Annotated in this window: 38 protein-coding genes (2 of these 38 cut by a window edge); 26 read left to right on the top strand and 12 right to left on the bottom strand. The window is 72.8% G+C overall.

Going from position 1 to position 57,671, the window contains the following annotated elements; genetic code table 11:
• On the bottom strand, positions 1-368 hold the 5' portion of the coding sequence (locus AMK10_RS26425; RefSeq protein WP_073750460.1) for a hypothetical protein. The gene continues 154 nt to the left of window position 1, outside the view; 368 of the gene's 522 nt are visible here — the first part of the coding sequence; the start codon lies at positions 366-368; its stop codon lies off the left edge, out of view.
• Positions 369-473: 105 nt separating this feature from the next.
• Positions 474-959 (bottom strand): peroxiredoxin, encoded by a 486-nt coding sequence (locus tag AMK10_RS26420; protein WP_073750458.1) that lies wholly within the window; start codon positions 957-959, stop codon positions 474-476.
• A gap of 157 nt (positions 960-1,116) precedes the next feature.
• Here AMK10_RS26420 and AMK10_RS26415 point away from each other — a divergent pair, with 157 nt between their 5' ends.
• From AMK10_RS26415 to AMK10_RS26405, 3 genes are all read left to right on the top strand, one after another.
• Entirely contained in the window at positions 1,117-1,860 is a 744-nt protein-coding gene (locus AMK10_RS26415; protein WP_073750456.1) for an alpha/beta hydrolase, read from the top strand.
• Positions 1,861-1,934: 74 nt separating this feature from the next.
• A complete protein-coding gene (locus AMK10_RS26410) occupies positions 1,935-3,629 on the top strand; it encodes a SpoIIE family protein phosphatase (protein WP_073750454.1) in 1,695 nt (564 codons plus the stop codon).
• Positions 3,630-3,681: 52 nt separating this feature from the next.
• A complete protein-coding gene (locus AMK10_RS26405) occupies positions 3,682-4,095 on the top strand; it encodes a YunG family protein (RefSeq protein ID WP_073751027.1) in 414 nt (137 codons plus the stop codon).
• A 99-nt stretch (positions 4,096-4,194) separates the two neighbouring features.
• Here AMK10_RS26405 and AMK10_RS26400 read toward each other — a convergent pair whose 3' ends face one another.
• Positions 4,195-4,410: a hypothetical protein gene (locus tag AMK10_RS26400; protein ID WP_073750452.1), complete on the bottom strand. Its 216-nt coding sequence runs from the start codon at positions 4,408-4,410 to the stop codon at positions 4,195-4,197.
• A gap of 475 nt (positions 4,411-4,885) precedes the next feature.
• On the opposite strand from AMK10_RS26400, the gene AMK10_RS26395 reads away from it, so the two are divergent.
• From AMK10_RS26395 to AMK10_RS26380, 4 genes are all read left to right on the top strand, one after another.
• Positions 4,886-5,230 carry a MerR family transcriptional regulator gene (locus AMK10_RS26395; protein WP_073750450.1) on the top strand — a complete coding sequence of 115 codons (345 nt, stop codon included), beginning with the start codon at positions 4,886-4,888 and terminating at the stop codon, positions 5,228-5,230.
• 305 nt (positions 5,231-5,535) lie between these two features.
• On the top strand, positions 5,536-5,739 hold the full coding sequence (locus AMK10_RS26390; RefSeq protein WP_014155340.1) for a cold-shock protein: 204 nt from the start codon (positions 5,536-5,538) through the stop codon (positions 5,737-5,739).
• A gap of 300 nt (positions 5,740-6,039) precedes the next feature.
• On the top strand, positions 6,040-7,608 hold the full coding sequence (locus AMK10_RS26385) for a DEAD/DEAH box helicase (protein WP_073750449.1): 1,569 nt from the start codon (positions 6,040-6,042) through the stop codon (positions 7,606-7,608).
• A 61-nt stretch (positions 7,609-7,669) separates the two neighbouring features.
• A complete protein-coding gene (locus AMK10_RS26380; protein ID WP_073750448.1) occupies positions 7,670-7,978 on the top strand; it encodes an SCO5918 family protein in 309 nt (102 codons plus the stop codon).
• A gap of 76 nt (positions 7,979-8,054) precedes the next feature.
• On the opposite strand, the gene AMK10_RS26375 is transcribed toward AMK10_RS26380, so the two are convergent.
• Positions 8,055-9,125: an acyltransferase family protein gene (locus AMK10_RS26375; protein ID WP_073750447.1), complete on the bottom strand. Its 1,071-nt coding sequence runs from the start codon at positions 9,123-9,125 to the stop codon at positions 8,055-8,057.
• Positions 9,126-9,164: 39 nt separating this feature from the next.
• Complete coding sequence (locus AMK10_RS26370) at positions 9,165-10,073, bottom strand: quinone oxidoreductase family protein (RefSeq protein WP_073750446.1); 909 nt, start codon at positions 10,071-10,073, stop codon at positions 9,165-9,167.
• 209 nt (positions 10,074-10,282) lie between these two features.
• On the opposite strand from AMK10_RS26370, the gene AMK10_RS26365 reads away from it, so the two are divergent.
• Complete coding sequence (locus AMK10_RS26365) at positions 10,283-11,047, top strand: SDR family NAD(P)-dependent oxidoreductase (RefSeq protein WP_073751026.1); 765 nt, start codon at positions 10,283-10,285, stop codon at positions 11,045-11,047.
• A gap of 36 nt (positions 11,048-11,083) precedes the next feature.
• Here AMK10_RS26365 and AMK10_RS38550 read toward each other — a convergent pair whose 3' ends face one another.
• Positions 11,084-12,007: a ScbA/BarX family gamma-butyrolactone biosynthesis protein gene (locus AMK10_RS38550; RefSeq protein WP_079180880.1), complete on the bottom strand. Its 924-nt coding sequence runs from the start codon at positions 12,005-12,007 to the stop codon at positions 11,084-11,086.
• 90 nt (positions 12,008-12,097) lie between these two features.
• On the opposite strand from AMK10_RS38550, the gene AMK10_RS26355 reads away from it, so the two are divergent.
• Positions 12,098-12,742: a ScbR family autoregulator-binding transcription factor gene (locus AMK10_RS26355; protein ID WP_073750445.1), complete on the top strand. Its 645-nt coding sequence runs from the start codon at positions 12,098-12,100 to the stop codon at positions 12,740-12,742.
• Between the two features lie 102 nt (positions 12,743-12,844).
• Complete coding sequence (locus AMK10_RS26350) at positions 12,845-13,594, top strand: peptidoglycan recognition protein family protein (RefSeq protein WP_073750444.1); 750 nt, start codon at positions 12,845-12,847, stop codon at positions 13,592-13,594.
• Here the strand turns inward: AMK10_RS26350 and AMK10_RS26345 are convergent.
• A complete protein-coding gene (locus tag AMK10_RS26345; RefSeq protein WP_073750443.1) occupies positions 13,572-13,937 on the bottom strand; it encodes a PH domain-containing protein in 366 nt (121 codons plus the stop codon). The genes AMK10_RS26350 and AMK10_RS26345 overlap by 23 nt on opposite strands.
• A gap of 125 nt (positions 13,938-14,062) precedes the next feature.
• Here AMK10_RS26345 and AMK10_RS38545 point away from each other — a divergent pair, with 125 nt between their 5' ends.
• Positions 14,063-14,899, top strand: coding sequence for a LysM peptidoglycan-binding domain-containing protein (locus tag AMK10_RS38545; protein ID WP_073750442.1), 837 nt, complete (start codon positions 14,063-14,065; stop codon positions 14,897-14,899).
• On the opposite strand, the gene AMK10_RS26335 is transcribed toward AMK10_RS38545, so the two are convergent.
• Positions 14,862-18,215 (bottom strand): right-handed parallel beta-helix repeat-containing protein, encoded by a 3,354-nt coding sequence (locus tag AMK10_RS26335; protein WP_073750441.1) that lies wholly within the window; start codon positions 18,213-18,215, stop codon positions 14,862-14,864. The two genes, AMK10_RS38545 and AMK10_RS26335, sit on opposite strands and share 38 nt — an antisense overlap.
• A gap of 187 nt (positions 18,216-18,402) precedes the next feature.
• Between AMK10_RS26335 and AMK10_RS26330 the strand changes: the two genes are divergently transcribed.
• Positions 18,403-19,608: a S8 family serine peptidase gene (locus tag AMK10_RS26330; RefSeq protein ID WP_073751023.1), complete on the top strand. Its 1,206-nt coding sequence runs from the start codon at positions 18,403-18,405 to the stop codon at positions 19,606-19,608.
• 34 nt (positions 19,609-19,642) lie between these two features.
• Here the strand turns inward: AMK10_RS26330 and eccCa are convergent, their stop codons facing one another.
• Positions 19,643-23,605 carry a type VII secretion protein EccCa gene (gene eccCa / locus AMK10_RS26325; RefSeq protein ID WP_079180879.1) on the bottom strand — a complete coding sequence of 1,321 codons (3,963 nt, stop codon included), beginning with the start codon at positions 23,603-23,605 and terminating at the stop codon, positions 19,643-19,645.
• Positions 23,606-23,885: 280 nt separating this feature from the next.
• Here eccCa and eccD point away from each other — a divergent pair, with 280 nt between their 5' ends.
• From eccD to AMK10_RS26265, 12 genes are all read left to right on the top strand, one after another.
• Positions 23,886-25,286 carry a type VII secretion integral membrane protein EccD gene (gene eccD, locus AMK10_RS26320; protein WP_073750440.1) on the top strand — a complete coding sequence of 467 codons (1,401 nt, stop codon included), beginning with the start codon at positions 23,886-23,888 and terminating at the stop codon, positions 25,284-25,286.
• Positions 25,287-25,301: 15 nt separating this feature from the next.
• Positions 25,302-26,741 (top strand): type VII secretion protein EccB, encoded by a 1,440-nt coding sequence (gene eccB, locus AMK10_RS26315; protein WP_073750439.1) that lies wholly within the window; start codon positions 25,302-25,304, stop codon positions 26,739-26,741.
• 173 nt (positions 26,742-26,914) lie between these two features.
• Positions 26,915-27,250 carry a hypothetical protein gene (locus AMK10_RS26310; protein ID WP_198959793.1) on the top strand — a complete coding sequence of 112 codons (336 nt, stop codon included), beginning with the start codon at positions 26,915-26,917 and terminating at the stop codon, positions 27,248-27,250.
• Positions 27,251-27,310: 60 nt separating this feature from the next.
• Positions 27,311-27,631 carry a WXG100 family type VII secretion target gene (locus AMK10_RS26305; protein WP_073750438.1) on the top strand — a complete coding sequence of 107 codons (321 nt, stop codon included), beginning with the start codon at positions 27,311-27,313 and terminating at the stop codon, positions 27,629-27,631.
• Between the two features lie 92 nt (positions 27,632-27,723).
• Positions 27,724-28,176 (top strand): type VII secretion system-associated protein, encoded by a 453-nt coding sequence (locus AMK10_RS26300; protein ID WP_073750437.1) that lies wholly within the window; start codon positions 27,724-27,726, stop codon positions 28,174-28,176.
• A 2-nt stretch (positions 28,177-28,178) separates the two neighbouring features.
• Positions 28,179-31,439, top strand: coding sequence for an AAWKG family protein (locus AMK10_RS37360; RefSeq protein ID WP_073750435.1), 3,261 nt, complete (start codon positions 28,179-28,181; stop codon positions 31,437-31,439).
• Positions 31,440-31,462: 23 nt separating this feature from the next.
• Complete coding sequence (locus tag AMK10_RS26290; RefSeq protein WP_107428516.1) at positions 31,463-31,930, top strand: YbaB/EbfC family nucleoid-associated protein; 468 nt, start codon at positions 31,463-31,465, stop codon at positions 31,928-31,930.
• Entirely contained in the window at positions 31,927-32,292 is a 366-nt protein-coding gene (locus AMK10_RS26285; RefSeq protein ID WP_073750431.1) for a hypothetical protein, read from the top strand. Before AMK10_RS26290 ends, AMK10_RS26285 begins: the two co-directional genes overlap by 4 nt.
• Entirely contained in the window at positions 32,293-46,416 is a 14,124-nt protein-coding gene (locus tag AMK10_RS26280) for a lonely Cys domain-containing protein (protein ID WP_073750429.1), read from the top strand.
• A 194-nt stretch (positions 46,417-46,610) separates the two neighbouring features.
• Positions 46,611-49,727, top strand: coding sequence for a hypothetical protein (locus AMK10_RS26275; protein WP_073750428.1), 3,117 nt, complete (start codon positions 46,611-46,613; stop codon positions 49,725-49,727).
• 333 nt (positions 49,728-50,060) lie between these two features.
• Positions 50,061-51,068 carry an RICIN domain-containing protein gene (locus AMK10_RS26270; RefSeq protein ID WP_143194989.1) on the top strand — a complete coding sequence of 336 codons (1,008 nt, stop codon included), beginning with the start codon at positions 50,061-50,063 and terminating at the stop codon, positions 51,066-51,068.
• 39 nt (positions 51,069-51,107) lie between these two features.
• The gene (locus tag AMK10_RS26265; protein ID WP_073750426.1) at positions 51,108-52,439 is read left to right on the top strand and encodes an RICIN domain-containing protein; all 1,332 of its coding nucleotides are present in this window, start codon (positions 51,108-51,110) and stop codon (positions 52,437-52,439) included.
• 45 nt (positions 52,440-52,484) lie between these two features.
• On the opposite strand, the gene AMK10_RS26260 is transcribed toward AMK10_RS26265, so the two are convergent.
• Complete coding sequence (locus AMK10_RS26260; protein ID WP_073750425.1) at positions 52,485-52,712, bottom strand: hypothetical protein; 228 nt, start codon at positions 52,710-52,712, stop codon at positions 52,485-52,487.
• A gap of 229 nt (positions 52,713-52,941) precedes the next feature.
• Here AMK10_RS26260 and AMK10_RS26255 point away from each other — a divergent pair, with 229 nt between their 5' ends.
• On the top strand, positions 52,942-53,703 hold the full coding sequence (locus AMK10_RS26255; protein WP_073750424.1) for an HAD family hydrolase: 762 nt from the start codon (positions 52,942-52,944) through the stop codon (positions 53,701-53,703).
• The gene (locus AMK10_RS26250) at positions 53,703-56,132 is read left to right on the top strand and encodes a glycoside hydrolase family 65 protein (protein WP_073750423.1); all 2,430 of its coding nucleotides are present in this window, start codon (positions 53,703-53,705) and stop codon (positions 56,130-56,132) included. The genes AMK10_RS26255 and AMK10_RS26250 overlap by 1 nt, the downstream gene beginning before the upstream one ends.
• A 54-nt stretch (positions 56,133-56,186) precedes the next feature.
• Here the strand turns inward: AMK10_RS26250 and AMK10_RS26245 are convergent, their stop codons facing one another.
• Positions 56,187-56,864 (bottom strand): class E sortase, encoded by a 678-nt coding sequence (locus AMK10_RS26245; RefSeq protein ID WP_073751020.1) that lies wholly within the window; start codon positions 56,862-56,864, stop codon positions 56,187-56,189.
• 68 nt (positions 56,865-56,932) lie between these two features.
• Positions 56,933-57,671: the final stretch of an ABC-F family ATP-binding cassette domain-containing protein gene (locus AMK10_RS26240; protein WP_073750422.1), read on the bottom strand. The gene runs 920 nt beyond the window's last position; 739 of the gene's 1,659 nt are visible here — the last part of the coding sequence; the start codon falls outside the window, past its right edge; the stop codon is at positions 56,933-56,935.

The raw sequence follows: 57,671 nt of genomic DNA, 5'->3' as shown, positions 1-57,671 counted from the left end.
GGGATCGGTGTGACGACCGATCCCGAGGTGCCGACGAGGTCCTCGCCGCGCGGGGTGGCGGTGGTCTGATCCCGCATCAGGGCCTTGCTGAACTTCCAGGTCAGCCAGGCCGCGACGATCCCCGCCCCGGCCCCCGCCGCGAGGGCGACCGGCGTGGCGGCGCCCGTCGTGCCGAGGACGATCGCGCCGCCGAAGCCGAGCATGGACACGAAGCCCGCGATGACGGGCAGCGAGAGCAGGCCGTCGAAGAAACCGTTCAGCAGCCCGCCCAGCGCATCGCCGAGGAGCCCTTCGAGAATGCCGTCGAAGATCAGAGAGAGGACGAGAAGGACGATTCCCGCAATGCCGAGACCGAGAAATATGGTCACGCGATCACTCCCCCGGTGTTCGCAGTCCCCCGAAATGTTTCTGTCGAACTGGCTGAATGGTCCCATACGCCGCCCTCGACGGGTACTGCCGGAGTCCGGCAGTTTCTACGGGGTTTTGATGCCGGAAAGCTGCTCGGCAAGCGTGTCGAGCGACTGGAACGTGGCGCCGAGCAGGGCGACGTGCTTCCACCGCAGCACACCGTCCGGACCGATCAGGAAGACCGAGCGGCGTACGCCGATGCCGGGCGCGGTGACCCCGTAGGCCCGGGCGGTCTCGCGCCCCGTGTCGGCCAGGAGCGGCATGCGCAGGCCGAACCCCCGGGCGAAGGACTCATGACTGTCCACACCCTGTGGACTGATTCCCCAGACCTCGGCGTCGAGGCCCTCGAAGGTCTCGAAGCCCGAGGAGTACGAGCAGAGCTGCTTGGTGCAGACGGCCGTGTTGTCGCCGGGATAGAAGGCGAGCACGACACTCCGGCCGCGCGCGGCGGAGAGCGTGTAGTCGCGCCGGTCGAAGGTGTCGTCGGAGAGTGCGCCGCCGGGGAGGGTGAAGTCCGGTGCGGGCGAACCGATCTGGGGTCCTGACGCCATGTCGGCGCCTCCTTGGGTCGCGTACGGATGAATTCGTGCCTCGTACAGTGAACGGCACTTTCCACTCATCGACACGTTCGACCCATCCGTAGGGTCTTCGGCACCGAATATGGGGGTGAGCGGGGCAACGGCTCCGCATTCCGATCGGGAGGTACGTGTGGCCGAACGACCGCCGTCGGCAGCGGTGCTCATCCTCCACGGCGGCTACGAGACGGGCATGGCGGCGCCGGCGCCGGGTGCGATGAACCTGCCGGGCCTGCGGATGCTGCCCGTCTCGCGCGTCGTGGCCCGCGCGGTGCGCGGAGACTCCGGGGTGCGGGTGCAGCGCGTCCGCTACACGCACCGCGGCTGGAACGGCGCCCGCAAGGACCCGCTGCACGACGCCTTACGGGTGCTGGACGACCTGCGGCGCGAGGCGGGGGACATCCCCGTGGTCCTCCTCGGGCACTCCATGGGCGCCCGTGCCGCACTCCACGCCGCCGGGCACCCACTGGTCCGCTCGGTGGTGGGCCTCGCCCCGTGGTGTCCGCCGGGCGACCCGGTGACGCAGTTGGCGGGGCGTGACGTGGTCCTGCTGCACAGCACCAGGGACCGGGTGACGAGCCCCCTGGCCTCCCAGTCGCTCACGGCCAGGGCGCGCCGCGCGGGCGCCCGTACCTGCCTGGTGACGATCCCGGGCAGCGACCACGCGATGATCCGCCGGGCACCCGCCTGGCACCACCTGGCGGGACTGCTCGTGACGGGGCTGCTGGGCCTCACCCCGGTGCCGAAGCGGGTCGAGGCGGCCTTCGGGCTGCCGCCCGGCGCCGCGGCGTCCGAGGGGACGCTGTCGCTGGACGGACTGGACGCCGGAGCGCCCGCGCCGCGGAGATGCGGAGCGGCGCGGGGCGGCAGACGATGAGGGGCCGGGCGCCCGGCGGCGGATGAGGGCCGGTGCCCCGGCCGTGCCGGGCGCGCAACCCTCTGGAGGCTCCGTTGCAGGCCGAAGAGCACGCAGACCCGTCGCCCTTCGACGTGTCGATGCTGGCCGCGGTGATGGGCAGCAGCCCGGCGGGGGTGGCGGTCCTCGACACGGAGCTGCGCTACGTCTACGTGAATCCGGCACTCGAACGGCTCAACGGAGTGCCGGCCGCCGCCCACCTGGGCAGGTCGGTCACCGAGGTGCTGCCGGACATGGACCTCCACACGGACGTCATGCGCCAGGTGCTGGCCGACGGGCAGCCCCGCGAGGTCACCACCAGCGGTCGGACCTGGGTGGAGACCTTGATCGCACGCCGGTACTGGCGGGTCGGCCTGCACCGTGTGGAGGAGAACGGGCGCGTGCGGGGCCTGGTCGTGATCGGCCAGGAGGTCACCGCCACCCAGAGCCAGCGCGAGGAGCTGCGCCGGGCCAGGAGCTATCTGGCACTCCTCGACAACGCCGCCTCCAGCATCGGTACGACGCTCGACGCGGAGATCACCTGTCAGGAACTCGCGGAGTTCGTGGTGCCCGCGATGGCGGACGCGGCGGTCGTCGAGGTGATCCCGCAGCACGACGGGCACGGGTGGCGCGAACCGCCGGCCGGGGTGCTGCGACTGCGGCGGAGCGGCGTCGCGGCGGTCCCGCAACTCGCCGAGGCCCTGGCCAGGTTCGGCGGGGCGGGTACGGACATCGACTACCAGGAGGACGCGGCGGTGCCCCGCTGCCTGGCCGAGGACCGCCCGGTGATCGTGAATTTCGCGGGCGACGAACAGCTCGGCCGCGAGGCGCCCAACCCCGACCGCGTCGCCGCCTACCGGGCCGTCGGCCTGCACTCGGCCGTCGCGGTGCCGCTCACCGCGCGCGGGCGTCCGCTGGGGGCGCTCAGCCTGCTGCGGGCCGGGGACTCACCGCCCTTCGCCGAAGGACTGGACGTCGTCGTCGCCCGCACCCTCGCGGGGCGCGCCGCCGTCGACGTGGACCACGCCCACCGCTACGCGCACGAGCACCGGGTAGCCCTGGAACTCCAGCGCTCCCTGCTCTCCGAGCCCCGCCTGCCCAACACGGGCATCGAGATCGCGTCGCTCTACCTGCCCGCGGGCGAGGGGGCGTTGGTGGGCGGCGACTGGTTCGACGCCATCCCCCTCCAGGGCGGACGCCATCTCAAGGTGATGGGCGACGTGATGGGCCACGGGGTCGAGGCCGCCGTCGCCATGAGCAACTACCGCTCGATGCTGCGCATCATGGCCGAGGACGACCAGCCGCCGCACCGCATCCTGGAGCGGCTCGACCGGGCGGTCGAACAGTCGGGCCTCGACCGGGCGGCGACCTGTCTGGTCGCGGTGGTCGACCGCCGTGAGGGGGTCTGCGAGGTGGCCAGCGCGGGCCATCCGCCGCCGGCGTTCATCGACCCCGGGGCGCCGGGAGCGCGGGTGGCGAGAATGCCGGTGGGGCCTCCGCTGGGCACGGGCTTCGGCGGGTACGTGACGACCGTGCTGCCGTGCGGTCCGGGGACGGTGCTCTTCATGTACACCGATGGGCTCGTCGAGCGCAGGGGTGAGGACATCGAGGCGTCGATCGACCGGCTCACGCAGCTCACGCTCCCGGCGAGCGGACGGCTCGAGGACCTGCTCGCGGAGGTCGTCGACCGCTTCGCGGACACGGCCGAGGACGACATCGCGGTGCTCGTGTCCAGGAGCCGGGGTTACTGAACGCCGCCGTCCGGCGGGGGCGTTGTCAGTGGCGGGTGCGACGATGCACGGCATGGAACCTCTGCTGCTCACCGACATCGAGGCCGCCGTCCGCGGCAGCTGGGGCGCGGACACCACCACGCCCACGCACCGGCCGCGGTGGAGTCCAGGGAATCCGGCCAGGGACCAGTGCGGCGTCACCGCCCTGGTGGTCAACGACCTGCTGGGCGGCGAGCTGATCCGGGGCGAGGTGCGGGTCGACGGCGAGCGCGTCGACTACCACTGGTGGAACAGGCTGGGCCCGGGGACGGAGATCGACCTGACGCGCGAGCAGTTCGCCGCGCACGAGATCGTCTCCGGGGGCGTGGTGATCGAGCGCCCGGCCGAGATCGTGCGGCTCCGCGAGGAGTACGAGCTGCTGCGCGCCCGGGTGCTGGAGCGGCTCGACGGGCGGATACGGACGGGCGCGGCCGACACCGCCCCCTGAGCCCGGTCCCGGGGGCGTCGGTCCCAGGCGCCCGGAGCGCCGGCACCGGACCCGCTGCCCCGCGCGCCGGGTGGCGGACAGCGCTGCCCCGCGTCGGCGTCAGGCCCGCTGCTTGGAGCGTCCGCGCAGCCTGCGCAGGACGAGCAGGGCGGACGTGATCAGGGGCAGCAGTCCCGCCACGGTGTTCGCCGTGGTCAGCTTGTCCTGGGTGCCCCTGGTCCTGCGCAGCTGCTTCACGGTGCGGGCGACGGCGACGGCGCTGCCGCCCAGGCTCAGGAGCAGCCCGGCCTTGGAATTCGTGGGTGTCCTGGGCATCCGAGTGCCTCCCGGTTATGTCGCTGAGCCGCCCCTCGTCCACGTAACCGGCTCCGGGACGGGTTCGCAATCGGGGCCGGGGCCGCCGGTCCGGGAGGCCCGCCGGTACCCGGACGGTCGGTGGCGGGCCGGGGCGGTGCGCGCCGAGGGCCCAGGGGGCGTGCGAGGCCGCGCGAGGCGCCGGGGGCGCACGTGAAGTAGCCCTTCACGACGGGGGATGCGTGAAGGGCTACCGGGAGCAGTATGACCGTTCCCAGGTCTGCCGACAACTGACCCACCGGTCAGCCCTGTTGGGGTGATCATGCGGCTACGGACGGCTTCTTCCGGCGGGCGCCCGGCGCGAGGGGCGCGCCATGGACGCCGGGGCCGGAGGAAACCTGTTCCGGCGGCGATAGACATGACCTACCCGTACGCCTAGGGTTTCTTGTGCAGCCAGGCCATATCGGTGGTCCGGTGCACAGCAGAAGAGGTGCAGATGCCCCCGGAATCTCCGTCGCATGCCACGGACCGTCTCGATGACGACGACTACCCCGCTTACACGATGGGGCGAGCCGCGGAGATGATCGGTGCCACGCCGGGATTCCTACGGGCCATCGGTGAAGCCCGCCTGATCACCCCCCTGCGCTCCGAGGGCGGCCACCGCCGTTACTCGCGCTACCAGCTGCGCATCGCCGCACGCGCCCGCGAGCTGGTGGACGGGGGCACTCCGATCGAGGCCGCCTGCCGCATCGTGATCCTGGAGGACCAGCTCGAGGAGGCCCTGCGGCTCAACGAGGAACTGCGGCGGCCCGCCGCCGGCCGGAGCGGCGTCGATTCCTGACCGGTGCGCGGGTGCATATCTGTTTCCGTCGGCACAGAAATACGCGTAATGAGCGGTGAGAGTTTATACCCTGCGCGGCGGAACGCCGGGTGAGTGATATGGCGTACAGCTCACTTGTGACCGAATCGTGCTACTGTTGATCTCAGTTGCAGTTGTGGTTCCCAAAACTTCAAGTGCTCTCGCCTTTTTCACTCGGGTGGGCGCACTTTTGTATTTCCGGTCTCTTCCGGACGGGGCAATCATTTGCGGCGACGTAGGACGCGCACAGTGTGCGTCCACGGGCAACGCCCCGAAGGAGATATGACATGGCTACTGGCACCGTGAAGTGGTTCAACTCGGAAAAGGGTTTCGGCTTCATCGAGCAGGAGGGCGGCGGCGCTGACGTCTTCGCCCACTACTCGAACATCGCCGCCCAGGGCTTCCGCGAGCTGCAGGAAGGCCAGAAGGTGAACTTCGACGTCACGCAGGGCCAGAAGGGCCCGCAGGCGGAGAACATCACCCCGGCCTGATCACTCAGGCGTACGGCGCAGCTGGGGCCCGCACCTTGGGGTGCGGGTCCCAGCTCGTTGTGTTTTTCCCGGCCGTGACCACGGCCGCCGCTCCTGTGAAGTAATTCCGGGGAGTGCGCGGCCGTCGGGGCGGTCGTCGAATGCAGTCATATGGAGTGCCGAATCCGGCCGGTTCATCCGGCGGACGGGCTTCGTTTTCGTTATTCCACCGGCTCGTTCTTGCGATTCTTGGCGCCGTACATGGCTGCAGCCGCCCGGAAAGAATCCCTCGACACGTGCCATTCGAGGGAAGGGTTCTCCTTGAACCGCGACCGCACATCTCGCACGAACGACCGATTTTCCCGGACGCGCTCCGGCGGATCCAACGGCAGCCGCACCGCCAACGGTTTCCGCTCGGCGGGCTCCGGCCGGCCCGGGGCCTCCGGCGGGCAGGGCCGCTCCGGCGGACCGAAGCGCTCCGGTGGCGGCTACGGCCGACGCTCCTCCGCCGTCTCGGGTGAGTTCGCCCTGCCGGTGACCATCACCCCGGCCCTCCCCGCCGCCGAGTCCTTCGCGGAGCTGGACATGCCCGCGCCGCTCCTGGCGGCGCTGGGCGCCGAGGGTGTGACGCAGCCGTTCCCCATCCAGGCGGCCACCCTGCCGAACTCGCTGGCCGGACGGGACGTCCTGGGCCGCGGCCGTACCGGATCGGGCAAGACGCTCGCCTTCGGTCTGGCCCTCCTCGCCCGCACCGCGGGCAACCGCGCCGACGCGCGCCGTCCGCTGGCCCTGGTCCTCGTCCCCACCCGGGAACTGGCCCAGCAGGTCACCGACGCCCTCACCCCGTACGCCCGGTCCCTCAAGCTGCGGATGGCGACGGTCGTGGGCGGCATGTCGATCGGCCGCCAGGCCAGCGCGCTGCGCGGCGGCGCCGAAGTCGTGGTCGCCACCCCGGGCCGTCTCACGGACCTCATCGAGCGCGGCGACTGCAAGCTCGACCGGGTCGCCATCACGGTCCTCGACGAGGCCGACCAGATGGCCGACATGGGCTTCATGCCCCAGGTCACCAAGCTGCTGGACCTGGTGAACCCCGAAGGCCAGCGGATGCTGTTCTCGGCGACCCTGGACAAGAACGTGGACCTGCTGGTCCGCCGCTACCTGCACGACCCGGTCGTCCACTCCGTGGACCCCGCGGCCGGTGCGGTGACGACGATGGAGCACCACGTGCTCTACGTCCAGGGCGCCGACAAGTACGCCACGACCACCGAGATCGCGGCCCGCGACGGCCGGGTGATCATGTTCCTGGACACCAAGCACGCCGTGGACAAGCTCACCGACCACCTGCTGAACAGCGGTGTACGGGCGGCCGCGCTGCACGGCGGCAAGTCGCAGCCGCAGCGCACCCGCACCCTGGACCGCTTCAAGACCGGTCATGTGACGGTCCTGGTCGCCACGAACGTCGCGGCGCGCGGCATCCACGTCGACAACCTCGACCTCGTCGTCAACGTCGACCCGCCCAGCGACCACAAGGACTACCTGCACCGCGGCGGGCGTACGGCACGCGCCGGGGAGTCCGGCAGTGTCGTCACGCTGGTGCTGCCCAACCAGCGTCGTGAGATGACCCGGCTGATGGCCGACGCGGGCATCACCCCGCAGGTCGCCCAGGTCCGCTCCGGCGAGGCCGAGCTCAGCCGCATCACCGGGGCCCAGGCGCCCTCGGGCGTGCCCGTCACCATCAGCGCGCCGGTGACGGAGCGCAAGAGCGGCGGTTCGGGCCCCCGCGGCAGGCGCGGCGCGCGTCCCGGCCAGGGCCGCCGTTCCAACGCCAACACGGCGACACCGCAGGCGCGTGCCGCTGCGGCGCAGCGCCGGGCCAACAAGGCCGCGTAGTCATCCGGCCGGTTCTCCGGCCGAACCCTTCCGGCTCTCTCTTCGACCCTGTTGAGGCACCATGCGCTGTGTCATCGCCCGTTTCCCCTTCGACCTGTTCAAGAACGAGGTCGAGGACTCGATGAAGGGCGTCAAGCCCGAGCCCGTCACCGGTGACGCGGTGGTCATCAGCCGCCGCGTCTACCCCGTCAAGCAGGTCGGCGAGATCATCACCCGGCAGGACCGCCGTGACTTCAGCGCCGCAGAGGTGACCAGGGCGCTGACGCGTCTCGGCTTCACCTGCCGCCCGGCGGAGGTGCCCGCGCCCGCGGTGACCCTCAGCCCGCTGGAGAACGCGTCCGCCCTGCTCGGAACGCCCGGCGAGGTCTGAGCAGCGCTCTCCCCGCCGGACACCGCACCCCCGAGGCCGACGGCCCCGGGGGTGCGGTGCGTCCGGACGAGGCCCGTCAGGAGGCCGTCCTCGGCTTCCTGGCCCAGTCGAGCCGGGGCTCCACGACGTAGCGGAACACCCGCCGGACGGGCGGGCTGCACAGGGCCGTGACCACGGCCGCGGCGGTGACGGTGGCGAGGACCGTGCCCAGCGGGGTCGACAGGACGTCCGCCTGGAAGAGGTCCAGCTTGACCGCGCCCTTGATGACGAAGCCGTGCAGCAGATAGCCGTACATCGTGCCCGCGCCGAGGGCCGTCATCCACAGCCTGCGGCCCGGCACCCAGGCGAGGAAGCAGGCGCTGAGGACGACCGCGCAGACGAACAGGAGCAGGGTCACGGGGGCGCCGGTCCAGGCGGGCGATCCGAGCTGCTCGGCGCCGTACCGGCGGAAGAACCACGAGGTCGTCGTGCGCGGCACCGCCCAGTAGGCGGCGGCCAGGGCGACCAGGCAGAGGGGTACGGACGCGATGCGCACGGCACGACGGCGCACGAAGGCGAAGTGCTCGGGCCGCAGCTGGAGGCCCAGGACGTAGAACGGCAGGAACTGCAGGACGCGCTGTAGCTGGAGGTCGCCGCCGATGTTGCTGGTCACCGCCCCCATGGCCGCCACGACCAGGGACACCGCCACGGGCCACCGGACCGTCTGCCAGAACGGGGTCGTGAGGCGCCAGAGGAACAGCGCCGGCAGGAACCACAGCAGCCAGTACGGGCTGAGCGGGCTCAGCGGGAAGTCCGGGGCTCCGGTGAGGCGCTCGAAGAGGGTGTAGGCGGTCTCGAAGACGGCGTAGGGCACGACCAGGCTGGTGAAGAGCTTCCACACCCGGTCGGGCCGCAGCTCGAAGCCGCGCGAGAAGTAGCCGGCGATCAGGATGAAGACCGGCATGTGGAAGGTGTAGACGAAGGTGTAGACCGTCTCGATCAGGCGCCCGCTGCCGGGCAGTGGTTCCCAGGCGTGGCCCATCGCCACGAGCACGATGGCCAGGTACTTCGCGTTGTCGAAGTACGGGTCACGGCCGGGCCGGGACGGGGCAGGGGTCCCGGCCCCGTCGGTGGCCGGTCCCGGGGAGCGTGAGGTCAGCGAGGGCATCCGGTCACCCTACAAAGATCCGCCGGGACCGGGACCCGCTCAGGTGGTCAGGATCACCTTGCCGGTCGTGCGGCGGGCCAGCAGGTCCTCATGGGCCCGCGCGGCCTCGGCGAGCGGATAGGCGGCGCCGGTCACCGGCTTCAGACGGCCGTCCGCGACCAGGGCGAAGAGCTCCTTGAGGGGCCCGCTGACGGCGCCGGGAGCCGCGAGGGCGGGGCGCAGCCAGAATCCGGTGACGGAGGCGTTGAGACGGTTCAGGGCGGCCGGGTCGACCGGGGTGAAGCCCGTGCGGGCGGAGTTGCCGTAGCTCACGAGCCGGCCGAAGGAGGCGAGCGAACCCAGCGCCTGGTCGAAGAGCTCCCCGCCGACCGCGTCCAGGACGATGTCCGCCTTCTCCGCGAGGGGATAGCTGACCACCGCGTCGGCCCCGAGCTCCAGGACGAGCCGTTCCTTCGCGGGGGTGGAGACCTGGGCGAGCACCCGGCCCGCGCCGAACTCCCTGGCCAGCTGGACGGCCAGGCTGCCCACACCGCCCGCCGCGGAGTGGACGACGACCGTCTCGCCGGTGCGCAGCCGGGCGGCGGACCGCAGCAGGTGCCAGGCGGTCAGCCCCTGCATCATCAGCGCCAGCGCCTGGGCGGCGTCGAACTCCTCGGGGATGTCCAGGAGGGCGGACTCCTTGGCGGTCACCTGCTCCGCGTAGCCGTGCGAGACCCGGGCCAGCACCCGCCTGCCGTCGGGGGTGCGGCCCACGACCTCGCTGCCGGGGACGTACGGCAGGGCGTCGGCCGCGAGGTAGGAGCCGTCCACCTGATGGGTGTCCGCGAAGTTCACCCCGGCGGCCTCCACGGTGAGGAGCACCTCTCCGGGGCCCGCTTCGGGAGCGGCCAGTTCAACGGGGCGGAGGACTTCGGGACCACCGAAGTGGTCGAACTGGATAGCGAGCATGCGGCACGGTACCGCGCGGCTCTCCGGGCGCAGCCGACGTCCCGGAATCAGGTGTCGGCATCGTCCGTGAAGTCGGATAAAAACAGTACAAGCGGTTTGTTATGAGTAGCGTCGTGTGTCGCATTCGCGGGGTACGTGACGGGGCAGCGGCCGGCGAAGGTGCCCGTGAGGCCGTGGCCGTGGCCGGGGCCGACTGCCAGACTGCGGCCATGAGCGATCTTCTGAACGGAAAAGTCGTCCTGATCACCGGGGCGAGCAGCGGTATCGGCGCGTCCGCGGCGCGCGTGTTCACCCAGGAAGGCGCGACCGTGGTCCTCGCGGCGCGCAGGGAGGAGAGACTCGCCTCCCTGGTGGACGAATTGCAGCAGAAGGGAGCGCAAGCCTCATATGTCGTCTGCGATGTCACGGTGGCCGAGGACGCCGCCCGGGCCGTCGCCTTCGCGGTCGAGACCTATGGGCGCCTGGACGGGGCCTTCAACAACGCGGGGCTGGGCGGAGACCGAACTCCCCTGCACCTGATGGGCGATGACGTGTACGACGCCGTCATGGACACGAATGTGCGCGGCGTCTGGAACTGCCTCCGGCACGAGATCGCGGCCATGCTGACCAACCCCTCGGGCGGCGCGGTCGTGAACAACAGCAGTGTGGGCGGGCTGGTGGCCATACCCGCCGCCGCGCCCTACATAGCGGCCAAGCACGCCGTCGTGGGCCTCACCAGGGCGGCGGCGGACGAGTACGCCCAACAGGGCATCAGGGTCAACGCGGTGGCGCCGGGCACCACGCGCAGCGAGATCACGGCCGACTGGTTCGGGCGCAACCCGGGCCTGGAGGAGATGGTCAACAGTCGTACCCCGCAGGGGCGTACGGCCGAACCGGAGGAGATCGCCAACGCGGCCGCCTGGTTGCTGAGCGACCGGAGCCCGTTCCTCACGGGCACGGTCCTCCCGGTGGACGGCGGCTTCATCAACCAGTGAGCCGGGGCCGGTGAGCCTGCCGTACCCCAGGGGGCGTCAGGCGCAGGGACCGCTGAGCCGTCCCCGGAAGACCGTTTCTCCGTCCTGGGTCGCGGTGACCAGGACGGAGGCCTCCCCGGGGACGGCCGGCAGGACCTCCGCCTCGATCCAGCAGGGCCGGTCGAGCTCGGTGTACATCTCGAACGCGCTGGTCACGCTCGTCGCGTCGAGGACCGCGGGATACAGAGTGGCGTTCGCGGCCTGGTGGGCGGCCTCCATCAGCACGAGTCCGGGGACATGGTCGACCGGGTGGTCGTACAGCAGGACGTTGGCCACGTCGTTGCGCAACTGCCAGTGCCGGGGCCGCGCTCCGGGCGCGAGCACCACATCCGTGCCGGTGGGGCGGCGTACGGTGCGCGGGTCCACCGGTGCGGGCAGCGGCCAGCTGTTCCACTCGAAGTCCAGATGCGCACCGCGAACACGGCTGTACGCAACCGGCGTTATCCAGCCGAACTCGGAATCGGCGCGGGCCACCATGCTGTCGCCCTGGTATACACGGACGTCCATGCCGAGCGAACTGACCCTCCGTCCGCCTTGTTTGGGCTCCGTGACGGATACGTGGACCGTGAGCGGGGAAGGTCCTGCGGAGGACACCACGAATCCGGGGGCGACCGTGAAGTCGAAGTAATTCAGAAGGGTTTGATGAGTGAGGGGAACGCCGTACGCCGCGTGCGCGATGATCAGCCCGCTCTGCCGCATGGTCTGGGTGAGCACCCGGGGGTCGTAGGGCAGTCCCGGGGCGGGCGCGGGCCAGATTGCGGACAGCGAGAACTCGCCGTCCTCGCGATGTCGCCACCCGGTGAGGAAAACCGATTCCGGACGTCCGAGATGGACGAATTCCTTCGGAACGCTGTTCCGTCTCTCCCTGAAATGCGGAGGACACGAAACAACGGGTATCTCGGGCACGGTCCTCCCGAACATGGCGCAAAATGGTCATTCCGGCGCTGATATGATACCGGTTCACCGGTACTTTTTGAAGAAGCGTCAGGCCACGTTCAAGGAGAGCGCGAGTTGGCACGACAGCAACGGGCGATCCGCACGCGCAGAATCTTCCTGGAGGCCGCGGCCGAGGTCTTCGACGAGCACGGTTACGACGCCGCCACCATCGCCGCGATCCTCGACCGGGCCGGTCTCACGCGGGGCGCCCTCTACTTCCACTTCACGTCGAAGGAGGAGCTGGCCCGCGGGGTTCTCCAGGAGGCGGTGACCTCGGACGGGGTCACTCCGCAGACCTTCAAGCTCCAGGAATGGGTGGACATAGCGCTCCTGCTGGCCTACCGGCTTCCCAGAGAACCCCTGCTCAGCGCCTCGATCCGGCTCTCGGTCGACCCTCGGGCGCGCGGGCTCTTCGGTACCCGCTGGCCGGACTGGATCGCTCTCGGCACCGACATACTCACCGAGGCCAAGGAGCGCGGCGAGCTCCTTCCGCACGTCGATCCGGAGACCACCTCCAGGCTCTTCGTCGGGGCCTGGACCGGCGTCCAGCTGGTCACCGAGTCCATGGCCGAGCCGCCCGACCTGGTCGCCGAGATCTCCGCCCTCTTCGAGCTCATCCTCCCCAACAACGCGGTCCCGGGTGTGCTGGCCCGGCTCGACACCTCCCCGCACCGCGCGGCACGCATCATCGAGCAGCACCGGGCGGTCGCCGTCTCCTGACCGTGCGGCCGGCGCCCGGCACTGCCGCGGTCGCACTCCCCGCGTTCACCCGATCGGGCTCGCGTACCTGCGAAGCGGCAGGTCAGCGCGCATGGTGGGCCTATGTGGCTTCGCCGAACAGCCGTGGGTGCCATGGTCGTGCCGCTGGCGTTCCTGGTTCTCCGGGACGCGCCGGTCCGGCTCGCCGCGCCCCCACCCGCCACCGCGAAGCCGGCGGCCCCGCCCGCGGCGCCGAAACCGGTCATCGTCAGCCGGGCGGCCTGGCACGCGGACGAGAGCCTGGTCAAGGAGGACGCGGTGTACACCGGGACGGTGAAGGCCGTCTTCGTCCACCACACCGGGCACACCAACGGCTACGACTGCGCCGACGCCCCCAGGATGCTCAGGGCGATGGAGGAGGCCCACGTCCGGGGCGAGGGCTGGGACGACATCGGCTACAACTTCGTCGTCGACCGCTGCGGGACCATCTACGAGGGCAGGGCCGGAGGCGTCGGACGCTCGGTGCGCGGTGCCCACGCGACCGGCTTCAACGCGCACAGCGTCGGGATCGCGGCCCTCGGCACCTTCGACCCCGGGGTTCCGGTGCCGAAGGCGCTCATCGAGGGGATCGCGAAGGTCGGCGCGTGGAAGCTCGGCCGGGACATCGACCCGGAGGGCTTCGTGCGGATGGTCTCCACGAACGACGAGAGTCTCTACAAGCGCGGCGAAGAGGTCTACCTCCACGCCGTCGCGGGCCACCGCGACACGTTTCAGACGTACTGCCCGGGTGAAGCGCTGTACGCCCAACTACCTGTGATCCGCGCCGAGATGGCCCGGATGCGGGCGAAGGCTAGCGCGCGACGTACTGGGTGAGGACGGCCTGCACCTCGTAGATGTCGACGCCCTTGGTGAACGTCTTCTGGATCGGGGTGGCCGAGCCCGACAGCCAGATCCTGAGCTCGGCGTCCAGGTCGAACGTCCCGGCCGTCTCCACCGAGAAGTGCGTGATGCTGCGGTACGGGATCGAGTGGTACTCCACCTTCTTGCCCGTGATCCCCTGCTTGTCGACGAGGACGAGCCTGCGGTCGGTGAACAGGATCGTGTCGCGTATCAGCAGATAGGCGGCCTGCACCTGCTCGCCCTGCCCGAGCAGCCGTGCGTAGTCACGCTGGGCCGATGCCGGATCGACGGTGTGTGCGTTGCCGAACAGTGCCATGGAAGTCCTCCACCGGAGTGAATGTACGAACGTCGTACGCGTCACAGCAGAATAAAAACCATATCGGCGGCTTATCTGTTCGTGCCCTTGCACACCTTCTGGAGCACAGCGGAGGAAATACCGTCATGCCGGCATCACCCCTCGCCAAGCGGCCCGTCGAATCGGCGCTCGCCCTTCTGCTCGTCCTCCTGAGCGTGCTCGGCCTCTCCGGCCGCAGCGCCGAGGCCGCCGAGGCCAAGGCCCCCGCGCAGACCGTCGCCCACGCCGTTCCCGCCCGGGCCGCGACCGCGCCGACCGTCACCGCGCCGACCGTCGTCGCCGGTACGGACTGGGACCGCATCGCCGAGTGCGAGAGCAACGGCCGCTGGAACATCAACACCGGCAACGGCTACCACGGCGGACTGCAGTTCGCTCCCTCCACCTGGCGGGCCTACGGCGGCGGGCAGTACGCACCGCGCGCCGACCTCGCCACCCGGTCCGAGCAGATCGCGGTCGGTGAACGCGTCGCCCGCTCGCAGGGGCTGTCCGCCTGGCCGACCTGTGGACGCCTCGGTGCGAACGGCTCGTCCAGCTCCTCGTCCGGTTCCTCGTCGAACGGCTCCGGCAGCTCGAACGGCTCGAACAGCTCCGGCGGCTCGAACAGCTCCGGCGGATCGAGCAGCTACGGCGGATCGAGCAGCTACGGCGGTTCCAGCGGTTCCGGCCGGGACACCACCACGCAGGCCGCGCCCCAGCAGCAGTCGACCGGCTCGTCGGGCAACGGCGGCGGAGCGACGCACTACTCCGAGGACCTGGCCGACGAGGAGACCTATGTCGTCGAGTCCGGTGACACCCTCTCGGTGATCGCGGAGCGGGCCGACGTGCCCGGTGGCTGGCAGGCGCTGTACGAGATGAACAACGAGGTCCTGGACCGTGGACCCCACCTCATCTTCCCCGGTCAGCGACTCCGTCTGAACGCCTGACCCATCCGCCCGGCAGCGCCGGGACGTCCTCGGGAAGCAGTCGGCGCAGCGCGTCGAGTCCGGGAGAGTCCAGTACGGAGAGCCTGCGGGCCTGGAGCGTGGTCATGACGTCGAGGATCTGTCGAGAGGTACGCGCGTTGCCGAAGGACGCATCACGCGGAAGCGCGTCCACATAGCTGTGAAGAGCCTTGAGCGTGTCGTCCGGACAGTCGTAACCGGAGTCCGAGGCATGCCGGGCCATGATGCCGACCAGTTCGTCGGTGGTGTAGTTCTCGAATTCCACCGCACGCGAGAAGCGTGAGGCGAGTCCCGGGTTGGAGTCCAGGAAGCGCCGCATCTCGTGGGTGTAGCCGGCCGCGATGACGACGACGTCGTCACGGTGGTCCTCCATCAGCTTGAGCAGTGTCTCCACGGCTTCCCTGCCGAAGTCGGAGGTCGCCCCCTCGGGAGTGAGGGTGTAGGCCTCGTCGATGAACAGCACACCACCCAGGGCGCTCTCGAAGACTTCCTTGGTGAGCTGCGCGGTGTGGCCGACGTACCGGCCCACGAGGTCCGCGCGGGCCACCTCGACGAGCTGTCCCCGGGGCAGTACCCCCAGCGCGTGCAGGAGTCCGGCGTAGAGGCGGGCGACGGTCGTCTTACCCGTACCGGGAGGACCGGAGAAGATCAGATGATGGCTGACCTTGGGTGTCGGAAGTCCGGCGGCCTTGCGGCGGCGGGAGGACTCCAGGAGGGACACCAGGTCGTTGACCTCGCGTTTGACGGCGGCCAGACCGACCATCGCGTCGAGGCGGGAGAGGAGTTCGGCGGAGTCGGACGCACCGTCGGCGGGTTCTGCGGGCGGAGCGACGTCCTCGGGCAGGAGCATCGAGAGGTCGCTCTCGGCGGGTTCGGCCATGCTGCTCAGCCGGAAGGCCTGACGGTCGACCATCTCCTCGAACACGCGCCGGGCGGCCCGGCCGTTGCCGAAGGAGGCGTCACGGGTCATGGACATGTAGTGCGCGGCGAGGGCATCGAGCGTGCGCGGGTCCAGCTCGTAGCGGTGGGTCTCGCACATGGACTCGGTGATCGTGACGAGTTCCTCGACCGAGTAGTTGGCGAATTCGACGGTACGGGTGAAGCGGGAGGCCAGGCCGGGGTTGGACGTGAGGAAGGAGTCCATCTCGCCGGTGTAGCCGGCGGCGATGACCACGACGTCGTCGCGGTGGTCCTCCATGAGCTTGAGCAGGGTGTCCACGGCTTCCTTGCCGAAGTCGGCACCGGAGCCCTTGCCGTCGGAGAGCAGGGTGTACGCCTCGTCGATGAACAGGACGCCACCGAGGGCCTCGTTGAACGCCTCCGTCGTCTTGATGGCGGTGCCCCCGATGATCTGTGCGACCAGATCGGCCCGGGAGACCTCCACGAGATGGCCCGAGCGCAGCACGCCGAGATCGGTCAGGATGCCGCCGTAGAGCCGGGCGACCGTGGTCTTTCCGGTGCCGGGCGGGCCCGAGAAGACCAGGTGGCGGCTCATGGGCGGAGCGGGCATGCCGAGACGGGCGCGGCGCTGAGCGAGCTGGTTGAGGTGGACGAGGGTGCGGACCTGGTGTTTCACGTCGGCGAGGCCGATCAGCGACTCCAGCTCCTCCAGGGGGCCCGCGGGCGGTGGTGGCGCGGTTCTGCGGCCGGGTGCGGAGCCGTCGCCCGTCGGGGCCGCCGCCGTGTCGCCCCAGGAGTCGGGCTGCGCGTTGTCCGCGCTGATCAGGTGCTCGACGGTGAGCCGGTCGCCCGCCGCGGTCTGTCGCAGGCCGGCGCCCCGGTTGTCCCGTACGGCGCAGTCGGTGACGGCGACCGGTTCGGAGGTGTCGACGCGGATGCCGTCCCCCAGGCTCGTGTCGATCCGGCAGTCGTCGAGTGAGGCCCTTGCCCCTGCCGCCAGCAGGACGCCGTGGGCGCCGGAGCCGCCGAAGTGGACACGTCGGGCGATGAGTTCGCCGCCCTTCTCGACCAGGGCGCCGAACGCGGCGGATGCCCGTACGTCGCCGTCCCGCGCGGTGGCGATGCCCTGGGCGCCGACGAGGATGCCGGCGTCTCCGCTCTCGCCCACGGTGGTGTCGCCGATCTCCGGGTGGCCGCCGTCGGCGATCCGGATGCCCACGCCGCCGGAGCCCTGGACCTCGCAGGACTCCAGCCGCCCCCGGCCGTCGTCCACGACCTCGATGCCGTGGCCGCCGGGCGTGGTGACCCTGGCGCGGCGCAGCAGGGGCTGGGCGCCTGAGCGGATCAGGATGCCCGTGCCCGCCGGGTCCATGACGTCCAGGCCGTCGAACTCCGCCACGGAGTCGTCCTCCAGGACGACGGCTGCCGGGGTGTCCTTGCCCGCGGCGCAGTCGCGGACCGTGGTGGCGGTGAGCATCGGCGTGCTCGATCCCCGTACGAGGACGGCGGGAGCGGCCGATGCGTCGAAGTCGCAGCCCTCGAAGGTGCCCCGGGAGCGCTCGGTGACCGCGAGCCCGCCGCCCGCCGTGCGCAGGGTGCGGCAGTGGCGCAGTTCGGGGTCCGCGCCGGAGGCGAGGGCGATGCCGAGGCCCGTGGTGTCCAGGACGGTCACCTCGTCGAGGGACGGGCGGGCGTCGCTGGTGAGGTAGACGCCGATGGCGGTGTCGTGCACGGTGGTGTTCCGGACACGGGTGGAGCTGCTGCCTTCCAGGGCCAGGGCCGGTTTCTGCGCGCCGGAGATGTCGCAGTGCTCGACGACGCCCTGCGCCGAACCGTTGGCCAGGACGCCGTTTCCCCGGCTGTCGCGGATGCGGCAGCCGCGCACCGTCGTACGGGCCTCCTCGCTGAGGACGACGCCCGAGGTGCCGAGGTTCTCCACGACGCAGTCGGCCAGGACGCTGCCCGTGGGGGACATGTCCACGACGCCCGCGCCCGCCGGGTTGGTGATCCGGCAGCTCCGCAGGGCGAGCGCCCCGGTCTCCCTCGCCAGGACTGCCGTCCACCCCGACCCCAGGACCGTGCAGCCGTCCATGGAGAGCTGGCCGCGTGGGGCGTCGGCGACGGGGAGGTCGTCGGCTCCGCCGCGCAGGGTGAGATCGGTGAGCATCACCGCGTCGGCGAGCAGGACGAGGGCGCTGCCCCGGCGGGGGCATATCTCCACGCTGCCCCGGTCCCCGTCGGCGACGAGCGTGACCCTGTTGCGTACCGTCAGGTTCTCGGCGTAGCGGCCGGGCGCGATCTGGATCACCGCTCCGGTGCGCGCGGCGGCCAGGGCCTCACCGATCGTCCGGAACGCGTTCGGCCGGTCCGGTGACACCGTGAGCAACTGCCGTGACACGCCCTGATCCTCCTCGTTTCGCCGCCGCGTCCGATCCTTCCCGACGCCGGGGGACGGGGCGGGAGGGCCCTGGTGTGCGCTGGGTGAAGCCTGGGGGAACGGCGGGTGTCCGCCCAGGTGTTCGCGGTGGCGGCCGTGTGCCGTACGCGTCGCTCACGCGTCATCTGGGGTGCCTAGCGTGTACGCCATGCGACGAGCCAGCTGCCCCCGTGCATCCGCAGGACCGGGAGCGGCGGCGGTCCTTGCCGCGCTCACCGCCGCACTGACAACGATCGCCCCCACGACCGCTGTTGCGGCGGACTCGGTCCAACTTCCCGTCGTACGGGGGAGTATCGCGCCGGGAGAGCCGTGCGTCGCCGCCTCCGGCCGGAAGGCCGAGGCGGAGCCCTGGTCGGCGGGGGCGCTGGGGCTCGCGCGGGCGTGGACCCTGGAGGAGGGCGACGGGGTGACCGTCGCCGTCGTGGACACCGGGGTGGGCGCGGATGTTCCGGCGCTCGCCGGGCGGGTGCGCGCGCTGGGCGGAGCGGGCGAGGACTGTGTGGGGCACGGCAGCTTCGCCGCCGGGCTCATCGCCGGTGCGCGGATCGACGGGGTGGGGCCCGCGGGCGTCGCGCCCCGGGCGGCGATCCTGGCCGTACGCGGTACCGACGAGCGGGGTGCGCCCACGCCGGGCCGGGTGGCGGCGGGCATCCGGGCCGCCGCCGACGAGGGCGCGGAGGTCGTCTACGTCGGGCAGGCGCTCGCCACCGGGAAGAAGGAGCTGACGGAGGCCGTCGCGTACGCCGCCGCCCGCGACGCCCTGGTCGTCGCGCCCGTGGCGCCGGACGCGCTGGCGGAGGACCGCGACGAACCGGGCGGCTTCGCCCCGGCGGCGCCCTGGTACTGGCCGGCGTCGGCCCCGGGGGTCGTCGCGGTGACCGACTTCGGCCCGGACGGCGGCCGGCCCGCGAACGCCCCCGGTGTGCGCGGAGCCGACCTCGCGGCGCCCGGTGACGCGGTGGTCGGCAACGGCCCGGAGGGGGCCGGGCACTACCTCGGCTCGGGCGCCTCGCTGGCCGCCGCCCAGGTGGCGGGAGCGGCGGCGCTCGTACGGGCCCAGCACCCCGGGATGACGGCGGCACAGGCGGCCCGGCAGCTCACCGGGGCCGCGTATCCGGCGTCGCCGCCCAGGCTCGACCCGTACGCGGCGATGACGGCGGTGCTGGCCGGGGCCCCCGGCGCGGCACCGGAGGCCGCCCGCGCGAGGATGCCCGCGCCGGAGCCCGAGGGGCCCCGGGACCGCGCGCTGCTCGTCGCCGGGATCTGCGGAGGCGTCGTTCTGCTGCTGGCGGGCGCGGCGGCGGTCCTGCCCCGGGGGCGGGCACGGGGGTGGCGTCCGGCGGGGGGCGCTTAGAAGCGCTACGAGGGCCCGCCCCGGGCCTCGTGTCCTACGCCCCGTCCGGCCGGTCCAGCAAGGCCGTCTGCATCTGTACCGTCTTCCGGCGCGCGATGCGGGTGGCCCGGCCCGGCGGGAGGTTGCGGCCCTTGACGTTGCCGAAGACGTAGCCCTCCGACGGCGGGCACGACAGCAGCAGGCCAGGGGTGTTGACCTCCTGGAGCCGGCGCATCAGATGGTCGCTGAGCCCTCGCCCGGCTCCGGCCGCCGAGCGCGCGACCACCAGGTGCAGCCCGACCTCCCAGCCGAGCGCCAGCTGGTCCAGGAGCGGGTCGAAGGGCGCGTTCATCGGGCCCGTGCCGAGCATGTCGTAGTCGTCGACCAGCACGAACAGCCGAGGACCCGTCCACCAGTCGCAGAGCCGCATCCGGGCGGGCGCGATCTCCGGGCCCGGTACCCGGGTCCTCACCGCGCGCGCCGCACCGTCCACGAGGTCCTTGAGCGCGTCGATGGAGACGGCGTGGCCGAGCCGGTAGGCGTCGGGGACGGCTTCGACCAGCTCGCGGCGGTAGTCCACCACCATGATCCTGGCCTCGGCCGGGGTGTAGCGGTCCATGACGGCCTGGGCGGTCAGGCGCAGCAGATTCGTCTTGCCGCTCTCGCTGTCGCCGACCACGATCATGTGCGGGCTCTCGCTGAAGTCGTGCCAGACGGTGGAGAGCTCCTCCTGCTCCAGGCCGAGCGCCATGCGGAAGTCCCCTTCCGCAGCGGGGAGTTCCGATGACGGGAGGGCGGTCGGCAGCATCCGTACCGGAGGCGCGGAGGGGCCCTGCCAGGACTCCTGGAGGGCGGCGACGAGACCCGACACCCCCTCGGTGAGGTCGTCGGAGCCCTCCACCCCGTCGATCCGGGGCAGCGCGGTCAGATAGTGCAGCTTGCCCTCGCGGGTCAGGCCGCGCCCCGGGGTGCGCGGCACCGTGGCGGCCTTGCGCATGTCGATACCGGAGTCCATCGGATCGCCCATCCGCAGCTCCAGATGGGTGGCCGCCTGGTCGCGCACGGCCGAGGAGAGCTCCACCCAGCGGGCGGTGGTGACGATCAGGTGGATGCCGTAGTTCAGCCCGCGTGCCGCGATGGCGTTGAAGGTGCTGATGTGGTGGTCGTAGTCCTGCCGCACGGTCGACCAGCCGTCGATGACCAGGAAGACGTCACCGTGCCGCTCACCGGGGAACTCACCGGCGGCGCGACGGCGCCGGAACGTCGCCATGGAGTCGATGCCGTGCTCCAGGAAGAAGCGCTCGCGGGCCGCCATCAGGGTGTTGACCTCGGCGATCGTCCGGCCGACGCGTTCGGTGTCGAGGCGGGCCGCGACGCCGCTCGTGTGCGGCAGCCCCGACAGTGACGCCAGGGTGCCCCCGCCGAAGTCCAGGCAGTAGAACTGCACCTCCTCCGGGGTGTGGGTGAGGGCCAGTGACGCCAGGATCGTGCGGACCATGGTGCTCTTGCCGCTCTGCGGGCCGCCGGCGACGGCCACGTGCCCGCCGGAACCGGCCAGGTCGATCTGGAGCAGGTCGCGGAGCTGGTCGAAGGGCCGGTCGATGATGCCGATGGGCACCCGCAGCGTGCCGCGCCCCTCCCAGCCCGCCGTCGTGAGACCCAGCGCGCCGTCCGGTGTGAGGGGCGGCAGGATCTGGTCCAGCGTCGGGGGCAGGCCGAGCGGCGGCAGCCAGACCTGGTGCGCGGGCGGTCCCGCGCCCAGCAGCCGGTCCACGGCGACGGACAGCAGGGTCTCGCCCGTCTCGTCCGTCCCGGGTTCCGGATCGGGCACGGCGGGCAGATGCCGGGGCACCACGTAGGCGGTCGTCCAGGGCACGGTCTGGCTGGCGACCCTGGCCTGGTTCGCGCCGCCGGCGCGCTGCCGGTAGGGCCCCGACACGTAGGCGGCGCGGAAGCGGGTCAGCGCCTCGACCCCCGACTTGAGGTAGCCGCTGCCCGGCTGCGGGGGCAGCTGGTAGGCGTCGGGCACGCCGAGGACGCCGCGGCTCTCCATCGCGGAGAAGGTCCGCAGCCCGATGCGGTACGAGAGATGGCTCTCCAGCTGGTGCATCCGTCCCTCGTCGAGGCGCTGCGAGGCCAGCAGCAGATGCACGCCGAGGCTGCGCCCGAGCCGGCCGATCATCACGAAGAGCTCCATGAAGTCACGGTGGGCGGAGAGGAGTTCGCTGAACTCGTCGACCACGACGAAGAGGCTGGGCAGCGGCGCGAGCGGGGTGCCCGCGGCGCGCGCCTTCTCGTAGTCCAGCGCCGACGCGTAGTTGCCCGCGCTGCGCAACAGCTCCTGGCGGCGGATCAGTTCGCCGTGCAGGGCGTCCTGCATGCGGGAGACGAGAGCGGCCTCGCCCGCGAGGTTGGTGATGACGGCCGAGGTGTGGGGCAGCTCGTCGAGTCCGAGGAAGGTGGCGCCGCCCTTGAAGTCGACCAGCACGAAGTTGAGCGCCTCGGAGGAGTTGGTGAGCGCCAGCGCGAGCACCAGCGTCCGAAGCAGCTCGCTCTTGCCCGAGCCGGTCGCCCCGATCAGCATCCCGTGCGGGCCCGAACCGCCCTGCGCGGACTCCTTGATGTCCAGCTCCACCGGAGTGCCGTCGGCCCCGACCGCGATGGGCACCCGCAGCCGGGCGGGCCCGGTGCTCCGCGTCCACAGGGCCGGCGGATCGTGGCGGTGGAGGTCGCCGATGCCCAGCAGGGCGGTGAGCTCCACATTGGTCGCGAGCGGCTCGCCCGTGTCCGGGCCGGTGCCCATGCGGTACGGGGCGAGACGCCTGGCCAGCGCGGTGGCGCCGGTGGTACCGAAGCCGTCGGGGCGCCCGAGCAGCGTGGTCTGCTCCTTGCGGTCGCGGTCGGTCCTGACGAGCCCGAAGGTGTCCGCGGTGACGTCGAAGCGCAGGGTGACCCGGCCGGGGCGCCAGGTCAGCGCCCCCGAGAGGTCGAGGACGACGGTGTTGCGGAGTCCCGCTCCGTCCAGCCGGTGGCCCGAGGGGACGGTCCCGCCGTCCACGACGATCACGGTGAACGGCTCCTCGCGGCCGGGCGCCGCGTCCGGGTCGAACGGCGGGCGCTCCAGGAACTCCGCGCCGAGCAGGTCCTCCAGCTCGTTGAACGCGGCCCCGGACATCCGGGCGGGGCCCGCGCCGTCGCTCTCCTGGGGGTGCATGTGGTGGGGGAGCCACTTGGCCCACTCCCAGTCCGGGCGCCGCTCGTCGGAGACGCACAGGGCCACCCAGACGTCGTCCGGCGCGTGGAAGGTGACGAGCTGGGCCACCATCGCGCGGGCCACGGACCGGATGTGCTCCTCGTCGCCCCGGAACAGCACCCGCGCCCAGGCCCGCAGATAGATGGCGATGGGCTGCTCGGGGACGGTGGCGTAGGCGCGGATGAAGCTGCGCAGGGCGTGCGCGGCGAGCGGCTCCAGGTCCTCCACCGGGCTCGTCGCCATCGGCGTCAGCCGCAGACCGAGCTTCTGCTCCCCGACGGCCACCCGTACCTCGCCGAAGTCCTCGTCCTGCGGGCGGCGTTCCCACATCCGGGTCGAGCCCGCGAGCGACCACAGGGCGGCCGGCTCGGGGTGGCGCCAGGCCAGGGCGCGCTGCTGGTCGACGACGGCCGCCCTGACCTTGCGCCGGGTCTGGCCCAGATAGCGCAGGTAGTCGCGGCGCTCGCCCTTGAGCCGCTCCTTGCGCTCACTGCTCCTGCGCATGGCCTGGCCGACCATCATCGCCCCGGTCGACAGGACCATCAGGCCCAGTGCGAGATAGATGAAGCCGCCGCTGCCCTTGGTCATGCCGGGACGCATGAACATCAGCATCATCGACACGGACATGAGCGCCATCGGGAGGTAGGTCCAGACGGCCGAGGAGTCCGGCACGACCTCGGGCAGCGTGGGCGGTTCCTGAAGGCTCAGCTCGCCGTCGGGCATCTCCGGGCCGCGCCGGCGGGCCGGCCGTCGGAACAGGACCACGCTCAAGGAGGGTCTCCATCGTTCTGTACGGAATCGTTGCGCACGGAGCGGTCACACAGGGGTTCGACGAAAGCATGGGCCGGGGCCCGTGAACGGACGGACAACGCTCGGGGGCGGCTCCGTGAACGCTTGCGGAGGGTCGGCCCCCGGCCCCCTCCGGGCCGGTGAACCGTGCTTACGATCCGTCGGGCGTACCCCCGAACCCCCTTGGCGGCGACGCCTGTTCGGGCGCGCCGGGCCCCGCGCCGCCCGGCCACCGCACCCCGGGAGAGAGGCCCCCATGACCGACACCCAGGTGGCCGGAGTGTGCCGCCTGACCGTCCGTGCTCCCGCCCGGAGCATCGACCTGGCCGTGCCCGCCGACGTGCCCGTGGCCGACCTGCTGCCCGCGATCCTCGGATACGCGGGCGACGACCTCGCCGAGGAGGGCATCGAACACGGTGGCTGGGTCCTCCAGCGCCTGGGCGGCCCGCCGCTCGACGAGGAGCGCACCCTCGACTCCTACGACCTGCGCGACGGCGAGACCGTCCACCTCAGGCCGCGCACCGAGGCCCTGCCCGAGGTCCACCTCGACGATCTGGTGGACGGCATATCCACCACCATGAACGGCCGCCCCTACGGCTGGGGGCCCGCGGCGGGCCGGCGGCTGCTGTGCGGCCTGGCCGTGGCGGCCCTGCTGACCGGGCTGGTCGTGCTGGCGCTCCCCGCGCGGGACACCGGGCTGCGCGCGCTGTGCGCCGCCCTTGCCGGGCTGCTGCTGCTCGCGGGCGCCGCGTCGGCGAGCCGGGCGGTGGGCGACGCGGGGGCCGCCGCCGCGCTCGGCTTCATGGTGGGGCCCTACCTGGCCCTGGCCGGCTGGCTGCTGACCGGCGGCGATCTCGGCGGCCCGCACCACGAGGCCGTACTCGGCCCCCGGCTGCTCGCCGCGTCGGCGGCCGGGGCGGGCGGAGCGGTGCTCGCCCTGGCGGTGGTGGCGGCGTTCGCCGCGCTGTTCCTGTGCGTGGCCGTGGTCGCGGCGTTCGGCGCGCTCGGCGGCGTCCTGATGATCACCGCCGGTCTCTCGGCAGCGGAGTCGGCCTCGGTGTGCGTCCTGGCCGCCGTGGTGCTGGGGGCCTTCGTGCCGTCGCTGTCGTTCCGGATGTCCGGGCTGCGGATGCCGCCGCTGCCCACCAACGCCCAGCAGCTCCAAGAGGGCATCGAGCCCCACCCCACCGCCGTCGTCGCCGCCCGCACGGTCCTCGCCGACGGCTGGATGACGTCGCTGTACGGGGCCGTCGGGCTGGTCTGCGCCGCTTGTCTGGGGGTGCTCGTGCGCCATGCGGGGCTGCCCGAGACCGTCATGGTGTCGGTCCTGATCGTCCTCCTCGCGCTGCACGCGCGAGGGCTCGGCCATGTCTGGCAGCGGCTCTCGCTCGTGGTGCCCGCGGCCGGGGGCGCGCTCCTGCTCGCGACGGCCGGCGCCTGGTCGGCGACGCCGGGGGACCGGCTGCTGGTCACCGGCACCCTGCTCGCGGTCGCCGCGCTCGCCGCGATCCTCTCCTGGACCGTGCCCGGCAGGCGCCTGGTGCCGTACTGGGGGCGGGCCGCGGAGCTGCTGCACTCGGCGACCGCGATCAGCCTGCTGCCGCTGACCCTGTGGGTGCTCGGGGTCTACGGCGACCTGCGCGCCCTCAACGCCTGAGCCCGGGGGAGCACCGTGCAGTCCAAACGCGATCAGGTCCAGGCCCACATGTTCGTCATGGGGCGCCTCACCTCCGGGATGCTCCGGGGAGATCCGGACGCCCCGGAGAGCCCGCAGGGACGGACCAACCGGGGCATCGCCCTGGGCATCGTCATCGCCGTGCTCCTGTCGGCGGGAGCCTTCGTGTTCGGGCTGCTCAAGCCCGGCACGACGGACTCCTGGAAGGAGGCGGGGACGCTGGTCGTCGACAAGGGCACCGGCTCCCGCTACCTCTACCTGGGCGGGCGGCTGCGCCCCGTGCGCAACTACGCCTCCGCGCGGCTGCTGGCGGGCGCGGAGATGAAGACCGCCCAGGTCGGCAGTGCCTCGCTGCGGAACACCCCGCACGGCACCCCGGTCGGCATCGCGGGCGCCCCCGACGTCCTGCCCGCCGCCGGTGACCTGGAGACCGGTGCGTGGCAGGTCTGTTCGGGGAGCACGACAGGATCGGAGGCCACCACGCTGGCCGTGGGGGCGGCCGGCGGAGGGCAGGGCCTCGCCGCCGGGCAGGCCCTCCTGGTGCGCGGGCCCGACGGCGCCGACCATCTCGTGTGGCACGGCAGCAAGCTCAGGCTGGACCGCGGGTCGGGGGCGGCGGAGGCGCTCGGATACGCCTCCGCGCCCCGGCTGCGGGTCTCGGCGGCGTTCCTCAACGCCCTTCCCTCCGGGCCCGGTCTGGAGCCCCCCGAGGTCGAGGGCCGGGGAGGGAAGGGGCCGGAGCTCGGCGGCCGTGAGACCCGTGTCGGCGAGGTCTTCCGGATCACCGTCCCCGGCGCGGCCGGCCGCTACCACCTGCTCACCGAGGACGGCCTCGCACCGCTCACGGCCACCGGCGCCGCCCTGGTCCTGGGTGACCCGGAGACCCGGAGCAAGGTGTACGACGGCCGGTCGGCCACCGCGTCCGACCTGGGGGCGGACGCCCTCGCGGAACACCGGGCACCGGTCACCGCGGACGACGGGGGCCTCCCGGAGTCACCACCCGAAGCGGTGCCCCTGGAGGACGGGCAGACGCTCTGCGCCCGGGTCCAGGCCGACGCGTCGGGGACGAGGGTCAGCGTGGTGCTCACCTCGCGCGGCGCGCTGGGACCCGCCGCACAGGCCCCCGCCGACGGGCTGACCCCGGCCTGTGTGCGGGTCGGCCGGATCACCGTACGGCCGGGCGGCGGCGCGCTGGTGCACGCACTCGGAGCGGGCGGCGGTGCGGTGGGCGGCACGGTCTACCTGGTGACCGACACCGGCATGAAGTACCGGGTGGGCAGCGAGAAGGCGGCCGAGGCGCTCGGCTACACCGTGGGCCAGGCCGAGGGCCTGCCCGCGCCGCTGCTCGCGATGCTGCCGACGGGACCGGACCTGACACCCGAGTCGGCGGCGACGGGACGTGCCGTCACCACCGCGGCCCGGTGCGAGCCGAAATGACGGGATACCGGAAATGGGCGGCGTACGGAAAGTGAATTCCCGGGGCGGCGGTCGCCAATGGAGAGCGACGGGCCGAGGAATTCCCAGCGATTCATTGCTGCCTCAACTGCCCCTTGTTTACGTTTGTTCGACGCGACGTCCTCAGCCGTCGCCATCACCAGGAGGTGCTGTCCATGGCGGGCATGCAGCAGTCGGAAGCACGCGCCACACAGAACGGTGTGACCGCGCTGGAGCAGGCGTTCACCGGTATCCAGCGCAGCCGGCAGGACGTCGAGAACATGAAGTTCAACCTGGCCTCGGGGCTGAAGGGTTCGGACGGCAAGGCGTACCAGGACCTGCTGAAGCAGTGGGACGACCAGGCGGAAATCATCTCGCGCAACGTCCGCGAGATGGTCGACACGCTCAACGAGACGCTCCGGACCCAGGGCATGACCCAGGGCTCGGCCAACGAGTCCATCAACCAGGCGTACAGCCAGTCGCAGTCGGTCTTCGACGCGCTGAAGGGCTGACCTCCGCAGTACCGCGACGCCCCCACCGCATTCCCGTAACGCCGCGAAACGAGGACGGACATGAGTGATTTCAGCGACGGTTACATCTATGTCGACTACTCCCACATGCAGAATGCCGCCGACGACATGGTCCAGCAGACCAAGGCGATAGCGAGCATTCTCGTGAACCTGGACGCCGAACTCCAGGAACTCAAGAACACCTGGGAGGGCGAGGACCGCCAGGTGTACACGCAGAAGCAGGTGGCCTGGAACCAGGCGGTCGACGCGATGAAGGGCCTGCTCGCCAGCCACTCCGCGCTGCTGACCGACGTCTCGGGCAGCTACCAGTACAGCGAGAAGTCCCTGACCCAGCTGTGGGAGGGCGTCCGCGTCGGCCGCTGACCGGCCGGACCCGTCCCGACGGGCGGCTGCCCCCGGCGCGGCCGTGGCGGCCGCCCCCACGATCTGTTCCCACGGCACCAGGAGGTAACGGCATGGCGCAGGGCGCGCCCGTGAACCTGGACAAGGTCTGGCTGGAGAACTTCCTCCGGCGCGACGTCCAGGGGTTCTCGGAGGAGATACGCAAGATCCAGGGCGACGGGCCGACCGTACCCGCGCTCTCCAGTCTGCTGCCGGAGGGCGACCACCCGGACGGTGTGCTCGCCGGTGCCGTGCTGCCGCTGACGATCGGCGGAATGACGAAGGACGGCGTCACCAACGGGCAGCGCCTCAACAAGGCGGTGGTCGACATGATCACCGACGTCACCACGATCCTCGACGAGCAGAAGACCCTCTTCACGAGCATCGAGGACAGCCTGGAGACGACGATCGAGAAGCTGTTCAAGACGCAGGGGGAGAATCTGGAGAAGATCGACGGACAGAAACTCCTCGACATCTTCTCCGACGTCGACGACGTGCTCGGCGGAGGCGACGGCGAGGACGACTGATCATGGCCGACGAGAATGTGAAGCCGCTGACCTCGGCCAACGACTCCTGGCATCAGGCCGTCTGGCTCTTCACCGGATACAAGGCGCCCCTGCGCGACACCCTCTTCACCAGCCTGGTCGGCAATGAGGGAATTCCGCAGATGAAGGTGGAGATCAGCCGGCAGAACTCCGTGACGTACGTCGATGTCGAGGACCTCGACTGGATGACGGAGAACTCCGGCTGGCGCATCGAGAACACGGACTTCGTCATCCCCTTCTACGCGACCGGTGAGGACGACGCCTCCACGGGCGACCAGGTCTCGATGTACAAGGCCCGCTTCACACTCCTCGGCAACAAGAGCAACGACGGCCCTCCGGTCGGGGGCGTGGTGGAGGGCGGCGAGTTCAAGAGCCAGTACGACAACCACCTCGGCCTGTCGGGGGACAAGGCGACCTGGAGCACCCAGGACCTCACCCAGTACAGCTACGGCACCGGCAGGGCGCTGGAAGCGCTGCTGTACAAGGACCAGGGGACGCACGGCTTCGCGTGGAACGGCCTGGACGTCCCGAACGACCAGGCCGTCACGCTGTCCTCCTTCGACACCGCGGCGGCCTCCTTCGACCGGGCCGCGCAGTTCTTCGTGGACCGCGCCGCGGCCGTGAAGGAGTGGGAGAGCAGGCTCGGGACGGAGCAGAACGAGGCCTGGCGCGGGCAGGCGGCGGGCGTCTTCTGGAATCTCGTGCACACGCTGGAGAAGCAGTACTCCGGTTATGCGAAGGACATGCGGCCGGCCGGCACGACGGGGTCTCTCCAGGGCGGCGAGATACGCCAGGCGAAGACGGACTTCCGCAATGCGGTGGTCGAGCTGCACCGCCGGTGGATGGACTGGGAACTCTATATGGGGAACCCGCTGCGATGGCTCCACGATCTGCTCAAGGAGATCGCCGACCATGTGTGGCACCGGAACATCAGGCAGATCACCTACAAGGTGAACAGCACGGGGGGCATGTATCCCTCGTACTACACGACGTATCACACGACCGGCACCTTCGATCAGGACGCGACCCGGCTCGGAAAGGCCGATGGATTCGGGCCGCTGAAGGAACTCTCGACGTGGAAGAAGGTCGGGGAAAGGGCCATCGAGAACTGGCAGGCGTCGGTGATCGAGAATCTGGTGAAGCCCGCCGACGACGCCATCGAGAAGGTGCACAGCAGCTGGAGCACCAAGAACTTCGACCTCGGCTCCATCCGGACGAGGGGAAGCGACGACCTCTCCTCCCTGTACGCCGACGACCAGGCGGCCAAGGAGAAGGCCGAGGCGGAGGCCGCCGCGGCCGAGGCCAAGCGCCAGCAGGAGGAGTTCATCCAGTGGCAGAAGGACCAGGCGGCGGCCGCCGCTGCCGCTGCCGCCGCGGCCAAGGCTGAGCAGGAGGCCAAGGAGAAGGCGGCCAAGGCCGAGCAGGAGGCGAAGGAGAAGGCCGCCAAGGCCGAGCAGGAGGCCAAGGAGAAGGCCGCCGCGGAGGAGCAGGCGCGGCGGGACAGGGAGGCCGAGGCGAAGCAGGCCGAACAGGAGGCGAAGCAGGAGGCCAAGGAGAAGGAACAGGAGGCGAAGCAGGAGGCGAAGGAGAAGGAGCAGGAGGCCAAGCAGGCCGAGGCCGAGGCGAAGCAGGAGGCCAAGGAGACGGAGGCGAAGGCCCAGCAGGAGAAGCTCCAGGCCGAGCAGGACGCCAAGCAGGCCGAGCAGGAGAAGAAGCAGGAGGAGGCGCAGGCCCGCCAGGAGCAGATGCAGATGCTCCAGATCAACCAGGCGAAGGCCGAACAGGAGCGGGCCAGGAAGGCGCAGGAGGAGCAGCAGGCCGAGGCCGAGGCGAAGCAGGCCGCCAAGGAGGCCGAGCAGGAGGCCAAGCAGGCGGAGCAGGAAGCGAAGCAGGAGGCCAAGCAGGCCGAACAGGAGGCGAAGCAGGAGGCCAAGGAGAAGGAACAGGAGGCCAAGCAGGCCGAACAGGAGGCGAAGCAGGAGGCGAAGGAGAAGGAGGCCGAGGCCGCGCAGGAGGCGGCGCGCAAGGAGCAGGAGAAGCAGCAGGCCGAGCAGGAGCAGCGGCAGCTGGCCCAGGAGAAGGAACGCGAGGAAGCCCAGGCGCAGGCACAGGCGGCCTACGACGAGCAGCGGCAGCAGATCCTGGGCGGAGGATCGCCGGGCGGTGGTTCCCCGGAGGCTCGTTCGCTGGAGGAGGCGCTCAGCAGGATCGGCGCCGACCCCGGAGTGGTCGGCAGCGGTTCGCTCAACGGTTCCCTCGGCAGCGACGATCTGGCGTCCCTGTCCCCCACGACGATCACCGGCCCCGTCTACCAGGGCGACGGCCTTCCCGGCCCCGACGGGGCACTCACGCACCTGGATGCGGACGGCCGGGTCGTCACGGACTACCCCGACGGCAGCAGCACGGTCATCGACCCGGACACGCACACGGCGACGGTCACCCGCCCCGACGGCACCTCCCTGACCGGCCCCCTGAACACCGGCGACACCCTGCCGAACCCCGACGGGAGCCTGACCCGCCTCGACTCCGAGGGACGGATCGTCACCGAGTTCCCCGACGGCAGCACCTCGGTCCTGGACCCTGGCACCGGCTCCACGTCCTACACCCTGCCGGACGGCACGACGACCTCCGGCTATCTGAACGGCACACCCGGCGCCCCCCTCACCGGGGACGCCTCGTACGCGTACGGCTCCTCCGATTCCCCTTACGGCTCCTACGAGGAGGAGCTCTACGACGAGCTCCCGTACGCCTCGCCCTTCGACCGGGCGGCGGCCTCGGCGGACACGACCGCCTCCACGCCGATGATCGGCACGCCCCTGAACACCGGGTCGCTCCCCGGCTCGTCGCTCAGCGACAGCGGCGGGAGCGGCCAGGCGACGGGCATGCCCATGGGGGGCATGCCGATGGGCGGGATGCCCATGGGTGGCCAGGGCGGCGGGCAGGGCCAGGGCACGAACGAGCGCATCCGCAGTGTGATCGACGGCGGTCAGGTCGTCAGCAACCGCAGGCCCAGAAGCGGTACGGGCACGACGGCGTCCGGGAGAGCGCCCGACGAGGCCCCCATCGCGCTGCCCAGGAACGCCACGACCTCCAGCGGCGTGCCCTTCGTGCCGCCCGCCGGTGGCGGCGCCCCGGCCCGGCCGCAGACGGAGAGCGGAGACCGCGCGCGGGACGCCTGGATCCAGGAGGAGGAAGACGTCTGGGGCACGGACGAGGGAGGCGCGCCCGCCGTGATCGGCCGATGAACCCGGGGGAGCCGCGCGAGCCCATGGAGCAGCGCATCGCCAAGGCCATCGCCGAACTCCAGGCCGTGGAGGCCGCTGTCGCACGGGCCGAGGAGGATCTGCGCGACTCCTCGCTCACCGTGCGCTCGCGCGACCGCGCGGTCGAGGTGACCGTCGGCCCGCAGGGCGAGCTGACGGGGCTGCGCTTCCTGGACAGCCGCTACCGGAACATGCCGGCCGCCCAGCTCGCCGCCTCGGTGCTGGAGGCCGCCGACCAGGCGCGGGCGGAGATGGCGTACCGGGTGCGGGAGATCTTCGAGCCGCTGACCCGGCCCACCGGCGTCGCCCCGGAGTTCGGCGGCTTCGACGTCGACTGGGACCGGGTCCTCGGCCCCGCCTACGGCGGAGAGGGAAGCGGCCGGGACCGTTCGGCGAGCGACCGGCTGAGGGACGAGATCCACGACGACTCCGACGACACACGGCCGGGCACACGAGGAGGGGGCAGGCGATGAGCGGGGTGTACGAGGCGGACCCGGGCGGGCTGCGGCGCAGCATCGAGGAGATGAAGAGCCTGCCGGCGCTGGCGAAGCGGATGGGCCAGGACTTCCGGCGCCAGGAGAACGACTACACGGACTGGCCGGGCTGGACCGACGACTTCGCCCGGGAGGTGCGCCCGAAGTACGAGGAGAACAACAGGTACTGCACCGACATCACCCAGGGCCTGTACGAGGCGCTGGACGTCCTGGTCTCGGCGACGCTCACCAACCTGGAGAACATCGAGGGCACCCGGACCGACGCCACGGAACAGATAGCGGCGCACCGGAGGAAGACCGACGAAGCGCTCCACGGCGACGGCGGGCAGGGGAAGCGCTGAGTGCAGGAGATCAATTTCCCCGAGGACGTCAGGAAGATGCTCTGGATCCTTCTCGGCGAGATGCCGTTGCAGGCCAGGGAGAACCTGGCGTGGGAGAGCCGTGCCCTCTACCTCGACCTGGGGAAACGGGTCCTCGAACTGCGTGACGCCGTACAGCAGTCGGTGCTGAACGCCGGGCGGGCGCTCCCGGAGGACGTCGCGCGGGGATATGTCCAGGGGCTGTCCCTGCTGACGGACGACGGCGGGGTCAACCGGCTCCAGGAGCTCGTCGACCAGCTGGACGACATGGCGGACGGCCAGATCGACTACTCGATGAAGATCCAGGAGTCGAAGTGGGAGATCATCGCCGAGATCGTCATGCTCCTGATCGAGCTGGCCTTCCTGGCGGCCATGGCGTTCTTCACCGGCGGCACCTCGATCTCCCAGATGGCGCTGGCCAGGGCCCGCAGCCGGCTGGCCGTGCTGATGATCATCGACCGGCTGCTGCGGATGACCCATATCGCGCCCGCGCTCAGCGGGGCGTTCGCCGAGGCCATCCAGACGCTGGCGGTCAAGCTCGCCCAGATCGCGTTCAACCCGCCGGCCCGCAGGCCGCCGGGCATCGACTGGGGCGATGTCGGCAAGGCGGCGGCGTTCGGCGCGCTCGGAGGTCTCTTCGAGGGCGCCTTCGGGCACTTCTCGGACAAGTTCAAGAACTGGTTCAAGAACGGCGCCGACTACTTCGACCATCTGGACATCGACTTCCCGAAGCGGAATCCGTTCCTGGCCAAGGGGCTGAACGAGGTCTACGACATCCCCGCCGTCTTCGTCGTCTCGGGGCTCAGCGAGACACTCGCGGAGGTGCTGGTCACCGGACTCTTCGACGGGAAGTGGGAGTTCAAGTGGGAGACCTTCGTGGGCTCCGGCACCAGCGGGGTGTTCGGCATGTACGCGGAGTCCGCGATCGGGGGCGGGGCGCTGTGGCTGAACAACAAGTTCTTCGCCGCCCCGGTGCCGTCGGGCGGGATCAACGAGCTGCCCGGTCCGGGCGACAGGAGCGGTGACGGCCCGGCGGACACCACCCGGGTGCCCGTTCCGACGGTGACCACGGGCGGGCCGTCCTCGCCGGTGCCGTCGCCGCCGCCGCTCGTGCCGGCGGCGACGCTCTCCACATCGCCGCTGCCGTACACCGCGCCGCCGGTGCCGTCGCCGCCCCCGTACTCCCCGTCGCCGGTGACGGGTGACCCGCCGTCCACGTCCACGGTCGTGCCGCCGGTGTCCGTCGGGCACCCGTCCGTCGGGCAGCCGACCGCGACGGGGCCGTACGGGACGGCGCGCACGGTGCCGCCCGTGAGGCTGCCGGAGACGTCGCCGGTCGTCCTGCCGGCATCGTCGGGGCCGCTGCCGCAGTCCTCGCCGGCCGGCCCGCCGGGTGCGGTGCAGCCGTCGTCGCTGCCGTCCTCGTCTTCGGCGTCCCCCGTGTCGTCCTCCCCGGGGTCGCCGTCGCCCGGTTCGGCGCCCGTGTCGTCGGCCGCTTCGTCGCCCGTGCCGTCAGGCGGGCGGGGGCCGGAAGAGGTGCTGCCCGATGCCGTGGACGCGGACACGGAGATGCTGCCGGGCACAGAGGAGGAGGCGGAGGCCACCTCGACGCCCACAGCAGCGCCGGTCACGCCGGGACCGGCAGCCGCGCCGCAGTCCTCGCTACCGCCGACGGCCGCCGCACCGGCATCAGTACCGGCCGGCGTGCCCGCCTCCTCGCCCGCGCACGGGTCCGCCCCCGGCGCGCGCCCGGCGGGCGTCGGCGAGCAGCAAGGGGCGCCGGATGCCGTGCGGGACCCGGTGCGGGACCTGGACACCGCGGAGGACCTGGACGAGGAGCGCCAGGCCCCGACGGGGGAGCCGGAGCCCGAACGGTCCGGCTCGCAGGCGGTGGGCGATCCCGTACGGTCCTCCCCGCTCCCCGAGGCCGCCGCTCCCGGCTCCCCCGCCTGGGAGGCGGCCCGCTCGGGCACCGATCCGGTGACGCGTGCGCACACCTGGGTCGATCCCGTCTCCGCGGCTCCGGACCCGCAACGGCCCGGCCGGACCACTCAGTTCGCCGTGACGTCGAAGTTCGACGTACGCCGCTTCGAGGTCGGAGGCGAGAGCGTCACCGATCTGACCGTCAAGGTCGGTGCGGGCGCCACCGGCGAACTCCCGGACGGCGTATGGGAGAAGGTGATCGGCGGAGTCGGTGAGGCGTTCAACGCCCCGGGCCACCGGCTGCCGAACGGGGACCTGCTGCACGTGACGGTGGAGCGGGTCGAGGCCGACCCGCATCCGAGCGGGCTCAACGTCCGGTTCATCCCCCGCGACGAGCAGATGACCCGGTCCGCGTGGTGGGCCGACGCCGATCCCGTCGACTACGCGCACGAGATCGGCCATCTGCTCGGGCTGCGGGACGAGTCCCGCCACACGGTCGCGCCGCACCGTCCCGACGTCGAGGGGAGCCTGCTGGGGGACTACCGGCGCCCGGCGCCCGACGGGCTCGCGCAGGGCGGGCTCCGGGGCCGCCACCTCCAGCTGCTGGCCGCGCACATCGGGGACGTCGGCCCCGCCGGGACCACAGCCGCCGCGCCTCCGCCGCCCGTCCGGCCGCGCACCGTCGGCGGGCATCCCGGCGCGGAGCCGTACGCTCCCGTGCTTCCCACGCAGGGGAAGGAGGCGCCGGCCACCCCGAAGCCGCCGGTGACCGTCTCCGGGACGCTCCCGAAGCCGGAGACCAAGCCGGAGGTCACACCTCAGCCCGAGCCCGAACCCAAGCCGAAGCCCGAACCCGAGCCGAAGCCCGAGCCCAAGCCCAAGGTCACCCCGCCCCCGAAGCAGAAGGAGTGGATCCGCACCACCCTCGACCGGACGCGGCCCCCGGTCCTGGACCCGGCCCTGCCCCGGCCGCTGGGCGGGCGCCGGGCTCCGGTGGACTTCGGCAACGGCACCCGGATGCCCGACTACATCGACGACGTACAGGCCCTGCTGGACGGCGTGCCCGACGACATCATCGGCGAACTGCTCTCCGGTTCCCTGACCTTCGGGCACAGCGATGTCGTCCTGCGCGGCACCGGGCAGGCCCTGGCGGAGATCGAGCGGGTGCTGGCGGGCGACGCCGGTGACGTGATGGCGGACGTGACGTACGCGTTCCGGCACGAGCCCAAGACCCTCGCCGGCGACGGCCGGGTGTTCCCGTACACCGCCGAGGACGGCAGCGTGCGCAAACTGTCGCTGGTCGTGCGGCACCACGGCGACTGGGAGCAGTTCGACGACGCCTACGGCAACCCGGTGAAGGTGGACGGGATGCACCGCTCGGTGGCCGCCGCCGGGCAGAGCAAGACCATGCAGTCCACCACCCAGATCGCGCTGGGCGGACCGATCGGCCCCATGGGGACGGCCGCGTTCAGCGGATTCGGACGGCTGGGGCTGCGGTTCGGCTTCGCCGCCAAGGTCTCGTACGGGCAGACCGACCAGCACACCAGCCAGACCGAGACACGCGCCCTGGACGGCTCGCGGGTCTACCTGGACCACGCGTACTACGAACTGCGGCTCACCGACGCGGACGGCCGGCCGGTGGACGGCCTGCGGCCGGGCACGGAGGGCACCGCGTTCCACGGCTTCAGCATGCGGGACGGCCTCTCGGTGCGGCTGCCGGACAGCGTCACCAGCGGCACGGTGCGCCCGGGGCGCATCCCGCGCTCCCTGGAGCTGGGCCGGCAGTCGACGTACCGGCTGGTGCGGACCGAGGGGTTCGGGCCCGTGGCCCGGATGCGGGACTGGGCGGCGGCGGAGATCGGTGTGCTGCCGGGCAGTACGGCCTTCCGCGAACTGGACGCCTTCTTCTCCTCGTTGAGCTTCCAGCGGCAGGGCCCCGCGCTGTCACGGGGCCGGGTGACGACCGTGCCGCTGGTCGCCGACGACAAGGTCCGCACCCCCCTCGGCGTGTTCGTCGTCGATGTCGTGCCGGGCCGGGCCACGCTGATCACGGAGACGCCCGACGCCGAGATGCGCGACATCAACACCTCGACGGTCCGCAACGAGCGCGGCCTGCAGAAGACGGCGGCGTTCGGGATCGACGGCGTCGTGGGCCCGGCCTTCAACTTCTTCGACCTCGCCGACGGGAATCTCAACCTGAGGCTCCAGTTCGGACCCGCGTTCCGCTATCTCTTCTCCGTGTCGCGGACTGCCGCGCTCGGCGGTTCGGGCTCCGTCAAGTCGGCGGGCCAGGTGAAGGGCGACCTGACCGGCCTCTACCTCGTACGCAAGACGGTCTACGTCAACCGGAGCGGCAGCACCGCCCCGCCCCGGCGGTTCCACACCTGGAGCGTGGACCGGATGACGCGTACGGAGGCGCGGCGGCTCGCGGGCTGGGACGACGGGCTGCGGCGGGCGCTGACGGCGGGCGCGCCGCCGCCCTTCGCGCCCGCCTATCTGACGGTGGACCGCCCCCCGACGCTGGGCATGCACCGGGTGGAGGAGTTCGCCTTCACCGACGGTTCGCGGTCGGCGGTGACGGATGCCTCGGGGCGCGAGCGGACCATGCTGGACACCTTCACCGACGAGGTCCTGACCAGGCTCGCCGCGGAGTATCCGCGCCTCGTCGCACGCCTGGACCAGCTCGCGCCGCGTGAGCGCGGGACCTGGCGCGAGCGGACCGCGGCCCTGCTGGAGTCGCCGGGGCCGTTCCCCCGCCCCGCGCCGTCGCTGTGGCGCACCGACGAGGAGTACCGCACGGCGCTCTCCAACACGCTGGAGGTGCTGGCCGCCCTGTCGTACCGGAGCATGGCGGGGAACCTGGAGGCGCTGACGACGACCGGCATCAGGATCCGGTTCAACGAGCCGGGCCGGCTGGGCCAGGGGCACCGTTACATCTGGCTGCACGCCGAGCTGACCAACCGCCGCTTCGAGGGTGTCCAGGACGACTTCAAGCTGCGCTACAGCACGGTCGGGGTCGAGCGCGTCGACGGGCAGAAGAGCGCCAAACGCATCAAGGAGCTCGGGTTCGAGGGGCAGTTGGCCTTCCGCGATCCGAGCGCGGACGACATCGGCGCCCCGAACAACGCGGGCGTGCTGACGCTCGGGGCGCGCAAGGGGTGGCAGTCCGACCAGGAGACCGGCTTCGGCGCGACCGCCACGTACGAGCCGATGACCGTGAGCGCCGGGCCCTCCCACCTGTACCGCTACGATCTCTCGCTCACCGTGGACCGGGGAGGCTACTGGCGGTTCCGGGGGCTGCTGCGGGGGACGGCGACCCTGGGGCTGCTGGGGACCCAGCCGTTCGTCTTCCACCAGGCCCGCGGCCTGCTGATCGGCTCCCGGCCCGGGGGCGGCACGATCGGCGGCGGGCCGATGACGGGGCAGGTGCTGATCAGCATCCCCGGCAGCCACGCGCCCGCCGTCGATCCGCACGCCCGGGGCAGGGCCAACCCCTTCCTGAGCATCGGGCAGCAGCCGGTGCGCCATCTGCGGCCCGAGCGGGCGAGGGCGCTGGCGCTCGGCGAGCCGGCCCGGTCCGGGACCCTGGTGCGCGCCACCGACGTCGTCGGGGACCCGGGCCCGGTGTCGGCGGACGGGCGGGGCTCACGGCTGTTCCAGGACCTCCAGAACCATCCGTTCCTGACCATCGGCGTCGTGCCGTCCCCTGCCCTCATGGACGCGCTCGGCGGGCTGCTGGACGCCGGGTCGGGCGGGGCGTGGCAGCTCACCGAGGAGGGCGCCCCGACCCGGGAGTCGGTCCTGCGCGCCTTCCAGGCCCAGTACCTGACGGCGAACTTCGACCAGAGCTCGGGTCCGCTCGGCTGGACCGCGGCCGGGCTGATGGGCAAGGGGCCGTACGCCACCCTCTGGGCGACGTTCCGCCATCTGACGGCGGTGAGCGACATCCGGGCCCTGACCGGCTCCGTCCCGATGGACACGGAGATGGTGCTCGGCGGTACGGGCCAGACCTCGGGGAAGCTGACCAGGACGTCGACGTTCTTCACCGGCGGGCAGCTCACCTACGCCCGTTCCCACTCGACGGGGCCGGGGCTGCTGGGCACCTACGGCCTGGTCGCGAGCCCCTGGTCGACGGCCGACCAGTCGAACACGACCGTCACCCGTGCCGTCGTCCACGACATGAACCGCAAGGGCTTCGGCCACCAGGTGCTCGTGACGGGCACGGCCGAGCACTGGCTGGCGCTGGCCGCGAGCCTCATCGGCGCGCGGGCGGCGGGCAGGGCGTTCGTCCCGGACTGGCTCGCGGCGGCGGCGGGCCGGATGACGACGGTGCCGGGCGGCTGGCTCGCCCATGTGCCCGAGAAGAGCGCCCACCTGGTCGGTCTGATCGACGACGGCATGGGCGACGTGCCGCGCTACACCGCCCGCCGGTGGTCACCGCAGCCCTGGTTGCAGGGCAACAGCTTCGGCACGTACCCCGTCAACGCGCTCGATCCGACGGCCGTGCTCGCCGCGTTCGACCGGAAGGTGCACGCGCTCGGGCTCGACGAGGCGGGCCGGGAGCGGGTCCGCACCCTGGTGTCCTCGCGTGTACTGCGCTCCCTGGACAAGGAGATGGCGGGCACCGGCTCGTCGGTGCCCGCCCGTACGGGGGCGTGGGGGTGGCACAGCTTCCGGATCGGGAAGCGGCAGGTCCGCATCCGTGTCCAGGTCCTGCCGGGCACACCGTCCTTCGAGATGCTCGACCACAGCGTGGAGATGGAGGAGAACCGGCGGGCCATCGAGACCGTGCAGGAGGGGGCGGAGTCCTCGAAGGGCGCGGACGTCGGCTATCTCGTCGGCGAGGGCGTGCACACCGGGGACCGTACGGCCGCGGCGTCCGGCCCCACCTTCACCGAGACGGGGTCCGGACGGCAGACCACCGGGGCGAGCCGCACGGCCTCCACCCTGACGGTGTTCCGGGCGGCGTCCACGGAGCCGTACGCGGAGATCGCCACCCCGTACCGCATCCGGATCACCCTGGAGGCGGACGACGCCCCCGCCCGGGACGAGGCGGACACCTCGCTGAAGGGGCGGGCGGTGGCGGCGCGCGACCGGTTCACGGGCAAGCAGGTCCTCACGGAGGAGGGCCCGGCCGGAACCCTGCGCGAGCACGTGCCGCTCAGCCTGATGGCCCCGGACGGCGACCCCGGCTCCGATCCTCTGCCACCGCCGTCCCTGCCCGCGCTCGCCCCGCCCCGGCCGGGCGTCCCGGAGAACGCGCTCGGGCCGTACACCAAGCACGGCGACGGCAGCCTGAAACCCTTCCGCTTCCCCGACACCGGCTTCGACGTCCGCCGGATCATCGGGCTCGCGGACATCCGGATGGCCAGCACCTACGCGGTCGCCCTCTCCTACGACGCGGGCTTCTCCACCTACGCGGACGACGCCCCCTACCGGGCCAGGGACACCGGACTCACCCGGCTGGGCACCGGCTCCGCCCAGGCGCTGGAGGACGGGGAGAGCAACGCCGCCCTGTCGGCGTACTACCACCAGGCCGTCACCCTCGGTGGCTACCGCGTCCCCGGGCTCACCGAGAAGAGCGTCGTCGGCAACGAGAGCGCCCAGCTCGACCTGTACGCCAAACCCGACTTCAGCCGGGCCACGCTGCTCACCGTCGCCGACGGCAAGAAGATGGAGATGCTCCGCCGGGCGGGCGAGAGCGCCGCGACGAGCGTCGGCCGGGAGAGCGTCCAGGACTCGGCGATCGGGGCCGGTGTCCTCATCAGCTCCGACCGGACCGGGCTCAACCAGCTCGGCGCCTCGGGCACCGGACCGTACGCCGGTACGGGCGACTCCCTCGCCACCTCCGCCGACCAGCTGACCTCGGTCAACACCAAGCCCAAGACGGGCCGGGTGTTCCTCTTCGCGGTGCCCACCACCTGGCTCAGCGTCGCCGACGTGCAGCGGGGCATCAAGGACAGCCGCATCGGACGGTTCGTCGGCGGCGCGTTCGGGAGTGTCAGGCCGGGGCTCAAGGCGGTCGCCTCGGAGGCCTACGCCGTCGTGTGGGTACGCGACGACATCGCCCGGGAGCTCGGGCTGATCGACGGGACGAACTTCCCGGCACAGGTGGCCGCCGCCTGGGACGCGGTCGGCAGCGCGAGCAAGGCCTGGGTCGACGCCGACAAGGCCTACTGGAAGAAGCGCCGCGGAGCCCTCGCCCTGCGCGAGGCACGGGACGCCGCGGAGAGCGCCCTCACCCCGGTCCTCGAGGCCGCCACCGCCGACCGGCGCCGACTCGACCAGGCGTACGACGCCGCCGAGACCGCCAGGACCGCGCACGAGGCGGCCCGGCTCCGGCTCGACTCCGTACGCGACACCGGGCAGCGGGCGGTGCGGGACGCACGGGCCGCCCTGGAGACGCTGGAGGAGACCGACACGGGCGAGGCGGCCCACGACGGCTGGGCCGAGATCGTCCGCGACCAGATCGACGACGCCCGCGCCGCCCTGAAGGCCGCCGAACGGACCGCCCGGGACCAACTGGCCGCGGAACAGGGCCGCATGGACGTCGTGCGTCGCCGCACCGAAGCGGCCGACCGGCGGGTCGACAGGGCGGAGAACGCCGTGGCCTCCTCGCGCCGGCGGGTCGAGGAGGCCACCCGACGACGGGACGACGCCCTCACGGCCTTCGGCAACCGCCGGACCCTGCTGGACGGGCTGAGGGCGACGGCTGAGACGGCGGCGGCCGAGTACCACCGGGTCAGGACGGGCGCGGACCAGCTCACCCGCTGGCACCAGGAGGCGGCCACCCCGGAGGGCCGGGAGCGGCTCGGCGGACGCGCGGAACCGCCCGCAGTCGTGCATGTGAAGGCCCCGGCCACCCTCGCACCGCCGTCGCCCCCGCCCCGCCCCGTTTACACCAGGACCGGCACCGGCGAGGGCGCGCGGCTCACCTCGCCCGACCAGGTCACCTACACCCTCCACGACGTGCCCAGGGACGGGGACGCCTTCCTCCACGCCCTGGTGGAGGGGCTGAGCAGGACGGCGCCCGAGCTGCTCACCGACCGGGGCATCGACCTCACGGACCGGCGCGCGGCAGCCGCCGCGCTCCGTCCGCTGCTCGCGAGCCGGCTCGACGACCCGTCGGACGCCGACCTGCTCGACCTGGTCGCGCCGGACGACACGGACACGTTCAGCGACGCGGACGTCACCGCGGCGGGACTGCGCGGGACGGGCCCCCTGGGCGCGGACACCCCGGGCGGCCGTGAGTTCGACGGGCTCGACGGGCTGATGCCGCACTCCGTCACACCGGACCGCGGGGCCCGCGCGGCGCTGGCCGTCGCCCAGCTGACGCGGCCCGGCGGCGCGGACGGGGAGGCCGGATGGAACCACGGGGCGGCGGACCTGCTCCCGGCCCTCGCCGCACGGACCTTCGGCGTGGACATCACGGTGGTCGACGAGGCGGGCCGCGCCCACGTCTTCCACCCCGCGCCCACCGACACCACGGGCACGCTCGACATGCTCCTCGGCGGGCCGGCGGGACCGCGTCCCCAGGTGGTGCTGAGCCTCGCGGACCGGCACTACCAGCTCGCGGTACGGGGGGACGCCCAGGCTCCGGGGACGACGTCCTCCGAGGCCGAGGGGAAGACCCTGGAGGGCAAGGCCCCCAAGGGCACCGAGGCCCCCAAGGACCCCAAGGGCAAGGGCAAGGCGCCGGAGGGCGAGGCTCCCGAGGGTGACGGGAAGGCGCCCGCGAAGAAGACCGGCCCGGTCTCACCGGGGCGCCCCGCCCGGGGGCGGCCCGTGACCGTCCCCGGTTCCGGCGAGTGCCTGCTGTTCTCGTTCATGGCCGGAGACCCGGCCTATCTGCGCGACCGGCTGCCGGGCCTCGCGGAGTCGGACCCCGCCGCGTACGCCTGGCTCGGCGACCCCCGCACCGTACGCGCCGGTCTGACGGCCGCCGCTGCCGCCACCTCACCCGACGGCACGTACGAGGGAGGCCCGGAGGCGGCCGTCGCCGCCCGGATGCGCGCCACCGTCGACGGCTACGTCAGGGCGAGCCGGGGCCGGCTCCACCCGCACATCATCGGCCAGTTGCGCATGTCGGCGGCGCCGGACCTCGCCGGCCGCATCGGCCCACTCCACCGGACCGCACTCGTCACCCTGCTCGCCCACCACGGAGTGGACGCGGACACGCTCGTGGACCGCACGGACGCGGGCCTGCGCCGGGAGCTGACCGCCCTCTACGCGACGAGTGAGGCGCCCCTGGACGACGTCGAGCTCCAGACCGTCCTGGATGCCGTCGCCCACTGGGAGGACCGGTACATCGACCCGGTGGGCGAGATCTTCCTGCCCCTGCTCGCCCATGCCTTCGAGGTCCGGGTGGAAGTGGCGAGGGACGGCCTGCTGTTCGACGAGAACCGGGCCGGGCTGCGGGACGCGTCCCGGGTCATCGAGGTGCACTACAACGGTCACAACCACTACAACGGCAGCGGCGCGGCACCCCGCGACCTCCTCGCCTTCGGCGAACAGGTCGCCCCCAAGCGGGTCAAGGACGAGGAGCGGGACGCGGCGGGCGACGTACGCGTGAATCCGCTGTGGGTGCCCCTGGACGAGGTCGATCCCGACCTGCTGGTCACGGGCAGCAAGGACGCCGTCTGGATCTACACCGTCACGGGGGACGGGCGGGTGCTGCTGGGCAGCGAACAGCCGAGCGCGATCGTGACGCCGGAGCAGTTCGACGCGCTGCTCACCGGCATGCGGCGCGTGACGCCCGAGCTGACCGCCGATCAACTCCGCTCACAGCTGGACGGGCTGGGTCACACGGGGATCGCCGCGGACTTCGGCGGGAAGGGACGGACGGTCCCCGGACCGAGCCGGGTCTCCGGGGAGTTCCGGTGGAACGCGGAGCGCGGCCGGTGGACGGTGAACGACAAGTCGGGCCGCTACATGAGCGAGTCCGTGCGCCCGGGGCTCGACCCCGCGGTCGCGGCGGGCTGGCTGGAGCGGGTGGCCGGTCTCTTCACGGACCGGCTGGGAGTGAGGGTCGTCCCCGACCAGGTCAAGACGTCCGCCGCGCCGCCTCCCGAGGGCGGCTCCGCACCGCCGCCCGCCCCGCCGGTGGTCCCCCTGGAGGGATACGTGTCGCTCGCCGAGCTGGACGCGATCGGGGTGACGCTGTCGGCCGGGCAGACCGCGCAGGCCGTCCTGCTCGGCAGCCGGCTCCCGGTGGAGGGGCTGGGACTGACACCGGAACAGCAGCGGCTGGTGCGGGTGCAGCGGGGCGAGCCCGACACCTCCGCGCCCACCCGGCTGCTCCTCGACTCGCCGGAGCCCTCGTCCCCGGCGAGCAGCGTGGACTCCCTCGACATGATCATGGACTGGGAGGACGGGGAGTCCGGCGAGGGCAGCCCGTCCCCCGAGCCGGAGCCGGACCACCACCGGATCCTGGTGGACCTCTACGGCCCGGACATCGACGGCAACCCGCTCTATCCCACGCTCCGGGAAGCCCTCGTCCGGCTGGACACCCTGCGCGGGAACGGTCCCCGGTCGGCGCTGCGCGACGGCCCGTTCGACCTGGACGCGGTGGCCCGGTACGTCCTGGGCCTCGACGAGCAGGAGCCGGTGACCAGGGCGCGGCGCGGCGAACTGCTCCGGGTGGCGCTCGACGAGAACGTGGAGGGCGCCCGCAGCCTCGCCGAGCTGGCGGCGTTCCGCCTCGTGCTCGAAGGGGTGTTCGCCGTCGCCCGCACCCTGCCCAGGACAGGCGGCGACATCGGGCGGAACTGGACGGGCGACCGGGTCAGGAGCCTCGACACGGCGCAGCTCGACGCCTCCCTGCAACGCCCCGACGGGGGAGCGGTGTTCGAACCCGGTGGGCCTCCGCCGTACGTCGTGATGGCTGCCGAGGGCGGTCACGACCATGTCGTCGTGCTGGACGCCGAAGGCACCTCCCACCGGGTGCCGGGCGAGGTGTTCGCCGAGCTGCTGGCCATGGATCCGGTGCTGGCCGGGCTTCCGTCGGACGTGCCGGTGGTCCTCCTGGTCCCGGAGGCGGGCGCCCGGGGCCTGGATCTGCCACGAGCCGTCGCCGACCGGACCGGCCGCACGACGTGGTCCACCAGCGGGCGTCTCGCGTTCACCGGGCCCGGGGACCGGACCGTCGTCTCCCCCGAGCACCGCCCGGGTGGGACGGCCGGGGTCTGGATCGTCAGCGAGCCCGGTCAGCTGCCCGGGCCCGACGCGCGGCAGGACGCGCAGGACTGGGAGAGCGACGTCGTGTCGTACACCCAGGTCTCGCAGGGGAGGCCGATCGGACGGTTCGTCTTCCACCCCGCCGAGGCGGCCCGCTTCGAGGGGCTCATGCGGCAGATGCCGACGACGACGGAGCTCTGGCACCAGAACCCGGTCACCGGTGTCCTGACCAAGGACCCCGGTCTCGTGCCCTGGGCGGGCAGGCCCGCGTACTTCTTCGCCGTGCACGCCTTCCCGGGGATGACCGACATGGCGCTGGAGGGCGGCGCGAACCACATGGCGCGCGGCCCCCTGACCGGCGGGTTCCTCAAGCGCCGGCCCAGTGTGTCCCAGCTCCCCGGCGACCATGTGATCGTGATGGACGCCTGCTGGCACGCGACGCCGGGCGGCGCGGACTTCGTCAACGGGGACGCCCCGCGGGCGCCGTACGTCGCCGATCCGCTGGCGACCGTCAGCGACGCCCAGTACACCGCCAACGAGACCGGCCGCACCGTGTTCGCCTCCACCCGGCCGAGCGGAATCCAGCGGCTGAGCGCACAGCAGGGCGGCGGACACGTCCGCATCCTCAGCACCGACCCCCAGGGCAGGCGTGGGCGGTGGCTGGAGTTCCGGCCCGAGCCCACCGGCGCCGCGCTCGACGCCAGGGCACGCGCAGCGGGTCTCCACCAGGGCGACGGGCCCGCACCGCCCGAGGTCCGGGACACGGCGCTGCGGCTGGTGCGTGCCCTGCGGAACGTGTTCGGCCCGGATGTGGAGCAGGACGCCGCCTACGCCCAACTGCTGGCCGGTATCGGGGCCCTGGAGTCGATGCGGGCGAGTGACCCGGCCCTGGCCGGTGCCACGCCGTTCACCGTGGACCTGCTGGAACAGACGGTACGGGCCCTTCGCGGCCCGCTGCCCGGCACGGCCCTCACCCCTGACGACCACCGTGCCGCGCTTCTGCGCGCCGCCACGGCCTCCGGTACGGGAGTGGCGCTCAGCGCGTTCGCCGCGCTGCCCCTGCTCGTCGAGGCCGCGCGGCGGCTGGACGGCTTCGCCGGGCCCGACGCCCTGGACGCCGAGGCCGCGCGGGTGCTCGGGCTGCCGACGGGCGCCGAGGTGGGACCCGCCCAGCGGACCCGGCTGTTCTGGGCGACGGCCGCGGCCCTGGCCTGGGAGCACCGGACGCCCGATCCCGACACCGCCGGGGCCCGGCTCCTGCACCTCGACCGGCCCGACCCGGCCCGGCGCGGCGAGGTCGTCGACCTGGTGACCCGGGCGGCTGCCGCCGGGCGGGACCTGGACAACCCGACGGCCGTGGCGGCCTTCCACCTGGAGACGCTGGGCGCCCTCGCTCCGGAGACCCGGCTGCTCGCCGCTGACGGCAGCACGGCGGGCCGCACCTGGTTCCAGACCCCCCGGAAGCCCGGCCCCCTGAACACGGCCGCCCTCGTCACGGCCGTGCCCAAGCCCGGCGGCGGCTTCCAGCCGGGCGGTGTGGTGCCCGCGCCGTGGAAGACCCCCGACAGCCCCGGCCCGTACGTCATCTGGGCGCCGGGGGACTCCGGCCACCTCGTGATGCAGCTGCCCGGCAGCCCCGTCCTGCGGGTTCCGTACGACGAGATCGGCGAACTGCTCTCGCGCGACAGGGAACTGGCGGGAAAGCCCCTGCGGACCGATGTGCTTCTGGCCGTGCGGGAGGCCGGAACGGCGGGCGGCACCGATCCGCGCCCGGTGATCGGCGCGCTGACGGGCCGGGGTGTCTGGACGACCACGGACAAGGTGTTCCTGACCGGATCCAGCGCCCCGGGTTCCCCGTACGCCGTCGCCGTCCTCCGGGACCCGGCGGCGGCGGGCGGGCCTTCGGCGGCGGGGGCCTGGTCGGTCGTCCGGCCCGGCGGCACCGGCACACCGGACCCCGCGACCGCGCCGGCCACCGGAGAGCCCGGGATCATGCTGCCGGGCTGAGCGTGCCCTGCACCGGCGTTCCCAGGAGCGGTGTGTCCGCCTCTCCGGCGTGAGTCGACTGCTGTTCACCCACTCTTCACGGAGTAACCGCCCTCTCGCTGCGGCCAGTTGGGGCCGGATGGATGGTCTGGGGCGGGTGTGGTGAACGCCGCGTCGACACGTGAGGACCGTATGACTGAGCCCGGAGCCGTGCGGTGAGCCGATGGTCCCTGAGACGCAGGGCGGCGTCGAGGCACACCGTCGAGCCGCCCGCCCCTGACGGGACGGTCTTCGCCGTCGAGGAGTACGACGGCGTCGTGCTGCTGCGGTCGCCGTCGGACGACGCGCTGAGCACCGCCGACATCGGCGATCTCGCCCGCTCCCTGGCTGCCGACGACGACGGCACGGTGACCGTGGTGACCGGGGCCGACGAGTCGATGGCCGACGCGCTGTGGCCACGGCTGGCCACGCTGCTCGACTCGCTCCGTGAGGAGGACGTCACCTCCGTCAGGCTGGTCATGTCCGGTGCCGGACTCGACGGCCCGGACCATGAGGCCCCCGCCCGCCGCATCGCCGACGCCTGGGGGCTGGAGGTGATCGCGCCCGACGCGGTCGTCCTGGTCGTGCCGGGCGGCGGGCTCTTCGTCCCCGGCGTACGCCCCGGCTCCCGTACGGAGGCCGGCTGGTGGCGCTTCTCGCCGGGGGCCGAGCCGGTCGCCCTGGGCCCGAGGCAGCCTGCTCCCGTGTGGCAGCCGGGACCCGCGGCCGGGGTACGGAGCACGGCGGGCGGATGCGTGGTCGAGCAGATACCCGCCGGGCTGCTGGTACGGCCCAGGGACGCCATCGCTCCGCGCCTCGGGGACCTCTGCTACGCGATACCGGTGGACCGGAGCGGGCCGCTGGTCCTCGTCGGCGTACCGGACGGGGAGGACGTGCTGCCGGCCGACGTGGCCGAGGCCGTCGGGTCGCTGCCCACGGCGGCACGCTCCCGGGTCAGGATCGCCCCGGGGGGACGCAGCGACGTACTGGAGGCGGGGAGGTCGCTCGCCGGGTCGCTCGGCCACGAGGTCGTCGTCCACACCGGGCTGCCGCTGCTCCCGGCCGGCGGCCTGACGGACCGGTACTCCGTGCGCGCGACCCTCGCCGACGCCGAGGGGGTCCCGCGCTGGCACCCGTATGTGGACGCCGTGGTGTGCCCGCCCGGGAAGGAACCCCGGCTGCTGCGCTGGACCTCTCCGGTCCCCGGCCGAGGCGCGGGCGAGCAGGGGGTGCTGCCGCTCTCCGACCGCTGGCAGGTCGGCGTGACCCGGGCAGGCCTGTGGGTCGGCGGCCCGGACGGCGAACCCGCGCCCCTCGCCGGACGCCCGGTGGCGGCGGACGGCCCGGTGATCGAGGTGGGCCGGACCGGCGAACCGCTGGACGCGTCGCTCTGGCCGGAACTGTCCCGGCTGCTGGGCGCGCTCGGCGCGGACGTCTGCGCCCGCGCCCGGCTCGTGGTGCACGGCACCTGCGTGGACGGAGGCCAGGCCCTGCGTCACCTGGCCGGCCTGCACCATCTGCGAAGCCTCCGTTTCGGGAAGCTCCCGGTGCCGGGGACGGTGCCGGGGCGTATGGCCGGGCGCGGGGCGGGGCACGCGACGGCGAGGGCGGCGTCTGCGGCGTCTGCGCCCCGTACTCCGGCGGTCACGGCGCCCAGGGCTCCTGCCGCGGGGACGTCCACGCGGGGCGGCGTGCCCGACCCGGCAGGTGCGTCCGCGTCGTCCGCTGCGCCGGGCCGGGGCGTTGCGCCTGCCTCGGGGGCCGCGTCCGCTCCGGTCGCGGCGTCGCGTTCGGCGCATGGGGCTGCTTCGGCTCCTGTTCCGACCTCGACGTCCGCTCCTGATCCGGCTCCTGCTCCGGCGTCTGCGCCTGATCCTGATACGGCGTCTGCGTCCACGGCCGTGCCTGCGGCTGCTTCGGTCGCGGCTTCGGCTTCTTCCTCCGCCTCGGCTTCCGGTTCTGGTTCGGCTTCGCCGTCTCCGGTCCGGGCTTCCGGGCCGACTTCCGCCTCGCGTCCGGGCGCGTCCCGTCCCCGGATTCCGCTGGCCCAGCTCCTGGAGCCCGACCCGGACCCGGAGCCGGTGGGCCCGCCCGAGACCCCGGCCGCCACGCCCGGGCGGACGCCGGGCCGTGCTCCCGTCGCCGGCACCACGGGAGGTGGGCCTTCTCCGACGCGTACGGCGGTTACCGGGGCCGCTCCCGGACACGGCGACCCTGAACCGGCCGGTGCTGCCGAGCCGAGCTCGGGTTCCGCTGCGACTGGGAGCGCCTCAGCACCTTCGGGCACCCCGGCCTCCTCGGGCACCCCGGCCTCCTCGGGTTCCTCCACGGCGCCCGAGGGCGACCCCGCACCTCCCGTTCCCGCGGCCACGACCTCCGGGCAGCCCACCGTGACCGTGTCCGCCCCGCCCGCCCGATCCGTCGCGACCTCCTCCGTGCCCGGGCCCGTACCGACTCCACCCGAGGGCGAGACCCCGGCGACCGGCGTCGTCCGAGGGGCCGGGGACTTCGCCCCGGCGCCGTTCCTGCCCGGGTACAGCAGCACCGAGGAGGACCGGGTCGCGTTCCGGGGGGTCGCGGAGGCCGAGTGGGAGCGTTACGGGGCCGCCGTGGCCCGGATGCTCACGCGGATGCCCGCGCTGCGCGGCCAGGAGCAGGAGGCAGCCCGGGCCGACCTGATCGCGCTGAGCCTCTATCTGCGCTGCACGGAAGGGCCGTTGAGCCATGCCGCACTGCACCGCGCCCTCGGTTCGGGCGACGGGCGGCTTCTGCCGTACGCCGCCTGTGTGGCCTCGGGGCTGCGTCGCCTGCCCGCCTTCCGGGGCGCGGCCGTGCGGGGTGCGGGCGCGGGGGTGGCCCCGGCGCCGGGCAGTCTGCTGAGGGACGCCGGGCCCGTCAGCGCGCTGCCCGTCGGCAGCGGTGAGCCACCGCCCGGAGGTGCGCGGTACGTGATCTGGTCGGTCACCGGGCGCCGGGTGCGGCAGCTGTTCGACGGGCCGGTGGAGAACACCCGGACCGACGAGGTGGTCTTCCCGCCGGGCACGGTGTTCCGGGTCCTGGCTGTCCGCCAGGGCGGCGGTGCGCCCGCCTCCCCTCTGATTCTCCTGCGTGAACTCCCTGGAATCCCCGGGGAGTCCGCCCCCGGCGGGACACCGCTCGACGAGCAGGACGAGGCCGCGCTCGCGCGACTGGACGCCTCGCTGAGCCGGAGCCCCGACGCGGCGGCCACGGGCCCCTGGCCCGGCCGCTGTGCCGGACCGGTCGGCCTCCCCCACAGCGACGGAAGCGAGTGACCCATGGCAAGTGAAGAAGGCACCGCACAACCGGCGGTGCGCCGCGCCACGGCGCTCCCCCAGGTCTCCGGACCCGCCGCACCGAACCCCGCCCTCGCCCCGCGCACACCGGCGGCAGGCAGGACCGGAGGCGGACCGGGCGCGAGTGAACCGGAGCCGGGTGCACCGACGGCCGGACCGGGCGCGAGTGGACCGGAGCCGAGCGCGTCGACGGCAGGCGAACCGGCGGCACGTGAGCCTGAGCCGGGTGAACCGGCGGCGGGTGAACCGGCAACGGGCGAAACCGCACGGACCGGCACGACGGGCCGCGCCCGGACGGTGGGCAGCACCCCCGTGGCACCCGAACCGGGCCCCGGCGCCTCCACCGCCGAGCCCGACGGCGGGACTGCCGCCGCGTCGGGCGCGGGCGGTGCCGCGGAGCCGCCCGCGGCGACCACGGCCGCCGGCGACCCGCCGTCCCCGCGCCCCAACAAGCCGTTGCTCGCCGCTGCCGCGATCGGCGGGAGCCTGCTCATCGGCGTACCGCTCCTCTTCATGGGGATGAGCGACGACGACACCCGGACGCGACCCACCGCGGCGTCCGTCTCGTCCGACGTGCTGCCGCACGACTCGGGCCGCTCGGGCGGCACCCCGGGGAGTTATGTGCCCGCCTCGCCCTCGGCGACGCCCTCGCCCACCTCGGGTACACGGAAGGAGTCCGCCGGGCCGTCGCCTTCGGCGCGTCCCGCCGCGGACACCGGTCGCGCCCCGGCGAGCGGTACGCGGAAGGAGTCGGCGGAGAAGCCCGCGAAGACGGCGCCCTCACCCACGGCCGCCACCCGCCGCGCCGCCGTACGTGCCGGAGGCGCGCTGCCCACGGGTGCGCGGTTCTCGACCGTCACGGGCATCCTCATCAAGAACCGGATGACCGGCCTGTGCGTCGATGTGCCGAACTACGGCAAGGGCCAACTCAACGGCTCCGTGGAGCAGTTCACCTGCGACGGCACCAGCCGCGACAACCAGCTGTGGGACCTGGTGGTCAACCAGAAGGGTGCGGGCCCCGGCGGCGCGGACCTGTTCACGGTCCGCAACGGCAAGGACAACTACTGCCTGGATCTGCCGGACTACGGGGCCAAGCCCGCCAGGACCGCCGTCTACGAGTGGCACTGCAACCCGGGCTCCGGGGACAACCAGATGTGGTACCTGGACAAGAGGGCCGACGGCGCGTTCTGGATTCGCAACCACAAGAGCGCGGGCCTCTGCCTGGACGTCGCGGGCCTGGGCGGATCGGGCGGCCGGGGCGCCAACCTCACCGTGTACGGCTGCTCCGCCCAGGACGACCATCTCTGGTCGTTCGCCTGAGCACCTGCCCACCCCCCACCTCACGGAGGATGTGATCCGATGTCCGTTCCCCCGGTTTCCGGAGGCAGCGGGGCCGCAGCGCCGACCCCGTCAGGCCGGCCCGGCCCGCCCTCCGTCCGCCAGGCGGTCGCGCTGCCCGCGGGCCCCGGCGCACCCGGTACCGCCCTCGTCCCCGCAGCCGCACCGCCCGCCACCGCCTCGCCCGAGGAACCCACCGCCGCGACCCCGGCGGCGGGCGAAGCCACGACGACCGCAGCCACGACGGCCGGCGAGGCGGGGACCACCGGCGGAGCCACGACGACCGGCGAGGCGGGGACCACCGGCGGAGCCACGACGGCCGGCGGGAGCGGTACGGCCGGCGAGGTCGCGGCGGCGAGCCGGGCTGGTGCCCCCGAGGCGGCCGGTCGGGCGGGCCCTGAGGGTCAGGCCGGTCAGGCCGGTCGGGTGGGTCCGGCCGGTGCGGCCGGCGGCCCCGGGGCGGGCGCCCCGGGGTCGCCGGCCGCGGCGGTGTCGGCGACCTCCACCGAGCCCCCGGCAGCGGCGGCAGCGGCGGCCTCCGCCGTGCCCGGCGGCCCCGGTGCCGACGGGGAGGCCGCCGTCGGGGGACGGCCCAGGAAGCCGCTGCTGGCCGCCGCCGCGATCGTCGGTTCCCTGCTGATCGCCCTGCCCTTCGCGCTGGCCTCCGACGGCGGCCGGGACGACGGCGCGGCCCAGCTGGTCACCTCGCCCACGACGGGCACCGTGCTCCAGGACGGCTCCTCCCGCAGGCCCGGTGCCTTCACCGCCGCGTCCCCCTCTCCTTCGCCCTCGCCCTCCGCCTCCTCGACGGGCCCCGTGGACAAGGGGCCGAAGACCGCCACCAGGCCCGCACCCGCCCCCGGCGGCGAGAAGGCGTCCACCGAGCCCGCCACGGTGAAGAAGAAGCCCGCCGCGTCACCGAAGGCGACAGCGGCCAGGAGCACCGGCAAGTCGGCCGGCACGGCGCCCAAGCCTCCCGGGAACGCCCTGGTCAGCGCCCAGTCGGGCAAGTGCCTCAGCGCGGGGTCCGGAAAGGACGGCACCCAGCTCACCCTGTGGCCGTGCGACGGATCGGCCGCCCAGCGCTGGGACTTCAGGGCGGACGGCACCGTACGCGCCCTGGGGATGTGCATGGACGTCGCCTGGGCGTCGACGGAGGATCTCACCGCGATCCAGGTGGCCTACTGCAGCGGCAACCCGGCCCAGCAGTTCTACCTCAACTCCACCCAGGACCTGGTCGCCAGGATCGCCACCAAGTGCGTGGACATCTATCAGGCGAACACCGCCAACGGCACCCCGGCCGTGCTGTTCCCCTGCTCCGGCGGACCCAACCAGACCTGGTCGAAGGCCTGACCCGGGCCCGGGCCGGACGGGACAGCTCTCGGGCGGACCCCGCTCTCAGGCGGACCCGTGGGAGACGGACTCACGGGAGTGGCGCGTCGTCCCGGCGGCCCGGGGCTTCTCCCCGTACCTGTGGCAGTGGGGGTTGTGGCAGGACCCGGGACCCCAGTGGGGGACGAAGATGCCGAGGGTCTTGTGCCGCTCGAGGACGGTGTCGACGGGCTTCTTGCAGGCAGGACACGCGTACTCCGCCTGCCGGTCGGTCTGACGCTCGGTACTGGCCATGTCTTTACGGTAATCCAACATCGGACAATGAGAAACTTTTCCGACTTTTTACCCTGCTGGGCCCGGGAAACGTGCTTCCGGACGTGCTCCGCCAGCGTGCCGCCCGGGGTACCCGACGGGCCCTCCCGGCAGCGCGCGACGGAAGACCGCAGGAGCTACAGGAAGCGGCCCGGCCCGGAACCTGGTGCCATGGAACGGGGGAACGCCTCGACGAAGGGACCATCCGGTCATGGCACGCGCACCGTCACCGGCCGCAGTCCTGCTCTCCGTGCACGCCGTCGTCTTCGACACGGACGGCGTGATCACCGACTCCGCGACGGCCCACGCCTCGGCCTGGAAGGAGGCGTTCGACGCCTGTCTCGCCACCCATGAGGGGCAGCGGCCGTTCGACGAGGCCGACGACTACCGGAGTTACGTCGACGGCAAGGCGCGCAAGGACGGCGCCTCCGCCTTCCTCGCGTCCCGGGGGATCGACCTCCCCGAGGGCACCCCCGACGACCCGCCGGGAACCGGGACCGTGTGGGCCGTCGCCGCGCGCAAGGACAAGGCGTTCACCGAGAGCCTGCGCACCCATCCGATCGCCGTCTGGCCGGGCACGGTGCGTCTCCTGCGCGTGCTGCGCGACGCGCGGGTGCCGATCGCCGCCGCCTCCGCCTCCCGGCACGCGACCGAACTGCTGGCCGGTGCCGGTCTCCTGGACCTGTTCACGGCCGTGGTCGACGGCAACGAGGCGCGCCGCCTGGAACTGCCCGGCAAGCCCGATCCCGCCCTGTTCATCGAGGCGGCCCGGCGCCTGGGCGTCCCGCCGGGGGACAGTGGTGTCGTGGAGGACGCGCTCGCCGGGGTCGAGGCGGGCAGGCGCGGGGGCTTCGGTCTGGTCGTCGGTGTGGACCGCTCGGACACCTCCGAGGGCGCCGCCGCCCTGCGCCGGCACGGCGCTGACCTGGTGGTGTCCGATCCGGGGGACCTGCTGATCAGCGGGGCGAACTGATGGCGCGGGGCTGGGTCTGGGCGTACGAGGGGTACGACCCGGAGAAGGAGCGCCTGCGCGAAGCCCTGTGCACCCTCGGCAACGGCTACTTCGCCACCCGGGGAGCCGCGCCCGAGACACCGGCGGCGAAGTCGCACTACCCGGGCACCTACGCGGCGGGCTGCTACAACCGTCTGACCTCGTCCGTCCAGGGCCGCCAGGTCGAGAACGAGGACATGGTCAACCTCCCCAACTGGCTGCCGCTGCGCTACCGCATCCACCCCGAGGGCGCCGGCCCCGGCCCCTGGCTGACCCCCGACCACCCGTATCTGGCGGAGCACCGTCAGTCCCTCGACCTGCGCGGCGGAATCCTCACGCGCCGCTCGGTGTACGAGGACGGCGACGGCCGCCGTCTGACGGTCGCGCAGGAGCGACTCGTACACATGGGCGACCCCCATCTCGCCGCGCTGCACACGGTGTTCACGGCCCATGGCTGGGCGGGGGAGCTGGAGGTGGAGGCCGCGATCGACGGCGACATCCGCAACACCGGTGTCGCCCGCTACCGGGAGCTCGCCGACCGCCATCTCATCGGCTGGGAGACCGGCACGGAGCCGGAATCCGCGGTGTGGCTGCGTTGCCGCACGGTCGAGTCCGACATCGGTATCGCGCTGGCCGCCCGCACGGTGGCCTCCTGCGGCCCGGAGCGCAACGGCGACCACCGGGCGGAGCCCCGGCAGGAGCCGCGTGCGGTCCACCAGACGCTGATGCTCCCGCTGTCCCCGGAATCCGATGCCGTCGTCGACAAGACGGTCGCGCTCTTCACCTCCAGGGACCCGGCGATCGGCAGCCCGCTGCGGGCCGCCGTGTCCGCCGTCGAGGAGGCCCCGGTGTACGCCCGGCTGCTGACCACCCACCGCCGGGCCTGGGCGGATCTGTGGCAGCAGGCCAAGCTGGAGGTCCCCGGCGAGCCCGGACGCATCCTGCGGCTGCACCTCTTCCATGTGCTCCAGACGCTCTCCCCGCACACCGCCGAGCTCGATGTCGGCGTGCCGGCCCGAGGGCTGCACGGCGAGGCGTACCGGGGGCACGTCTTCTGGGACGAGCTGTTCGTCCTGCCCTTCCTGAACCTCCATCTACCCGAGGTGTCAAGGGGGTTGCTCGACTACCGCCACCGGCGGCTCCCCGCCGCCCAGGCCGCCGCGCAGGCGATCGGCAGGGCCGGGGCGATGTATCCGTGGCAGAGCGCCGACGAGGGGCGCGAGGAGACCCAGGAGGTCCACCTCAACCCGCGTTCGGGCCGCTGGCTGCCCGACCGGTCACGCCTCCAGCACCATGTCGGCTCGGCGGTCGCGTACAACGTGTGGCAGTACTGCCAGGCGACCGGCGACACGGAGTACCTCTACTCCAAGGGCGCCGAGATGATGCTCCAGATCGCCCGTTTCTGGGCGGACAGCGCCGCGTGGGACGCGTCCCTCGGGCGCTACCGCATCAAGGGCGTCGTGGGACCCGACGAGTACCACGACGCCTACCCGGACTCCGAGTCCGCGGGGCTCGACGACAACACGTACACGAACGTGACCGCGGCCTGGGTGCTGGCGAGGGCCGGCGAGCTGTGCCGCGCGCTGCCCGCGAGCCGCTGCCGGCAGCTCCTCGACCGGATCCGGCTCGACCCGTCCGAGACGGACCGCTGGGACGAGATCTCCCGCCTGCTGTACGTGCCCCATCACCGGGGTGTCATCAGCCAGTTCGCCGGCTACGGGGACCTGGCCGAGCTGGACTGGGAGGGCTACGGGGAGCGGTACGGGAACATCCGGCGCCTCGACCGGATCCTGGAGGCGGAGGGGGACACCGTCAACCGCTACCAGGCGTCGAAGCAGGCCGATGTGCTGATGCTGGGCTACCTCTTCTCGCCCAGGGAACTCGCCGCGCTGTTCCGGAGGCTCGGCTACGAACTCGACGACGAGACCTGGCGGGCCACCGTCGACTACTACGTGAAGCGCACGAGCCACGGCTCCACCCTCAGCTCCCTCGTCCACGCCTGGGTGCTGGCCCGGGTGCACCGCGACGACGCCTGGGCGTACTGCGAGGAGGCGCTGATCGGTGATGTCGCCGACATCCAGGGCGGTACGACCGAGGAGGGCATCCACCTGGGGGCGATGGCGGGCACGCTCGACTTCGTGCAGCGCGGCATGACCGGCCTGGAGACCCGCGACGACGCCCTGTGGCTCGCGCCGGCCACCCTGCCCCAGCTGTCGAAGTTCCGGATGCGGCTCCGCTTCCGGCGGCACTGGGACGTGGACCTGCGCCTCCGCGCCGAACGCCTGCGGATCGCCGTACCCGACTCGGAACGGCCGGGCGTCCGGGTCAGGCTGGACGGCAGCGCCTATGTTGTTCAGCCGGGGACGGCGCGCTGGCTGGAGCTGCCCACCGACATGCCCGGCGGGTCCTGAGACGGGCCACCCGAGAGGGGCCTGGGAGCCGGTCGTTTCGGGGGCCGTCCCCGTTCACGCGGGCCGCGACGACACCAGTACGCCGATCTTGTCGATGCGGTGCTCCGGGTTGTGCTGGGCGTCGCGCCAGAAGTTCCCGGCCGCGTCGTCCTCCGGGGTCGCGCAGGTGGAGAGGGTGATCATGGCCTCGGTGGGCTTCCCGCCCGGTTCGCCCGGCACCTCGGCGCGCTGCTCGGCGAGCGAGCGCTCCGAGCGGAACGAGGTCTCCCGGGTCTCCGTGATCCGGTACTCGTACACCGTGCCGTTCTCCGTGACGAGGACCGTGTCGCCCTTCTCCAGCGACGGCAGGTCGTGGAACGGACCTCCGGCGGAGAGCCGGTGGGCCGTCACCAGGTAGTTCCCGGTCTCGCCGGGCCCGACGCCGCCCTTCTCGCCGTACGGGCTGGCCGCGGCACCCGTGTCCTGGACACGGGTGCCCGGAGCGTCGTCCGTCGTGCCCTCGTACGGCACCACGCGCAGATCGGTGATGCCGATCGCCGGGACGGTGAGCTCGGCGGTTTCGGTCCGCGGGTCGGTCCTGTCGGCGGGGGCCGCCGCGACCGCCGTGGCCGCCGTGGTCGCGGCGACCGGGGAGGCCGCCGCGACCGCCGCCGGACCTCCGGCGGCCAGGACGACGACGACCGCGGCCGCGCAGACCCGGGGGAGGCGGCGGAGTGTCCTGGAAGGGTGCATGACGGGTTCCGGGTCGATGGCCGGTGCGGGCCCGTGGGTCCGGCCCGCACCTTCCAGTACACCACCGGTCACCCGGCGGCGCCCGGGTCGAGCAGCTCGCGCACCTCCTCGGCGGTCGTCTCCGTGAGCTCCTCGCCCACGAGCACCCAGCGGGTGATGCCGACCGACTCCAGGAAGGCGAGGTCGTGGCCGGCGATCACGAGCGCGCCCTCGTAGGAGCCGAGTGCGCTCGTCAGCTGCCGCACGCTCGCCAGGTCCAGATTGTTGGTCGGCTCGTCCAGCATCAGCAGCTGGGGCGCCGGGGCGGCGAGCATCGTCGCCGCGAGGGCGGCACGGAAACGTTCCCCGCCCGACAGGGTGCCCGCCTCCTGCTCGGCCCGCGCGCCCTTGAAGAGGAAGCGCGCGAGCTGCGAGCGGATCTCGTTGTCCGTGGTCCCCGGCGCGAGACGGGACACGTTCGCCGCGACGCTCAGCGAGTCGTCCAGCACGTCCAGGCGCTGCGGCAGGAAGCGCAGCGGCACGAAGGTCCTGGCCTCCCCCGACTCCGGTTCCAGCTCCCCGGTGAGGGTGCGCAGCAGCGTCGTCTTGCCCGCGCCGTTGCGTCCCACGAGCGCGACGCGTTCGGGCCCCTGGACGTGGAGTTCGCCGTCGCGCAGGGTGCCGAAGCGGGGCCGGAGCCCCCGCACGCTCAGGACCGTGCGGCCCGCGGGGACCGCGGTGCGGGGGAGCTTCACCCGGATCTCCGCGTCGTCACGGATCGCCTCGGACGCCGTGTCGAGCCGCTCGCGCGCCTCCTGGAGCCGGTCC

This window comes from Streptomyces sp. CB02058, assembly GCF_001905505.1.
Lineage (GTDB): Bacteria > Actinomycetota > Actinomycetes > Streptomycetales > Streptomycetaceae > Streptomyces.
Note: the sequence above shows the minus strand (reverse complement) of the source record. Positions and strands in the feature narration are given on the sequence as shown.

Excerpts from the sequence above, each read along its gene's own strand:
- AMK10_RS26370 (WP_073750446.1), bottom strand. The coding sequence starts at position 10,073 with ATGCTCGCTATCCAGTTCGACCACTTCGGTGGTCCCGAAGTCCTCCGC.
- AMK10_RS26375 (WP_073750447.1), bottom strand. The coding sequence starts at position 9,125 with ATGCCCTCGCTGACCTCACGCTCCCCGGGACCGGCCACCGACGGGGCC.
- AMK10_RS26345 (WP_073750443.1), bottom strand. The coding sequence starts at position 13,937 with ATGGCACTGTTCGGCAACGCACACACCGTCGATCCGGCATCGGCCCAG.
- AMK10_RS26365 (WP_073751026.1), top strand. The coding sequence starts at position 10,283 with ATGAGCGATCTTCTGAACGGAAAAGTCGTCCTGATCACCGGGGCGAGC.
- AMK10_RS26330 (WP_073751023.1), top strand. The coding sequence starts at position 18,403 with ATGCGACGAGCCAGCTGCCCCCGTGCATCCGCAGGACCGGGAGCGGCG.
- AMK10_RS26255 (WP_073750424.1), top strand. The coding sequence starts at position 52,942 with ATGGCACGCGCACCGTCACCGGCCGCAGTCCTGCTCTCCGTGCACGCC.
- AMK10_RS26395 (WP_073750450.1), top strand. The coding sequence starts at position 4,886 with ATGCCCCCGGAATCTCCGTCGCATGCCACGGACCGTCTCGATGACGAC.
- AMK10_RS26390 (WP_014155340.1), top strand. The coding sequence starts at position 5,536 with ATGGCTACTGGCACCGTGAAGTGGTTCAACTCGGAAAAGGGTTTCGGC.
- AMK10_RS26305 (WP_073750438.1), top strand. The coding sequence starts at position 27,311 with ATGAGTGATTTCAGCGACGGTTACATCTATGTCGACTACTCCCACATG.
- AMK10_RS26290 (WP_107428516.1), top strand. The coding sequence starts at position 31,463 with ATGGAGCAGCGCATCGCCAAGGCCATCGCCGAACTCCAGGCCGTGGAG.
- AMK10_RS26400 (WP_073750452.1), bottom strand. The coding sequence starts at position 4,410 with ATGCCCAGGACACCCACGAATTCCAAGGCCGGGCTGCTCCTGAGCCTG.
- AMK10_RS26300 (WP_073750437.1), top strand. The coding sequence starts at position 27,724 with ATGGCGCAGGGCGCGCCCGTGAACCTGGACAAGGTCTGGCTGGAGAAC.
- AMK10_RS26380 (WP_073750448.1), top strand. The coding sequence starts at position 7,670 with ATGCGCTGTGTCATCGCCCGTTTCCCCTTCGACCTGTTCAAGAACGAG.
- AMK10_RS26250 (WP_073750423.1), top strand. The coding sequence starts at position 53,703 with ATGGCGCGGGGCTGGGTCTGGGCGTACGAGGGGTACGACCCGGAGAAG.
- AMK10_RS26310 (WP_198959793.1), top strand. The coding sequence starts at position 26,915 with ATGGCGGGCATGCAGCAGTCGGAAGCACGCGCCACACAGAACGGTGTG.
- AMK10_RS26265 (WP_073750426.1), top strand. The coding sequence starts at position 51,108 with ATGTCCGTTCCCCCGGTTTCCGGAGGCAGCGGGGCCGCAGCGCCGACC.
- AMK10_RS26420 (WP_073750458.1), bottom strand. The coding sequence starts at position 959 with ATGGCGTCAGGACCCCAGATCGGTTCGCCCGCACCGGACTTCACCCTC.
- eccD (WP_073750440.1), top strand. The coding sequence starts at position 23,886 with ATGACCGACACCCAGGTGGCCGGAGTGTGCCGCCTGACCGTCCGTGCT.
- AMK10_RS26405 (WP_073751027.1), top strand. The coding sequence starts at position 3,682 with ATGGAACCTCTGCTGCTCACCGACATCGAGGCCGCCGTCCGCGGCAGC.
- AMK10_RS37360 (WP_073750435.1), top strand. The coding sequence starts at position 28,179 with ATGGCCGACGAGAATGTGAAGCCGCTGACCTCGGCCAACGACTCCTGG.
- AMK10_RS26285 (WP_073750431.1), top strand. The coding sequence starts at position 31,927 with ATGAGCGGGGTGTACGAGGCGGACCCGGGCGGGCTGCGGCGCAGCATC.
- AMK10_RS26350 (WP_073750444.1), top strand. The coding sequence starts at position 12,845 with ATGTGGCTTCGCCGAACAGCCGTGGGTGCCATGGTCGTGCCGCTGGCG.
- AMK10_RS38545 (WP_073750442.1), top strand. The coding sequence starts at position 14,063 with ATGCCGGCATCACCCCTCGCCAAGCGGCCCGTCGAATCGGCGCTCGCC.
- AMK10_RS26260 (WP_073750425.1), bottom strand. The coding sequence starts at position 52,712 with ATGGCCAGTACCGAGCGTCAGACCGACCGGCAGGCGGAGTACGCGTGT.
- AMK10_RS38550 (WP_079180880.1), bottom strand. The coding sequence starts at position 12,007 with ATGTTCGGGAGGACCGTGCCCGAGATACCCGTTGTTTCGTGTCCTCCG.
- AMK10_RS26245 (WP_073751020.1), bottom strand. The coding sequence starts at position 56,864 with ATGCACCCTTCCAGGACACTCCGCCGCCTCCCCCGGGTCTGCGCGGCC.